The following is a 57,671-nucleotide window of genomic DNA, read 5'->3' on the forward strand; positions in this document are numbered from 1 at the left end:
GGCCGCGACCGCCCGCAACCCCGCAAGCCTCGACGGGCTGGCCGCCGCCTACGGCGACGCGGTGCTTCCGCTGGCGCTGGACGTGACCGACAAGGGCGCCGTCTTCGACGGCGTCAAGCGGGCCAAGGAGCACTTCGGCCGCCTCGACGTCATCGTCAACAACGCCGGCCACGCCCAGATCGGCGCGATCGAGGAACTGACCGAGCGGCACCTGCGCGACCAGTTGGAGACCAACCTGTTCGGCGCGGTGTGGGTCATCCAGGCCGCGCTGCCGTACCTGCGTGAGCAGGGCTCAGGGCACATCATCCAGATGTCCTCGGCCGCCGGGCTCCTGGCCATGCCGCTCGGCGGCGCCTACCACATCTCCAAGTGGGCCCTGGAAGCCCTCAACGAATCCCTCGCCCAAGAGGTCGCCGGCTTCGGCATCAAGGTGACCATCATCGAGCCCGGCGGCTTCGCCACCAGGTCCGGCAAGAACCCCGACCCCCTCGCCAACGGCCACCTGGCCGAGCCCGACCCGATCTACGACGACCTCCGCCGGCGCCTGGCCGGGGTCGCGGGAAAGCAGCCCGCCGGCGACCCGGCCGCCGCGGCCCAGGCCCTCCTCAAGATCGTCGACTCCGGCAACCCGCCCCTGCGGGTGCTCTTCGGCCAGGGCTTCTACCCGATGCTCCAGCAGGTCTACGCCGACCGGCTCAAGACCTGGGCCGACTGGCAGGACCTTTCAGCAGAAGCCCACGGCAACCTCGATCAAGAAGCTCGGTGATCAGGCGGCCTGCCGGTGGGCCACGGTTCGGAAGGGTCCGCACGCATGCCGCGGCTCCCCCGTTGTAGCGGCTTTGAAGGGAGTTTGGAGAGGCCGGGCGGAGGCTTCCGGCCATGACACCTCCCAAGAGAGCCATCCGGCTCTCACGTCCGGTGCTCGCGGTGACCGCCGTCGCCCTGAGCACGGTCGCGATCTCCTCGACGCCCGCGGCGGCGGCCGTCTCCCGCTCCGGCATCGTCTCCACGGCGACGAGCGAGCTCAACAACTCCTCGCGCAATCACGAGTCCCCTGCCGGAAGTGGCTGCAACTACTACACCGGCTACTTCCGCAGTTGGAAGCCCGCCGACGGCTGTCCGTCCACCGACGGGGTCCAGTGGCGAGACAGCGACTGGTGTGCCGACTTCGTCAAGTACGTCTGGTCGAAGTCCGGCGTCACCCATGCCGGCATCCCGGAGGGCGACGGCGGCCTGAGCGGCTGGGCGTACTCGCTCAGGGACTACGGCCAGAAGTACGGCACGTGGCGGACCCGCGGCAGTGGCTACACGCCCCAGCCCGGCGATGCCATCACCTTCGACTGGGACAACGACGGCGACATCAACCACGTCGGCATCGTGACGTCGGCGACCTCGACCACCGTCCACACGATCGAGGGCAACAGCGGCAACCGGACCCAGCGAAACTCCTACTCCCGGGACGACGTCGAGATCGAGGGCTACAGCGCCCCCGTCGGGGCGACGTCCGGTTCCTCGTACGGGGGCGATTTCGACGGTAACGGTGTGGGGGATCTCTTCGCGACGGCGGGCGGCGAGTTGCATCTCTGGAACGGCCAGGGCGGCAACGAGTTCGGCACACGGGTCGTGGTCGGATCAGGCTGGTCGGCCTACGGCAAGCCGATCTCGGGTGACTTCAACGCCGACGGCAAGAGCGACCTGGCGGCCGTCAAGGACGGCAGCACCCTGTTCATCTGGAACGGCCAGAGCGGCAACGAATTCGGTTCGGACCAGCGCGTCGGCGCCGGCTGGGGCGCGTACGGCAACACCCTCACCTCGGTAGGCGACGTCAACGGCGACGGCCGCGACGACATCGCCGCCATCACCGACAACACCCTGTTCATCTGGAACGGCCAAGGCAGCAACGAGTTCGGCCCCGCCCAACGCATCGGCGGCGGCTGGGGCCCCTACGGCGAACCGGTCGGCGGCGACTTCAACGCCGACGGCAAAGGCGACCTCGCCGCCATCTCCGACAACACCCTCTTCATCTGGAACGGCCAAGGCAGCAACGCATTCGGCCCCGCCCAACGCGTCGGCGGCGGCTGGGGCCCCTACGGCAACACCCTGATGTCCCTGGGCGACGTCAACCGCGACGGCAAGGGCGACATCGCCGCCATCACCGACAACACCCTCTTCATCTGGAACGGCCAAAGCGCCAACGCATTCGGCCCCGCCCAACGCATCGGCGGCGGCTGGGGCCCCTACGTCTGAGTTGTCCCCGTCAAGGACCCCGGTGACGGCTGGGGTCCTTCTGACATACCGGGTACATACCGTCCTCTCCTTAAAGTTGCGTCCGGCACATCGGCGCCTTCATGGGAGAGCGATGGAGTTACAGCTCCTGGGTCCGGTAGAGGTGTGGTGCGACGAGCGGCAGATTCCCCTCGGGGGACGCAAGCCGCGCACGTTGCTCGCCGCTCTGCTCCTCGACGCCGGACAGGTGGTCACCGTCGAGCGGCTGATGGAGGCGATCTGGGGGGACGACCCGCCCCAGAGCGCCCGGGGAGTGCTGCACACCTATGTCGCCTCGCTGCGCCGGTCCTTCGACGACGCGGGCCACAAGGGCGTCATCGTCTCGCACCGCGTCGGCTACACCGCCGCCGTCCCCCCGGACGCGCTGGACAAGGACGTGTTCGTACGGCTCGTCGGCCAGGGACGGCGAGCCGTGCGCGAGGGCGACGCCCACGAAGCGGGAGAGGCGTTCCGCGCGGCGCTCGCGCTGTGGCGCGGCCCGGCCCTCGGCGGTCTCGGGGACACCTACCTGCGCGCGGAGGCCGCCCGGCTGGAAGAGCTGCGGCTTGCCGTGCTGGAGGAACGGATCGCGGCCGACCTGGCGACCGTCGGCAGCGAGGGCCTGATCGACGAGCTGACCGAACTCGTCGCGACTCATCCGGTCCGCGAGCGGCTGCGCCGCGACCTGATGGTGGCGCTGTACCGAGCGGGCCGCCAGGTGGACGCGCTCGCGGTCTACCAGCGGGGCCGGCAGGTGCTGATCGACACGCTGGGCATCGAGCCCGGGGCCGAGCTGCGGCAGGCCCACGAGGCGATCCTGCGATCGGACGCGGCGCTCCTGGGTACGGTCAAGGCCGTGCCGCCCCGGCAGTTGCCCTCTTCGCCGCCGGACTTCACCGCCCGTGAAGACGAGGTCGCCGCCCTGCGCCACCAGTTCACCAGGCCCAACGCCGCACCCGTCTGCGTGATCTTCGGGCCGGGCGGCGCCGGCAAGTCGGCGCTGGCGCTGCGCGCCGCACACGAGATCGCGCCCTTCTACCCCGACGGCCAGCTCCACGTGGAGCTGCACGGCACCAGCGAGTCGCCCGCCACCCCGCACGAGGTCCTCGGCCGGCTGCTGCGCGACCTGGAACCCGGCCTCGCGCCGCCCGGCACGCTGGAGGAACGAGCCGCCCGCTACCGCACCCTTCTGGCCGGCCGCCGCCGGCTGATCGTGCTGGAGGATGCCGCCACCGAGAGCCAGGTCAGGCCGCTCATGCCGGGAACTCCCGGCTCCGGCATGATCGTCACCTCCCGCAACCGGCTGACCGGCCTGGCCGGCGTCACGGTCCTCGAGCTCGGCCTGCTCCCCGACGAGGCGGCGCTGCACCTGCTGGGGCGGATCGCCGGCCAGGAGCGGATCGCCGCCGACCCGGACGCCTCGCGGCGCATCGTACGGCAGTGCGGCGGTCTGCCCCTCGCCCTGCGGATCGCCGCGTCGAGACTCGCCTCGCGCCGCCAGTGGTCGGTGGCGAAACTGGCCGACCGGCTGGCCGACGAGCAGCGCAGGCTCGATGAGCTGGCCGTCGGCGACCAGGAGGTACGGGCCGGCATCGCTCTCAGCTACAACCTGCTGCCGCCCGAGGCCAGGACGGCGCTGCGCCGCCTCGGCCTGCTCGGTCTGCCGTACATCCCGGTGTGGGCGGCGGCCGCCGCCATGGAATCCGGCCTGGAGGAGGCGGAGCAGGTGCTGGAGCACCTCGTCGACGCCTCCCTCGCCAGCGTGGCGGAGACCCGCTACCGGCTGCACGACCTGATCCGGCTGTTCGCGCGGGAGCGCGCCCATGCGGAGGAGACGCCCCAGGCATGTGCCGACCTGGTACGCAGGGTGCTCGGCGGCCGGTACACCCGCGACCACTCCTTCGCCTCCTGACCCCGCGCACACGAGGCCGCGCCCGCCGCATGGACGACACCGCTCCCCCGTCTGCCGCGATGGCCGGGCCTGCGGCGACCGCGTGCGCGTAGCCTCCCGCCGGCGTCGCCGGCCGGAGGTCACGGAGAGGCCGGCGTCAGGACAGGATCTCGACGTACCCCTCGGTTCCGTGCACGCGGATCCGCTGCCCGTCCTGGATCAGCCGGGTGGCCTGCTCCACGCCCACGACGGCCGGCAGGCCGTACTCCCGGGCGATCACCGCGCCATGGGTCATCAGGCCGCCCACCTCCGTCACCATGCCCGCGATCGCGACGAACAGGGGCGACCAACTGGGGTCGGTGTAGGCCGTGACCAGGATGTCGCCCGGCTCGAGATCGGCCTGCGCCACGTCCAGGATGACGCGGGCCCGCCCTTCGACGGTCCCGGCGGAGACCGGCAGGCCGATCAGGGCGCCGGCCGGCACGTCGTCGCGCCGGTACGCGCCGGTGACGACCTCGCCGTCCGAGGTGAGCACCCGGGGCGTCGTGAGCGCCTGGTAGGACCGGAACGCGTCCTTGCGCCGCTGGATGAGCCGGTCATCCACGCTGTTCGAGCGTACGACGTCGTGGAGCTCCTGGAACGTGAGGTAGTAGACGTCCTCCTTCTCGCGCAGCACCTCGGCCCGCACGAGCCGCTCGGCCTCCGCCAGCACGGCCTGCTTGTAGACGAAGTAGCGGCTGACGATGCCGTACTTCGGGTACTCCCGGTAGCCGATGAAGGTCCGGACCCGGTCGATCATCCGCTTCGCCTCGTCGGCCTTCCGCTCCCCGTCCGGCAGGGCCCGCAGGCGTGACAGCACGTCCTGTGCCTTCTTCTCCGCCTCCTGCCGCCCGTGCTCGAAGCGGCGTTCGGCGGCGCCCGGCTCGAAGTTCCTGACGTTGTCGAGGATCAGGGGCACGAGCGTGGTGGGACGCTCGCTCCAGCGCGGCCTCGTGATGTCGATCTCGCCGACGCAGCGCATGCCGTACCGGTCGAGGTAGGCCATGATGGCGTCGCGCGCCTCGGTCCCGCCCGCGAGCTTCGGCAGCTCGTCCAGGAAGCCCTCGTCCTCGACGCCCCGCAGGAACGCCACCACCTCCGGATGCGGGCGGATCACGTCGGCGACGTCGAGCAGCGCCAGCCCCATCTCCGACGTGACGTTGTCGGGGGCCGACAGCGTGAGGGTGTCGGCCGCGTTCTTCTCGCCCAGCCACTCCCACAAGGTGTCGTTGAGCCACCACGTGGCCTCCATCCCCGCCATGATCGCCTGGAAGTTCAGCGGATCGCTGAGGACGCGCTTGTGCTCCTGGAACGCCTCCAGCAGGAAGTCGAACAGCGCCGGTCCGGTCTTCGTCCGGATGTCGCGCCGCAGGGCGGCGATGGACGCCTGGCTGCGTTCGATCAGCTCGGTGACGATGGCCGGGTCGGTCTCGATCGGGGCGGGCGGGCTCCCGGCCGGCGGCCCGCCGGGAGCCGCGTCCGGGAGTGACGGGACGAAGTCGCCGCGGTCGAGGAGGGTCTCCAGCGCGTCCCTGGTCAGCGGATCGGACCTGCCCGCCATCTCCAGGAGGCCGGCGCGGCCGGCGGGCGTGGCCAGGCCCCGGGTGACGTCGACGAACAGCCGGCCGCCGGCCTCGTGCATCCGCGCCATGGCCGTCAGCCGCCAGAAGGAGAGCCCCAGGGGCTTCATGGCGTCGGTCATCATCTGCTGATGGCCGACGGAGAGGTAGACGTGGTTCTCCAGGTCGCCGATCGCGGGGACGGGGAACAGCGTGGTGATCGGCCGGCTCTGCACGATCTGGAAGTCGTCGCCGACCAGGCACCATTCGATGTCCTGCGGGCGACCGAAGTGCGCTTCGATCCGCCGCCCGAGCCGCACGAGCCGTACGGCCTGCGCGTCCGTCAGCGCCGGCTGCTCCTGCCGCCGCGGGTCGATCGCCACTTCCCGCGTCCCGCCGTCCGGCAGGGGGTGGATGGCACGTTTCTTGACCGCGACCGCCTTGGCGACGACCTCGTCGTCTCGCACCGTGAACACGTCCGGGTTCACCAGACCGGAGACCAGGGCCTCGCCGAGGCCGAAGCCGGCGTCCACGGTGGAGACCTTCCGGTTGCCCGTGACGGGGTCGGCCGTGAACAGCACGCCGGACGCCTGCGGGACGGCCATCTGCTGGACGACCACGGCCATGTGGACCTTCCGGTGGTCGAAGCCGCCCCGCTGGCGGTAGGTCACGGCCCGCTCGGTGAACAGCGAGGCCCAGCACCGGCTGACGTGCCGGAGGATCGCCGCCGGGCCCACGACGTTCAGGTAGGTGTCCTGCTGGCCGGCGAAGGAGGCCGTCGGCAGGTCCTCCGCCGTCGCGCTCGACCGGACGGCGTAGGCGGCCCGCTCGCCGAGCCGGGCGAGAGCGCGGGTGATCGCCGCCGCGAGGTCGCCGGGGATGGCGGTCTCTTCGATGGTCCGCCGGATCGCCGCGCTGAGTGTGCGGATCGCCTCCCGGTCATCCGGGTTCAGGCGCGACAGCTCGTCGAGCCGGTCGCCGAGCGACGGCGCTTGCGCCAGGATCCGCCGGAAGGCGTCCGTCGTCACGCAGAAGCCGGGCGGTACGCGGACGCCTTCGATCCGCGACAGCCCGCCCAGGTGCGCGCCCTTGCCGCCGACGGCCGCGGCCCGCGTCTCGTCGACCTCGTGGAGGCCCAGGACGTACTGCTCGCTCATTGGGATACCTCCGGGCCGCCCTCGTTCTGTCCCACCGCACCGGCCGGTCGGATCACCGGCTCGGCGTCACCGCGTCCCCCATGCGTCGACAACCGCACACGCACGTCGTGCCCCCTCATTCCGCAGGTTGTGGCCTCGGCCGACGATTCTGCGGTACGACCCGGGTCTTGCCGCAAGCCCCCTGGTGCGCTATAGCTTGGAAGTGACAGGGAGAGGGATTCCCCGCCTTTGACCGTTTCGTCCGCCGGGAATCGACCAGCTTCTCGCGACGCTGCGCAACATTTCCCGATATAGCCGACAAATCGGCTCAAGGTCGCTAAGGTGCGTGAGGTCCGCCGCACCCGTCCCTGGAGCCACTCTCGTCATGCCGAACGTCGAACCGCTCCGGCAGGGCGACCCGCCGACGGTCGGCGCGTACCGTCTGATGGGCCGGCTGGGCCAGGGCGGTCAGGGCGTCGTCTACCTCGGTCAAGCAGGTGACGGCAGGCCGGTGGCGGTCAAGGTGCTGCGGACCAGGGACGAACGGCTGGCCAAGGAGATCGACGCCGCCCGCCGGGTCCAGCCGTTCTGCATCGCCCAGGTGCTGGACGCCTCGCTGGAGGGCGTGCCGTACATCGTCACCGAGTACGTCCACGGCCCCTCGCTCCAGGAGGCGGGCCGCCACCAGGGCGCCGACCTGCAACGGCTGGCGGTGGCCACGGCCACCGCGCTGGCCGCCATCCACCAGGCGGGCGTCGTCCACCGCGACTTCAAGCCCGGCAACGTGCTGCTCGGCCCGGACGGCCCGCGGGTCATCGACTTCGGCATCGCCCGCGCGATGGACCAGGCCCGCACGACCACGAGCAGCATCGTCGGCACCCCGGCCTACATGGCGCCCGAGCAGCTCGCCGGTGAGCTGGTCGGCCCGGCGGCCGACGTGTTCGCCTGGGCTTCGGTGATCGCCTTCGCCGCCACGGGTTCGCCGCCGTTCGGCGAGGACTCGCTGCCCGCGGTGATCAACCGCATCCTGCACAACGAACCCCAGCTCGCCGACCTCCCGCAACCGCTGCGCGGCATCGCGTTGCGGTGCCTGGCCAAGAATCCCGCCGATCGGCCGACGATGCAGGACGTGATGTTGCGCCTGCTGGGCGGCGGGACGGCGGCGTATGTGGCATCGGGGCCGGTGACCGGCTCACGCCGCCGACAGCCCGCACCGGGCCGGCGCAAGGCGGTGATGGCCGTCGCCGGGGCGGTCGCCGTCGCCACCACCGCCGCGATCGCCACCACCGCGACGCTCGCGATGTCCTCGGACGACCCGGGCACGACCCCGTCCGCCGTGGCCCAGCCGGTCACCACGGAACCCGGGACCGGGAAGCCGTCCACGACGAAATCCGCGACCAAGAAGCCCGCCACGCAGCGGCCGACCGGGAAACCCACGACGCGGCGACCGGCCGAGCAGCCCACGGCGCGACGGTCGGCGGACCGGCCCGGCACGCAACGGCCGACCAGCCGGCCGACCGTGAAGACCACGCCCAAGCCCGCGGCCAGGCCGAACATCCGGATCCTGTCGGTGGAGGCGATGGGGAACCGGCACCCGCCCTCCGACTGCCTCTACGGCGCCACGTTGATCAAGGCCATGGTGGAGGGGCCGCCGGGCATCGACTTCACCTACTCCTGGGTCCTGGACGGCAAGGTCGTGGGGACCTCCCAGTGGGCCACCCGTGACAGCGCCACGCAGCTCCCGCAGTACGGCCCCATCATGGAGCTCGGGACGCACCGGGTCGTGCTGCGGATCACCTCGCCCATCAGCGTCCAGCGCGGCGTCGCCTTCGAGAACTGCGACGACGACAACTGATGGATCCCCTGGCTCCGGGAGACCCGGAATTCGTGGCCCGGTATCGGCTCCTGGCCCGGCTGGGCGAGGGCGGCCAGGGCGTGGTCTACCTGGGCCAGGCCCCGGACGGGCGGCGGGTGGCGGTCAAGGTGCTGCGGCACGGGGACGAGCGGCTGGCCAAGGAGATCGACGCCGCCCGCCGGGTCGAGCCGTTCTGTGTCGCCCAGGTGCTGGACGCCTCGCTCGGCGGCGTGCCGTACATCGTCACCGAGTACGTCGAAGGTCCCTCGCTCCAGGAGGCGGGCCGCCACCAGGGCGCCGGCCTGCAGCGGCTGGCGGTGGCCACGGCCACCGCGCTGGCCGCCATCCACCGCGCCGGCGTGGTGCACCGCGACTTCAAGCCCGGCAACGTGCTGCTCGGCCCGGGCGGGCCGCGGGTCATCGACTTCGGCATCGCCCGCGCCACCGACAGCTCGCTCACCGTCACCAGCAGCATCGTCGGCACCCCCGCCTACATGGCGCCGGAGCAACTCGCCGGCGCGCCGGTGGGCACGCCGGCCGACGTGTTCGCGTGGGCCGGGGTGATCGTCGCCGCCGCGACGGGCACGCCGCCGTTCGGCAACGACACCATGCCGGCGGTGATCAAGCGCGTCCTGAACGACGAGCCGTACGTGGGCGATCTGGCTCCGCCGTTGCGCGAGATCGTGCTCGACTGCCTGGCCAAGGATCCGGCTGACCGGCCCGGCATGGAGGAGGTCCTGCTCCGCCTGCTGGGCGGCACGCCACCCACGCGCCCGGGCCGGCGGAACACGACCCACCCCGTACGGCGGGGCGGCGCGCGGCTGCCGGTGCTGCCGATCGTCGGGGGCGCCACGGTCACGGCCCTGGCCGCCGCGGCGGTGGTGTGGTGGTGGCCGCCATCGACGGCACAGACCATCACGTCACCAGCCATAACGTCACCAGCCATCACATCATCAGCCATAACGACTCAGCCCGGCTCATCCCCTGAGGCGAGCTCGTCCCCGACCTCGACTCCCACGCGGACGAGGAAGAAGACCAGCAAACCGAGCCAAACCCCCACGGCCAAGCCGACGACGAAGCCCACGGCCCAGCCCTCGGCCACCCCCGAGCCCACGCGGACCACGTCACAGCCCAGGACCGGCGGCGGAGTCAGCGTGTCGCTCCACATGCAGGGCGCCAAGCTGAGCCAGGGCTGCTGGAGCAGCGGCACGACCGTCTACGCCGTGCTCACGCCCACCGGCGGGTCCGTCGATCACAGCTACCGGTGGATCGTCAACGGCGTCGACAAGGGGCGCAGCCCCTCGCTGCCGCTGAACTCGACGCTGAAGCACTACGGTCCCCAGGGGCTGGACTCACCGAGCCGGAACCGGATCATCTTCAAACTGCTGACCCCGCAGCAGGTGCAGCGATCGGTGACCTTCGAGATCTGCCCGCCCTTCACCACCCAGTGAGCGCGGCCCGGCGTGCCGGGTGCGCCCGCCGGAACGACCCTGGGGCCTCGGCCAGGGCGGGTTAAGATCGGCCGATGACGGTTCACGGCCGAAGCGCCTTCATCATCGGTGGCACGGGGCAGATCGGCCGGGCCACCGCCGCCCGGCTCACCGCGGCCGGTTACGCGGTGACCCTCGGACACCGCCGGCTCCGCCCGGACGCCGCTGAGGCCGACGGGGTGACGTCGGTCCAGGTCGACCGTGCCGACACCCAGGCGCTGCTCGACGCCCTCGACGGGCACGATCTGGTGGTGGACACGGTCGCGTTCGCCCCGCACCACGGTGCGCAGCTCGCCCGGCTGGCCGGCCGCGTCGGCGCGCTGGTGGTCATCTCGACGGGGGCGGTCTACCAGGCTCCCGGCCTGCCGGTGCCGATCCCGGAGACGTGGCCGACGGTCGAGCGCGACGCCCACGACTATCCGGCGGGGAAGGCGGCGCTGGAGCGCTGCCTGCTGGCGACGCCCGACCTGCCGGTCAGCATCCTGCGGACGGGCGTGCTGCACGGCCCGCACGGCAGATCGCTGGATCACTGGTCGTTCATCAAGCGGGCACTGGACAACCGGCCGTACGCCGTGCTCGCCCAGGACGGGCGGAGCCGGTTCCCCACCACGGCGGTCGCGAACGTCGCCGAGCTGATCCACCTGTGCGCGCGGCGGCCGGCGGCCCGGGTCCTCAACATCGCCGACGACCCGCTGACCGTCGCCGAGATCGGCGCCAGGATCTTCGCCGTCATGGGCCACGAGGCGGAGATCGTCACCTTCGCCGGCCCGTCGCGTCCGGACGGCCTGGGTTTTCATCCGTGGAATGTGCCGGAGCCGATCGTGTTCAGCATGGACAGGGCCCGCGCCGAGCTCGGCTACCGCCCTGCCGTCTCCTACGACGACGCGCTGCGCCAGGTCATCGAATGGGCCGTCCCGGCCGTGTCCGAGGCCGAGGCGGGGGGTGGCGGCTGGCAGGACGTCTTCCCTGATCTGATCGATCGCCACGGCCCCGACGTCTGGTTCCCCTATGCGGCCGAGGACGCCTACGTCGCCGGCGCGTAGGCGGCGCTACCAGGCGACAGGCATCGCGTGCAGCCCGAAGAACGGGGCGTCGTCGGCGAAGGGCAGCTCCTCCGGCCTGATCGCCAGGTGCAGCGCCGGCATCCGGGTCAGCAGCGTGCCGCAGGCGATCTGCAGCTCGGCGCGGGCGAGGTTGCGGCCGATGCACTGGTGCACCCCGTGGCCGAAGGCGAGGTGGTGCCGGGCGGAGCGGCGGATGTCGAACTCGTCGGGGTTCTCGAACGCCCGTACGTCGCGGTTGGCGCTTGCGGCCAGCACCGTCAGGCGGTCACCGGCGCGGATCCGCGCGGAGCCGATGTCCAGGTCGGCGGTCGCGATCCGGTCGAAGCTGACCCAGTCCTGTACCGAGTGGAAGCGCAACAGCTCCTCGATCGCGCCCGGCAGCAGGCCCGGGTCGGCACGCAGCGCGGCGAGCTGCGCCGGGTGCCGCAGCAGCGTGAGCACGCCCAGGGAGATCGTGTTGGCCGGCGAGTCGTAGCCCGCGAGCAGCAGCAGGAAACCGATGTTGACCAGCTCGTCCGTGGTCAGCTCGCCGGTGGGCAGGTGCCTGGCGGCCAGCCGCCGGATCATGCCCTCGTGCGGTGCACGCTCCGCGTCGCGGATGAGCTCGCGCAGATAGCCGCGGACGTCTCTGGACGCCTGGGCCGCCACGCTCGGGTCCATGCTCGTCACCGACAACATCCGCAGCCGTGACTCGAAGAACTCGTGGTCGGCGGCCGGGACACCGAACAGCTCGCAGAGCACACGTGCCGGAACCCGGCGCGCGTACAGGGCGACGAGGTCGGCGGGCGCCCCGGCCTCCAGCAGCTCGTCGATCGCGGTGTCGGCGATGCGCTGGAGGGCCGGCCGCATGGCGTCCATGGGACGGGCGCCGAGCTCCGAGTTCAGCAACCGCCGGAACCGGCTGTGCTCCGGTGGATCCATGTCGACGAAGAAGCCGTCGTCAGGGCGGTCGTCGTCGGGTCCGCGAGGTCGCTCAGGGCGTCCGGTGTTCGAGCTGATCCGCGGGTCGCCGAGGATCTGCCGCGCCTCGGCGTAGCGGGTGACCGCCCAGACCGGTGCGCCGTTGGGCAGATCGGCTCGGACGACCGGCGCGGTGTCACGCATCCGCCGGTAGGCGTCCGGCGGTGCGAACGGGCAGGTCCGCTCCATCGGGAAGGCCGGCGTCGCGGTCATGTCGTGCTCTGAGGTGCTCATGATGCCTTCCCGTTCGAGCCGGACACCACCCCGGCGATGTAGTCGGAGACGGCGGCGATGGTCGGCTGCGCCCACAGCAGCGTCGCCGGCAGCGAGCACCGGAATCGTTGCTCCAGCCGCCGCCGGACGACCACGGTCATCACCGAGTCCAGGCCCTGCTCGATCAGCGGCCGGTGGGGTGACAGGTCGGCGGGGGCGAGCCGCATCTCCTTGGCGATCTGCGCGCCGACCTCCTCGATCAGGAAGGTGCGCAGTTCCGTCGGCTCCAGGGCGGCGAACGACTCGGTGGGCCGCTCGCCGTTGGCGCCGTTCGCTCCGGGGGCCGGCGTGTCGATCACCGGATACCGCAGCCCCGACAGCCAGCCGATGACGGCTCCGGTGTCGTCGGTGATCCGTACCTGCGCCGTGTCCGGGTGCTCGTGGTCGAGCAGCACGTCGATGTGCACCGTGTCCGCCGGCTGTCCCGAGGTGACCAGCCGATCGATGTGCGTCACCATGCGCAGCAACGGGTCCCCGGGGAACACGCTCGGCGCCACGGACATGGCCGCGTCCAGGATGGGCCCCCAGAGCGAGGCGGTGGACGGGCCGCACCGCACGCGGGCGCGCAGCGCGCCGTACCCGCGCCGCAGCTCCTCGACGCTCCAGTCGAACCCGGTGCCCGGGACGCCGACGGCGGCCAACCGGCTGGTGACCAGGCCGGGCTCCGCTGACGCGAGCGGCTGCGACCGCGACGCCGGCGGCTCCCCCGGCTCGGCGGGGACTCCGGCCGTGGCGATCATCTGCCAGGCGGCGTCCGGTTCGCCGGCGGTACGGGCGGCCAGCCGCAGCTCGGTGCCCTGCCGTACGACCTGGACCTCGCGGCGATCGGCGGTCAGCAGCGGCGCCGACATCGTCACGTCGCCGAGCACCTGACCACCGGCGGCGGCGAGGAACGTCATGGCGAGGACCGCGGCCGGCACGATCTCCACCCCTTCGATCGCATGGCTGCCGGGGTAGGGCCGGGTCTGGTCGTCCAGGACGGTCCGCCACAACCGGACGTCCGTCCCGGCGAGATCGACATGGTCGCCGAGCAGCGTGTGCGTGTCCGGATCGTGGCCGCGGCCACCGGCGTCGGGAGGCGATGGCGGGCGCCAATGCCGGCGGCGCTGCCAGGGGTAGGCCGGGAGCACGACCGGCCCACCGGCGGGCTGCAGCCGATGCCAGTCCACGTCGAGACCGGCGCAGTGCGCCGCGGCCACGGCGTTGAGCAGGGTCGCCTGGGCGGGCCGGTTGCGGCGCAGCGAGGCGCCCACGAAGACGTCCTCGTGCCCGCCTTCGGTCAGCGTCTCCAGCACCGAGTGCGTGACGACCGGGTGTGCGGAGATCTCGATGAAGGCGCGGTATCCGTCGTCGGCGGCGGCGGTGACCGCGCCGGTCAGGCGCACCGGCCGGCGCAGGTTGGCCGCCCAGTACGCGCCGTCGAACCGGGCGCCGTCGCGTGGGTCGTCCAGCGCCGTCGAGTACACGGCGATGCCGGGGACACCGGGCGTCAGATCGGCCACGCTCGCGGTCAGGTCCGGCATGAGCGGATCCATCTGCGGTCCGTGGAACGCCACGTCCGAGGCGACCCGGCGGGCCGGAATCCCCTCCTCGAGCCAGCCCGTCAGCACCTCGGCCACGGCGTCCGGGGCGCCTGAGACGACCGTGGAGCCGGGTGACGACGCGATCGCGGCGACCACGCCGGGATGATCCGAAAGTCTCCGCTCCGCCTCGGCGAACGGAAGCTGCACCATGGCCATCGCGCCCCGGCCCGCGACCCGGCGCAGCAGGCGGGACCGCCGGCAGATCAGCCGGGCGCCGTCCAGGCGGCTCAGCGCTCCGGCCGTCACCGCGGCGGCGATCTCGCCGACCGAGTGACCGATCACGGCGTGCGGGCGCACCCCGTGCTCCCGCCACAGCTCGACCAGGCCGAGCTGCATCGCGAAGATCATGGTCTGGATGTGGTCGACCTCGGTGAGCTCGCCGGCGCTGAGCTCCTTGCGCGGTGAGAACCCGATCTCGTCGGCGAACACCGGCTCCAGCTCGTCGATCACGCGGGCGAACGCCGGCTCGGCGGCCAGCAGTTCGCGGCCCATGCCGGCCCACTGCGAGCCGTGGCCGGAGAACACGAACACCGGCCCGGGACCGGGATCGCCGAGTGGCCGCCCGGTGGCCACCGCCTCGTTCGGGGTGCCGGCCGCCAGGTTACGCAGCCCGCGGGTCAGCGCGGCCTCGTCCACCGCGGCCACCACCGCCCGGTGCGGCAGGTGGGTCCGGCGCAGGGCGAGGGTGTGCCCGAGGCTCGGCAGCGGCACCCGGCCGACGACGCCGGCGAGGTCGCCCGCGGCCTGCCGCAAAGCCGGCCGCGACGCGGCGGACACCGGGAACAGGCGCCCGGCGGGTGCCTCGGTGGGCGCCGGCACCGCGGGGCCCTGTTCGAGGATCACATGGGCGACGGTCCCGCCGTAGCCGAAGGCGGAGACCGCGGCACGGCGCGGATGGGCGGAGCCGGGCCACGGTGTCGGCTCGTCGACGACGCGCAGCCCGGCGCCGCTCCAGTCGACGGCCGGGGTGGGGGTGTCGAGCCGGCTCGGCGGGAGCTCGCCGCGGTTCACCGCCAGGACGGCCTTGACCAGGCCGGCGATGCCGGCGGCGCCCTCGAGGTGGCCGATGTTGGACTTGGCCGAGCCGATCAGGCAGGGCCGCTCCGGCGCTCTGCCCGCCCCGTACACGGCGCCCAGCGCGGCGGCCTCGAGAGGGTCGCCGACCGCGGTGCCGGTGCCATGCGCCTCGACGTAGCCGACCGTGCAGGGATCGACGCCGGCCTGCCGCAGCGCGCGGCGCATGACGTGCTCCTGCGCCTGGCCGCTCGGCGCCATGATGCCGACGGTGCGGCCGTCCTGATTGACCGCGCTGCCGCGGATGGTCGCGAGCACCGGGTCCCCGTCTCGTACGGCGTCGCGGAGCCGCTTGAGCACCACGACCGCCGCGCCCTCGCCGCGCCCGTACCCGTCGGCGGCGGCGTCGAACGACTTGCTCCGCCCGTCCGGCGCGAGGGTGCCCGCGGCGTCCAGGGTCAGCGTCTCTCCGGGGGACAGGATGAGGTTGACCCCGCCTGCCAGCGCCACGTCGGTCTCCCCCGCCCGCAGGGCCTGCACGGCCAGGTGGACGGCGACCAGGGACGCCGAGCACGCCGTGTCCACCGCCAGGCTCGGGCCGCGCAGGTCCAGCGCGTACGACACCCGGTTGGCCACCGCGCACGTGGCGGCGCCGATCCCGGTCCACGCCTCGATGTCGGGCAGATCCTCCAGCAGCCGGTGCCCGTAATCACCGGTGCAGACGCCCACGTACACGCCCGTGTCCGTGCCGGCCAGCGCGCCGGCCGGTATCCCGGCGTGCTCCAGGGCCTCCCACGCGGTCTCCATCACCAGGCGCTGCTGCGGATCCATCAGCTCCGCCTCGCGCGGCGAGAGTCCGAAGAACTCCGCGTCGAAGTCCGCCACCTCGCTCAGGAAGTGGCCGTGCGACACCGTGCGGCGCAGCGCCGCCATGGAGGACGGGCCACGGTCGGCATAGTCCTGCCAGCGCCCGGCCGGTGCCGGTCCGCTGGTGTCGCGTCCCTGGCACAGCAGGTTCCAGTACTCCTCCGCCGAGTCGGCGCCGCCGGGCAGCCGGCAGCCGATCCCGATCACCGCGATCGCTTCAGACGGTCGGTCCATCACGCATCGCCTCCCGGCCTCCGCGACCACGCGGGCGCCTCGAGAATCTCCACGACGGCGGCCGAGATGGTCACGCCGGGGCCGTAACCGAACATCAGCAGATGGTCGCCGGGCCCCAGGTCACCACCGCGGACCAGGTGCTCCAGGGCGAGCACCTGGTCGCTGGCCCCGCAGTGGCCGATGGTCCGGCCGAACTCCCAGGTCGAGCGGGACGCCGGGATGCCCAGCCGGTGCTCACAGATCTGGTCGGCGATCTCCTGGGAGGTGTTCATGCACGTCATCCGGGTCACGTCCGCCGCCTTGATGCCGGCCTCCGACAGGGCGCGGTCGATCACCTCGACCATCCGTTCGTCCAGCCTCACCAGCACCATGGTCCCTTCGCCTCCGGCGACCGCGCGGCGCCGGAACGTGTCGTTGTGCGCGGCGAAGTCCACCGCGCGGCCTTCGGTGACGCCGGGCGGGAACAGCGGCTCGGCGCACCGGTGCATCTCCTCGGCCTGCGACACCGACACCGAGGTCACCGAGGCGAGCCGGGCGAATCCCGGCTCGGTGTCGAGCACGACGGCGCCGGCCGCGTCACCGGCGACCGCCCCGGGCAGCATCCGCCAGCGGTCGACCAGCGGGGTGCCGTAGTTGTCGGCGGCGACCAGCAGGGCCGCCTGACGTCCGGGGTCGGCCCGCAGGTAGCTCGCGGCCAGTTCCAGGGCCGCGAACATGCCGTTGCAGCCCTGTTTGAGCTGGGTCGACAGGACGCCGTCGCCGACCAGATGGCGCTGCACGTAGGCCTGCGGTGGCCAGCCCTCCGGGCCCTGATGCCAGGTGGAGGTGTACAGGAGGAGGTCCAGCTCGGTGGGTGAGCGGCCGCTGCGGGCCACCGCGGCGCGGGCCGCCCGCAACGCCATCTCCGGTGCCGGCATGTCACCGGCCACCGCGACCGAGGCGAGCCCGTGCAGCTCGACCTCCTCGGCCGGGTACCAGCCCGCCGCCACCGCCTGGCCCACGTCCACGGTGTCGGGCAGGTACGAACCGACGCCGCTGATGTACATGTCCGCCGTCTCCATGTCGCCTCCTGGCTCGCTCGAACAGGTCAGTCCGGCCCTCCGGGGGCGTACTCCGGCGGGATGTCCAGGATCCGCAGCACGGCGCAGGCCAGGGTGGTGCCGGCGCCGAACCCGAGGAGCAGCATGTGGTCGCCGGGGGCCAGCGCTCCGGAGGCGAGCAGGTGGTCCAGCGCGACGAACTGGTCGCTGACGCCCAGGTGCCCGACGCGGGCGCCGTACTCCCAGGTGGTGTCGGCCAGGGTCAGCCCGAACCAGTTGACACCGCGGTGCTCCACGTCGTCCCAGCGCACGTGGGGGAAGGCCACCCGCGCCACGTCGTCGAGCGTGACCCCCGCCTCTTCGAGCGTGCGGTCGACCAGCTCCATCATCGTCGTCTGGATCATCAGCATCACCCGGGCGCCGTCACCGTTCAGCAGGCGTCTGCGGAACTCCCGGTTGCGCGCGGCGAAGTCCAGCGGCCGGCCCACGGTCGCGTCCGGAGGGAACATCGGCACGCCACCGTCGTTGACGGCCTCGGCCTCCGGCAGCACGGTCACGTTGACCGACCGCAGCTCGGCGAACCCGGTGTCCGTGGTGACGAGCAACGCGCACCCGGCGTCGCCCATCGCGGTGCCCTCGATCATCCGCCACCGGTCGACCAGCGGGGTGCCGTGGTTGTCGGCGCCGACCAGCAGCGCGGTGCCGCCCGGCCGCAGGTATCCGGCGGCGAGCTGCAGGGCGTTGAACAGGCCGCAGCATCCTTGCCGCAGCTCGATCGCCGGGACGCGCCCGCCGACCAGATGCTGCTGCAGGTAGTACTGCGGCGCCCAGCCCTCCGGGCCCTGGTGCCAGACGTCGCAGTACAGCATGAGGTCCAGGCCATGCGGCGACAGCCCGCCGGAGCGCTCGAACGCCTGCCGGGCGGCGCGCAGGCCCAGCTCCGGGGCCGGTACGTCGCCCGCCACCGCCGCGCCGACCAGGCGGAAGTGCTCCACGTCATCGGCCGGATACCGGCCCTCGGCGACGGCCGTCTCGATGGTGACCACAGGCGGCAGATGGACACCGATACTGCGCAGGTACGTGCCGGGAGTGCGCATCTCACCTTTCCTTCAGCGTGGGCACGCCGCGGGTGCCGGGAGCTTCACTGGCTGTGCGAGGCCACGACGGGATTCCCCGGCCCGTCGCGCAGCAGCAGCATCGGGTCGTTCAGCTCGTACAGACCGCACATCGGCGGGCAGGCCTCGTAGCCGAGGAGCCGTTGGATGTCCTCGGGGTAGCCGCGGACCACGTCCAGGGGGACGGACAGGTACTGGTTCTCCTCCTGGCGGAGGTTGCCGAGGTCGTAGGCGTACGACAGGCCGGTGCGGGGCTCGTCCGAGGCGTTGGCCCCGGCCCCGTGGTACGTGCTGCCGAGCCACAGCAGCGCGGAGCCGGCCCGCATCTCGGCGGGCACCGCCTCCTCGTCGCGCGGCCCTCGCTCGTCGTCCCACCGGTGGCTTCCCGGGATCACCCGGGTGGCACCGTTGCGTGCGGTGAACTCGCTCGCGGCGACCATGACCTGGACCCGGCTCTCCGGGCCCGGGTGGGTACGGAGGTGCGCCGTGTCGTCCCGGTGCAGGCCCTGGATCGGGACGCCGGGCTGAATCTGGATCGCCCGCGAGATGCCGAGCTGGATCGTCGGGACGAACTCGATGCGCTGCTCGCCGAGCCAGGCCCGCACCGGCCGCTGCAGGAAGTGCCGCGCGCTGCCGAGGAAGTGCGGCTCTCGCATGATCGTGGCCGACCGCGTGGTCCGGCGGACCAGGCCCGGCAGGATGCGGGTCTTCTCACCGACCAGCCGGCCGTCGCCGTCCGCCTGGCGTTCCAGGGCCGGGCCCAGGTCCTCCCACAGACCGTTGAGCGTGCCGGAGTCGATGAAATCCTCGATGATCACTGCTCCGGCCGCTTCGACCGCTTCGATCGCTTCTTCGATCGCGGCCGAGGCGGGCAGGACGGTAAGAGTCGGCTTGGAATCGGTCACCCGGGCCTCCGGGAGGGCTGTGTCGTGGCAAGTGGCTGATCGGTCCGCGGTGGTCTTATTCGTGGCGACTCGGAAGCGGGTGGCCGAACCACCGCGCGAGAGCGCCGGGCAGCGACTCCTCGTCGGCGGGTGTGCTCCAGGCGACGAAGCCGTCCGGGCGGATCAGCAGGGCGTCCGCCGGAGCCTCGGCGCACGCGGCGGTGACCACGTCGACCCGGTCGGACCAGGGCCCGGCGAGCGCGCGCAGTCCGGGGCCGGCTCCGAGGTCGAGCAGCAGCGGCCGGCCGGTGCGCTGCAGTTCGGCGAGCCGTACCGTGCCGTTGGCGCCTTTGAGCCGCAGGTCGGGGCAGTGGTGCCCGACCAGCGGATGGGTCAGCGACGGGTCGCCCATGTCGTAGCTGATGTGCAGGTCGTCGACCAGGGCGGTCAACTGCCGGTTCGTGTCGTCGTGGAGCAGCAGGCGGGTGAGCAGGCGGCGCAGCGCGTCGACGTGCGGGCCGGGGCGCATCAGCGCGATGGAGGCACGCTGCACCTCCAGTGTCTGCGCGCCGACCGGATGCCGTTCCGAGGTGTAGGTGTCGAGCAGGTCCTCGTGACACTGACCGCGTGCGACCGCGGCGAGCTTCCAGCCGAGGTTGACGGCGTCGCCCAGCCCGAGCCGCAGGCCGGGGCCGCTCCACTGCGACTGGACGTGGGCCGCGTCGCCGACCAGCAGGACCCGCCCCTGGCGGTAGGTCTCGGCCTGCCGCTCGTTGTCGGTGAACCGGTTGATCTTGTCGACCTTGGTGACCGTCACGTCGGTGCCGCTGAGCCGGCGCAGCGACTCCTGGAACTCCTCGAGCGTTATCGGCGCGTCTCGGTTCGCCGGTGGTCCGATGAACTCGAGGGTGATGAACCGGGGCGGCCCCTCCTCGTACACCAGGAGCCCGTTGTCCTTGCGGAACCAGCCGGGCAGGTGGAAGTCGGGGTCGTCGATCTCCGCGAAGGCGCGGTATCCGGTCGTGATGCCGTCGGTTCCCGGGAAGGCGATGCCGGCCAGCTTCCGGACCGTGCTCCGGCCGCCGTCGCAGCCGGCGAGCCAGTCGGCCCGCATCCGGTAGTGCCCGTCCGGACCGTCGACATCGAGGCTCACCCCGTCGCCGTTCTGGGTGAACCCGGTGACCGTGTGGCCGCGCCGTACCTCGACGCCGAGCTCCGCGGCACGCCGGGCCAGGTCCTTCTCCAGCACTTGCTGGGGCACCAGCAGGTCGGGAGATTCCGGACGGAGCACGAACATGGTGGCGAAATGCCGTGCGCCGGGAAAAGCCTTGGGTTGCAGGCTGTCCGGCCGCCGCTCGCCCATGGCGATGCGGGTCCGCTGTTCGGCCGTCGGCTGCGCGGGGGTCCCGTCGACCCCGATCATGAGACCGCGGCGGTCCAGGATGTCGATGGCCCGCCCGGTGATGCCCTCGGCCTTCGGATGCGTCTCGATCTCGGGCAATCGCTCGAGCACCACCACCGGCACGCCGTGCAGCGCCACCTCGCACGCGAGGATGAGCCCGACCGGTCCACCACCGACTACCGCGACCTGTGCCATACATACCTCTGCTGGGGGCCATGAGCCTGCTGGAGGAATCATTGGATGCCGGCCACGGACCGGCGATCTCGGCCGGGCGCGGTCATGTTTCCCGTGTGTTGGCAGATGCGTCTGTTCAGGTAGTGCCGATGCTAAATCGGGCTGATCAAAAATTGCTAGTGGTGGCATTTTCCGGATTTGTCATGCATAATCCGCTTCGATTGATCATCGGCGCGCAGGCGGGAGGTCGCCTATGAGCGACGGCCAGACAGCCCGACCCTTGGAAACCGACCGGCCCACTCCCTTCGACCCGCCCGTCGAGCTGCGACGCCGAGCCCCGCTCAGCAGGCTGGCCTACCCCGACGGGCACCTCGGCTGGGTGGCCACCGGATACTCCGTCACCCGGGCCATCCTGGCGGATCCGCGGTTCAGCACCCGGCGCGAGCTGCTGCATCAGCCGGTCGGGCGCGAGCGCGCGGTCGAGCCGCCGACACCCGCGGAGCCGGGCATCTTTCCGCACATGGACCCGCCCGAACACACGCGCTACCGCCGCCTGCTGAGCGGCCACTTCGGGCCTCGGCGCGTCGCCGAGCTGATGCCCGCGATCCGGCGGTACACCGCGGAGGCACTCGACGGCCTGGCGGACGCCGGGACGAACGGTGGCACCCCCGCTGACCCCACCGCCCCCACCGACCCTGTCGACCTCGTCGCCTCGTTCGCCATGCCGATTCCGGCGCTCGTGATCTGCGAGCTGCTCGGCGTGCGAGCGGAGGACCGGCAGCGGATCCAGGCGGCCACCGCGGTGATGAACGACCTGGACTCGCGCCCGGACCAGGTGATCGACGCCGTGATGTCGATCACGGGGACGGTACGCGGCGTCCTCGCCGATGGCCGGTCGGACGGGCTGCTGGCGCAGGCCGCGGCGACCGGCGAGCTGAACGACGAAGAGCTCACCAACCTCGGGATGGTGCTGCTGGCCACGGGCCACCTGCCCACGTCGAGCATGCTCGCGCTCGGGGCGTTCGCCCTGCTGACCGACCCGGCTCAGCGGGCCCGTCTGGCGGCGGATCCGGAGCGGGCGGTCGAGGAGTTGCTGCGGTACCTGTCGATCCTCCAGTTCGACGTACGGCGCACCGCGCTGGTCGACGTCGAGATCGACGGCCAGGTCGTCGCGGCCGGCGAGACCGTGGTGCTGGCGCTGCCGGTGGCCAACCGGGATCCCGAACGCTTTCCCGACCCGGACACCCTGGACGTGACACGCTCCGCGACCGGGCACCTGGCCTTCGGGCACGGCGTCCATCAGTGTCTCGGGCAGCATCTCGCGCGGGCCGAACTTCGGGTGGCGCTGACCGCGCTCTTCGAACGCTTCCCCGACCTGCGCCTGGCGGTGCCGGCGGCCGAGGTGCCGACCCGCGACCGCATGGCCGTGTACGGAGTGGACCGGCTGCCGGTCGCTTGGGGCGTCATTCCGGCAGTCCAGCCGAGATAGGTGGCAGATCATGCGCTACAGGACTCTGGGTGACTCAGACCTCCGGACGTCGGTCGTCGGGCTGGGGTGCAACAGCATCGGTACGGGTCTCGACGTGACCCGGACCAGGGCGATGGTGGACGCGGCGATCGAGGAGGGCGTCACGCTCTTCGACACCGCCGAGTCGTACGGCGCGCCCCCCGGCGCCTCCGAGGAGCTGCTGGGTGAGGTGCTGGCCGGTCGCCGGGAGCAGGTGGTGCTGGCCACCAAGTTCGGCGCCCCCGGCCACCGCCCCGACGACGGGCAGGGCGAGGCGCACGGGGCGCTTGGCGGCCGGTCGTACATCCGGCGGGCGGTGGAGGGGTCGCTGCGCCGCCTGCGCACCGACTACATCGACCTGTTCCAGTACCACGTCCCGGACGGCGTCACCCCGATCGAGGAGACCCTGTCCGCGCTGACCGACCTGGTGCGCGAAGGCAAGGTGCGCCACATAGGCAGCTCGAACGTCGCCGCCCGGGAGATCGCGGAGGCCGCGCGGCTGGCCCGCGCGGGTGGCCACGCCGCGTTCGTGTCGGTGCAGACCCACTGGTCGTTGCTGGACCGGAGCGCCGAGCGCGAGGTGGTGCCGGCGGCCGTGCGCGATGGGCTCGGTGTCCTGCCCTACTTCCCGCTGGCCCATGGGCTGCTGACGGGAAAGGTACGACGTGGGCAGGAGCCGCCGGCCGGGTCCCGGCTCGCGAGGCTTCCCCACCTCGTCACGCCGGAGAAGCTGGATCGAGTGGAGGCGCTGGCGTCGTGGGCCGAGAAGCACGGCCGGTCCGTCCTGGAGGTGGCCATCGGCGCCCTGGCCGCGCTGCCCGGCTGCGGTTCGGTGATCGCCGGAGCGACCGGCCCGGAGCAGATCCGGGCCAACGCGGCCGCCGGCGACTGGGAACCGACCGCCGACGAGCTGGCCGAGATCACCGCTTTGGCGCCCCTCGACTGACCGAGCCCCGCCGGCCGATCACCGGTTGGACCGCCAGGTATTCAAGAACGGCCATTTGACGTCGAGATTCACCAGCTCGATGACCCGGCGATCATCGATGATGACGCGCTCGTTGCCTTTGTAGTAACTGAACTTCGGAGCGTTCTTCTCGAACTCCAGTGAGATGTCGTCGAGATCGCTGAGAAAACGTTTGGGCAGGAAAGCCTCGCCATAGAGCGGCAGGGTGGGAATCTCGAAGGACTTGGTGAACGCGTACGTGGCCGACCCGCCCCGCACCGCCACGTGCTGGATCTGGGTGGAACCCCCATTCGCGGCGTTGACGTCGGTCAGGCCGTCGTACGGCAGGGGAATCCTGAAGGGCTTGGTGACGATGCCGCCGTCCTCGAAGATGATCGCCTGGGTGCCCTTGGTCCAGGTGTGCCGCCAACGGAAGCCAGGCCCGCTGAAGGCGATGGCGGCCGCGTCGATGTCACGGGTGAACGTCTTGGGCAGGAACGGCCATTTCTTCTTGATCAGCGCCGGCCCTTCGATGAGCCCGCGGTCGTTGAAGATCGCGTACTGGTCGCCGATCAACGCCATGTGCTTCCACGTTTTCCGCTCGTTCACGGTGGTCACCGCGTCGAAGGCGCGGAACGCCGAAGCGGGCGGGGGCGCCTGGTACGCCGCGGCGGCCGAGGCCACCGCCGTCGCGGAAGTGGGTGCGGTCGCCGCGCCGAGCGCGATCACGGCGACCAGCAGCGCCGGCAGCCGCCATAACCGTGGCAGGATCCTTGTTCGCTTCTCACGCATTCCCCACTCCGTTCACTGGCTCGCGTTGCTCAGCGGTCAGGAACGGTTCGCGCGAAAGCCCGGAGCGGATGAGAAGCGGCCGGAATCACCCCGCGGCCCCGCGGCGCGCTCGAATCAGCCGGCCCCCGGGGGCGGGGCGGAGGCGCCGGTGTCGTGTTCTTCGACCGTGCCCCCGATTTTCGCGCTCAATTCCTGCATGAACGACTTGGACTTGGCCGACAGCGCCCATCGGTCGCCGACGAGATAGAGGCCGCCGTACATCTCGGCGTAGTCCAGCCACTCACGCTGTCCTTGCTCCGTCTGGAAATCGAGGAACACGTAGGGGATCCCGTCGCTGGTGCATTCCCCTTTCCGATAGTCCAGGGCCTTGAGGGTGATCTCGGCGGTGCAGCCGATGGTGGCCGCCAGTTGCTCCACGGTGTACGTCCGCGAAGCCCCGCCGCCGTTCTTCGGCCCGTCGTCCGCCTCGGCCGTTACACCGCATCCGGTGAGCGTGAGCGCCGAGGCGATGGCCAGCGACGACAGGACGACGACGCCGGTCGCGCCCGCTGATCCGCGTCGCGGACGGGAGAAGCCAGTCACGGGCTTGCCCTTTCTCATGGCTGATACGGCAACGAGGCCCGGTGCGGCCAGTCACCTGGACGCACCGGACCTTCTGCCTGACGACGACAGGGTCAACGACAGCGTCTGCCGCTGTTGATGCAGTCGACCACCTGCTGCATTTGCTGCTCGTTCATCAGGCTGATGAAGTCGCTGTGGTCGGTGATCGGTTTGTGCAGTTCTTCGGGGAAGCCGTCGACGGCGTAGTTGGGGCCCTGCGGCACGTTGTAGATGAGCCTGTGCTCGAGCGCCGGGATGGGCTGGAAGCCCTGCGGGCAGCTACCGTCGGCCTGGGGGAAGGTGACATGCGTCCGGTGGTTGGCGCTGTCGATGTTCTGGCCGTCCCAGCAGCTCTGGAAGTCGAAGACCCGTACGACCCTGCTGCCTCGCGGGCAGAGCGGGTACTTGTCGGTCAACTGGCGGTTCTCGAATCCGGTGCAGGTCCACCCGGCGTTGGGGTCGGCCCCGCCGACGCGGGCGTTACCGGTGATGATGCGGAGGAACTGCGGAGCCGGCACCACCTTGGCGGTCGGGTTGCCCTTGAAGGTGATCTGCACCGCCGCCGGGGTGAGGATCTTGCCGACGTTCAGGTCGAGGCCGCCGCCTCGCCGGTTGGCGTCGAACTCCCTCTGGCCCAGTGCCCTCAGCACGGGCCAGTAGTGCGTGGACTTGTCACCGTTGCGGCAGGTCGTACCGGCCGCCAGCAGGCTTTCGTTGGTGGACTGCGCGCTGGTGGACTCGTTGCCCACGTAGTCGTGTGTGTGCTGCGCGCCGTTGTTCACGCCGGGGGCCACGATGACGTTGTCGGAGTTGAAGATCCGCTGCTCGTTGCGCCCGCAGTCGACGCTGAAGGTTCCCCTGGAGCCGCTCCGCTGCGTACGGGGGGTGTTCACGTTCGGCCGCACCGAGCGGATGTCGACGAAGTCCGCACGTACGGGACCCCTGGCCGGGCCTCCGTTGTTGCCGTTGTTGTCTCCGCCTCCCGGATTGCGGCGCTCACAGGTCGCCAGGGTCCGCAGGCCGGCCGGTACCCGGGCGCCGGCACGCTGGAAGGCGATCGCGATCCGCTCCAGGGTCGCTTCCCGCTTGGCCTTCAGCGGGCCGAGGATCGCATTCTGCACGAAGTTCGAGCCGCCCCCGCTCGCTGAGCTCTCCAGTCGTCGATTGGCCTCGGCGATCTGGGCCTCCAACTGCTGCATGTTCCGCCGTACCTCGGCCTGGGCACGAGCGGGAATCTGCCCCAGCCGGCCCGCCACGGAGGGGCAGTTGATCTGGCCGGGGGCACCGGTCTGGCCCCCGTCGTTCTGGCCGAGACCGTTCTGGCCGTCGTCGTCCTGGCCGGTGCCGTCATCCTGACCGGTCCCATCGTCCGGGCTGGTCCCGTCGCCCTGGCCGGTGCCGTCATCCTGACCGGTCCCATCGTCCGGGCCGGTGCCATCGTCCTGACCGGTCTCATCGTCCGGACTGGTCCCGTCGCCCTGGCCGGTGCCGTCATCCTGGCCGGTGCCGTCGCCCTGGCCGTCATCGTCGTTCCCGGTGCCGTCGTCCTGCACCGTGCAGGTGGCCAGATCGTCCAGGCCGTCGGGGGCCTGGGCACCGGCACGCTGGAAGGCGATCTCGATCCGTTGGAGCGCGGCGGCTCGTTTGTCCCTCAGCGGGCCAAGGATCGCGTTCTGCACAAAGTTGGGCCCGCCCTGCCCCGCAGAGGACGCCAGCCGCCGATTCGCCTCGGCGATCTGGGTCTCCAACTGCTGCAAATTCCGCTGCACCTCCGCCTGCGCGCGAGCGGGGACCTGGCCCACGCTGTCCGCCACGTCTGGGCAGGAGATGGCCGGCGCCATGGCCGTACCCGATGCCCCGCTCGCCGCGTCGGCGGCGCCGGCGGTGAGGCCACCGCTCAGGACGGCCAGGGCCGTGAGGATCCCCGCCGTCCGTCTGCGCCTGCGGGAGCCATGCAGATGTCTCATCCAACACCTCTCTGCGTCTGCGGATGCGCCCGGTAGTGGAACCCGTCAGGCCGCATCCGCAAAAGGGTCGTGGCCGTCGTCATGACGAGATACGCGGGCTCAGCGCGTCCGGTTCGACACCACGTAGAAGCATGCGGGGACCTCGGCGGCGCGGGCGGGCTCGCCCGCGGAACATACCGGCGACATACCGCCCGTCCTTAGGGTGAATTTCGTTCCGCCGGTAATCCGGCAGGAGCGGGTTGTCGCCCACTGCGAGAGAAGGGGTACTCATGCAGGCTGTCGACGAGAAGAGCGTGGTCTGGTCGGAGCAGACCACGGATGAGGTGTTCGACCTGGTGATCGGCGATCTGGAGCTGGAGATTCCGCCGCTCGCGTCACCGACCAGCTCGGGCACCGGCACCGCTTGCGGAAGCTGCGCGAGCATCTACTGCTGCTGACGCATGCCGGGTGGCGCCGCTGCCGGCGGCGCCACCCGGCTGTGCTCCGCGCTCCGCAGCAACGAGTTGGGAGGGAAGTTTTGCTGGACGCGTCAGCGGACGTCGAGCCGCTCTGGGAGATCCACACCCCGGCCGGCGACGCCGATGAGGACCTTTCCGCCATACTCCCGCCGGTGGCGCGGCGATTGATCGGCGCGGTCCGCGGGGGCACGGCGGGTGGGCTGTTCCCCCCTGTCGTCACGGCCGGCCCTGAAGGCACGGTCAGGATCGACCGGTTGCTCGGTGGCGCGGCGGACGCGCGGATGCTCGCGCACGCGCTCACGGACCAGCGGTTCACGCCGCTGCTGACGATGCTGGAACGACTGGACGCCTGGTGCGTTCGCGCCACGCGCCGCTACTCGACGGTCGTGGCCGGTGGGGTGCTGGACGTCACCAACGCCGACCTCTTCGGGCCGATGGTGTCCGAGGCGTTCGTGGCGTGCGCGACCGGACGACCGCACTACGCCCGCGACCGGGTGGCGGAGTGGACGGAGCGTTGCCAGGCGTTTCTGACGCTCTTCCTCGACCGGTTGCAGCGGGACATGCGCACCTGCTGGCCCGGGGAACCGGCCTTCCAGGGACCCGTCACCGGCTTGTGGACCCATGGTGAGGAGACCCACAACGGCCGCCAACGGGTGTTACGGCTGGACTGCGCGGGCGGCGGCCGGGTCGCGTACAAACCGCGGCCGGCCTCCGGCGAGCTGCTGTTCACCGCGCAAGGCGGAGCCGGCTCGCCCGCCTCGGTGTTCGGCCTGCTCAACGACGCGCCCGCGGCGTCCGGTGAGGTCCGGCTGCCGGTGCTGTCGTGCTGGCCCGGCGCCGGCCCTGGTTACCTGTGGCAGGAATGGATCGAGCCGCCGGCGCAGTGGGGACCGATCCGCGCGTCCGGGGAGTGGCGGCTGACCGGCACCCGGCTGTCCCCGCGGGAGGCGGCGCGGTTCTGGCACCGGACCGGCTCGCTGGCCGCCGCGACGTTCGCCTTCGGGATCACCGACATGATCGGCGGCAACGTGGTGACCGGGACCAGGCCCGGCGAGCACGAACCGCTGCTGTATCCGATCGATCTGGAGATCTACTTCTGCCGGGTCTCCCGGCTCTACGACACGGGTCTGCTGCACGACCGGACCGCCGAGGTCGACCAGCACCACGTCGGGCTGGAGAGCAGCCCGCGATGGTGCAGCGCCGAGGGCCCGGCGGTGTGCTGGCATGCGGAGACGACGGGGGCGCTGCGCCTGTACCGCCGCCGGAAGCCCTGCACCAGGGAAGAGACCAGGACCGTCGTCGCGGACACCGGCGGAAGAGCCGGGTACGGCCCCTACCTGCCGGCCATGCTGCGTGGCATGTTCGACGCCTGGACCCTGATGTGCCGCCAGCGGCCGGCCATCCGGCGGTTCCTGTCGACCGCCGCCTCCGGCCACTACGTCCGGGTGCTGCGGCAGCCCACGTTCCGGTACTTCGACGCGCTGGTGCCGCGCTGGCTGTCCGGCGGCGGCGCCGCACCGGTGCCCGCCGAGCCCGGCGTCCACTTCGACCGGGCGGAACTCGACCAGCTCCGGCGTATGGACGTGCCCTACTTCGTTCGTTCGCTGGACGGTGGCCCGGTGCTGCGGATCGAGCCGCCGCCGCGATCGTTCGAGACGGCCGCGGTCGCGGCGGCTGCGGTCGAGACCGCCGCCGTCGCGGCCCGGCCGGAGCCCGAGGGCGGCTGGCCTCCGCTGCCGGAGCTGCTCGACGGCGCGAACCTGGAGCTGGCCGGTCTCGGAGTGGCGCTTCGGGACGCGGTGGAGCACGTGTTCGACGACGTGACGGAGCACGTCGTCACGGACGAGTCGCTGGGCGTCCGGCTGCACCTGCAGAGCCCGGCCGAGGGCCAGGTCGGCTTCGACTGGCCGGAGGTCGGCAGGCGGGTCACCTACATCTGGACCCGGGAGAAGGTACGTCTGCGCATCGACGCGGTGGACGCGCCTGAGGTCCCGGCCGAGCCGGCCCCGGCCGGTGAGGTCCGGCGCCGGCTGCTGCGGCTGGACCGGCTCGACGGCGCCATCCGGATGCCGTGGGCGGACGGCGGCATGGTCGACGACAGCGCCGAGCGCCGCCTGCGGACCCTGACCGACACCGGCATCGCCTGGCTGTCCAGGGTCGTGACCGAGCATGGGTGGCCGGGTCACACGATGGTGGGCGCCGCGGCGGCCGCGGCGGCCAGTCGCCTCGTGCAGCACGCGAGAGGGCATCTGGACTTCCGCCGGCGCTGCCTCGAGCTGATGCGGCAGGCTGCGGCGGGCGGCGATCTCCCGTGGCGGGAGGTCGCGTACCTGACCGACGAGTTGCGCCGCGCCGACGGGCTCCCCCAGGTGTACGGCACGAAGTTCGAGCCCGTGGCCGGGAGGCTGGAGCCGTACCCGATCGAGGAGCCGGACGACGTGGACCGGCGGCGCGCCGCGATGGGCATGGAGTCGCTGGCGGACTACACGGACCGGATCCGGCGGCGGTTTCCCCTGACGGCGAAGGAAGCATCATGACCACACTGATCCACGAGGTGTCCCAGGCGTCCGGCGACGTCGACTGGGCGCTGTTCGGGCGGCGGTACTGGGAGCGGCGGCCCGCCCGGCTGGGTGCACGTCCGCCGGTCGGCCTCGACCAGATCCACGCTCTCACCGTTCAGTCGTGTGCCCCGTTCCGTGCCGGCACCCGGTTCTGGGTGATGCCCGACGTCCGGTTCCTGGCCGGCGACGGCTGGCTGCGCGCGCCGGGCGAACTGCTGCCGGACGCCGCCGACCGGACCCTGGACGACTACTTCGACCGGCTGGACACCGACCTGTCCGGGCAGGGTCACCTGCTCACCGTCCGGCAGCCGTTGCTCCTGGACTACACGGTGTGGTCCGCGGTACGCGACGCGATCCGCGGGCTGTGGCAGGCGGTCGGCTGGCCGAACCTCCCGGTCGTCGCCGAGGTGCTGATCGGCGACCGGTTCACCCAGCACGCCGGCGCGGCCGAGGCGCCGGCTCACGCCGCGCTGACCTGGGTGCTGCGCGGGCGGATGGACGTACGGCTGTGGGACGAGCGGCGCGGTCCCCCGCCGGCCGCGATCGCCGACCCGGACCGGGACCTGGACGGTGTGGGGGCCATGAGCGCCGGCGCCGGGGAGTTGCTGTACTGGCCGGGCGACCAGCGGCACGTGGACACCTACCGCGAGCGGTGCGTGGCGCTGCGTCTGCGGATCCCGACCGACCGGCGGCTGCCGTTCACCGAGTTGCGGGACCTGCTCGCCGACCTGGTGCACGGCCGGCAGGGCAACGACGAGACCGTGCCGTACTTCCCGTTCGGGCCCGGTTCCCGCGTCGACGGGCCGGGCGGGGTGCTGCCCCACCTGTCCGCGCTCGGCGACGAGCTGCGCACGGTCGTGGACGGCGGGCGACTGCGCAGGATGCTGCGGGTCCGCTGGGCGGCGCTGCGTTCCGCGGCCGGTCTCGAACCGATTCCGGTGCCGCGCGAGGGCGTCCCGATGACGCCGCGGAGCCGGATCCACCGCTCGGGCGAGATCGTCCGGATGCCTGACGGGCCCGGACACGTGGTGTGGGCGATCAACGGGAACGTTTTCGCCCTGCCGGGAGCCGCGAGCGACCGGGTGTTCGCCGCGCTTCGCGACGGCGAGGAGACCGGCGTCGCCGAGGTGTGCCGCGCCGTCGGCGTCGCCGATGACGACGAGAACGTGCTCGCCCTGCTGGACAAGCTGTACCGGCTGCGCGGCATAGAGGTGGCCGAGACGGACGAGGTGCCCACGCGATGACGCTGACGATCGAGAAGTCGTTCGACTGGGACGTGTTCGTGCAGGACTACTGGGACCGGAGGCCGGTGCTGTACAAGCAGATCGGCGACGTGCCGTTCGCCGAGGCGGAGGTGTTCGAGGCCGCTGTGCTCGGCAGCCGGCCGCCCCATCCGCTCGCCGTGCCGGGAAACGTGCAACTCCTCGTGGAGCGACGGCAGCAGACCCGGCCGGGCGCGTACCTGCCGGAGCCGTCGGACCACTCGCTCGGCGGCTACGAGCGGCGCATGGCCGACCGGTTGCGGGGGCGGCGTTACGCCCTCGTGGTGCACCGCTTCCACTCCTTCTCCCACCCGTTGTGGACGCGCGCGCAGCGGTTCTACGCCGGCCTCTGGGAGCGGGTCGGTCAGCCGACGCACACCGCGGGCTCCACGATGTTCCACGGCTCCTACGAGCACAGCCCCGTCGGCGTGCACCAGGACCGCTTCGCCACCTTCATGTTCTGTGTACGGGGCACCAAGCGCATGCGGTTCTGGGACGAGCGCCCGTGGACGGATCCGGTGCACACGGTGCTGGACTACCAGCCGTACCTGGGCTCCTCGTTCGTCGCGGAGGTCGAGCCGGGAGACCTGCTGTACTGGCCGTCGCGGTACTACCACGTCGGGGAGAGCGCCGGCGAGGCACCGGCGACGAGTGTCAACGTGGGCATTCCCCGCCGCGAGCACCGGCCGTACTACGAGATCAAGGATCTGTTCCGGGGCACCACGCCGGCTGCGTCGGCCCCGCTCTTCTCCCCGGACGCCGGTCCGGGCGGGCAGTTGGCCGGTGAGCTGCCCGCGGCCCTGGCCGACTCCGTGGACGCCTTCATGGAGCTTCTGGACCGGGACCGGTTCGCCGCCCGGGCCACCGAGCTGGCCCTGCGGGTCAGAACGGCGGGCGGGTTCTGGCCGACCGAGCGGCCCGCCGGGCTTCGCCCGCTCGACGACGACACGCCCGTCCGCGCCTGCGCTCCCCTGCTGACCGCGCCCGGCGACGGCGCCCGCGGATACGCCGCGAACGGCAACGTGTCGTCCGGCGCGGCCGGCCTCGAAGCCCTCGCGGTGCTGGACCGGCTGAACGGCGGCGAGGTGGTACGCGTCGGTGACCTCCCCGAGCCGCAGCGCGATGAGGTCCGCCACCTGCTTCGGGAATTGGAGAGCTTCCGTGCCGTCACCCGCGTCGACACCGACTGACCAGGCACCGACTGACCAGGCACCGGCGCACCGGCAGGCGGCCGCCGCTCTCGTCGCCGAGATCGCGGACCGGCTGGCGGAGCCCGGCCGGGTGGCCGAGATCGCGGGCGCGCCCGACAACCTCATGCGTTATCCGGGCGACCCGCAACCGGTGTGGGATCCGCTGCTGCTCTCCGACGGTCACCCCGGGGTCGCGCTGCTGTTCGCGGAGCTGGCCGCGCGGGCGCCGGAGCTGCGCGGCCGGGCGCACGCGCACCTGTCCGCGGCGCTCGGCAGCGGGATCCGCTTGCTGCCGCAGTCGCTGTTCCACGGCATGGTGGCGCTCGCCCTGGCCGGGCACAGCGCGGCCACCGCGTTCGGCGGCTACGCCACGATGCTCGAAGGACTGGACCGGCACATCATCGACCAGGTCCGGGAACGCGCGCGAGCCGACCGGGAGCGGCTGCGCGCCGGAGCGCCGGTCGGCGCGTGGAGCCGCTACGACATCCTCGGCGGCACCGCCGGAATCGGCCGCTACCTGCTGGCGCGGCACGAGTCGGCCGCCGAGCCGGCCGCGCGGGAGGCGGCGGGGCTCGCCCTGACCGACGTGCTCGAATCGCTGGTGGCCGCGGCGACCGCCGGCGACATCGCGCGGCACGGCACCCGCCTGCCCGCGTGGTGGATCACCGAAGGACTCGAGCACGGCCTGGCCGAGCACGTCAACCTCGGTCTCGCGCACGGTGTCTGCGGACCGCTCGCGCTCCTCTCCGTCTCCTGGCGGTCCGGGGTGCGGGTGGAGCGTCAGGACGAGGCCATCGAGCAGATCATGGCGTTGCTGTCCCGCTGGCGCACGACCGACGAGGCCGGCCCGCGCTGGCCGCACCTGATCTCGCCGGCCCACATCGAGAGCGGGGAACCGCCGGAACGCGGGCGGGACTCGTGGTGCTACGGCGCCGCGGGTGCGGCCCGTGCCGTGTACCTGGCCGGCGCGGCGCTGGACCGCGCGGACTGGCGCGCCGACGCGCATGCCGCCCTTCGCGGTGCGCTGAGCGCGGCGAGCGACGAGCTGATTCATGACTCCGCGCTGTGCCACGGGTGGGCGGGGCTGCTCCAGATCGTGCTGCGCATGGCGCACGACGGCGCCGGCCCGGGCTACCACGCCGTAGCCGACGAGCTGGCGGTACGGGTGATGGACGGGTACGACCCGCGGGCGCCGTTCGGTTTCCGGTACCGGCACGCGCTCGCGGCACGCCCCCTCGACCGCCCCGGCTTCCTGGAGGGCGCCGCGGGCATCGCCCTCGCCCTCCACACGTACGCCACGGAGACCGTCCCGATCACGTCGTGGGACGGCGCGCTGCTGTTGAGCTGACGGGCCGGCACGCTCCCGCTGAAGACCGGAACCGAACGCATCCCCGCCGCCCGCTGATCCTGGTCGTGCTCCGCCTGAGCACGATGGTGGATCCTGGAGTCCTCCATGCTGGTCCTCGCCGGCCTGCCGCTCACCGCAGGGTCCCGGTCCGAGCTACCGGCAGGCGTCCCACGTGCCCGGCGGCACCCCCTGATCGCGCAACTCCCCTTTGACCACCTTCGTAGCGGCGTTCCTCGGCAGATCGTCGAGCACCCGCACGTACCGGGGAACGGCATGACGCGGCAGCCGGCCGGCACACCACGCGTGCACCTCCGACGCGCGGACCGTCGCCCCCGGCGCCGCCGTCACCGCCACCAGCACCTCCTCCTCGGTCAGCTCCGACGCCACCCCCACCGCCGCCACCTCCAGCACCCCCGGCATCGCGGCCACCACCTGCTCCACCTCCCAGCTCGCGATGTTCTCCCCCCGCCGCCGGATCACGTCGGCCCGGCGACCCGCGAAATAGAGGAACCCGTCCTCGTCGAGCCGGCCACGATCGCCCGTCGTGAACCAGCCGTCGCGCAGGACGTCCGCCGTCGCCGCGTCGTCACCCGCGTACCCACTGAAGATCATCGACTCCGCCGCCGGCCGGACCGTGATCTGCCCCACCTCACCGGCCGGCAGCCGGCGACCGTCCTCACCCCTGATCGCCACCTCGTACTCCGGCACCGGCCGCCCGGCCGAACCCGGCCGCCGCACCTCCGCCGTGCTCACCGCCACATCACCGAGCTCCGTGCACGCGTACGCCTCCAGCAACACCACCCCGAACCGATCCGCGAACCGCCGCGACAGCCCCGCCGGCGCCGGCCCCCCATAGGCCCGCCGCACCCGATGCCGCCTGTCCGGCCCCGCCGCCCGCTCCAGAATGGCCACCATGGCGCCCATGAAGTTGAACGCCGTGACGCCCTCCTCCCGGCAGATCTCCCAGAACCGCGACGCGGAGAACCGCGCGTGCGCCACCAGCGTCGCCCCCGACAGCAACGCCGGCAGCAGCCCCGCATGCCTGACGTTGATGTGATTCCACGGGAACACGTTGAACAGCACGTCTCCCGGCCCGTACCCCATGCTGACGGCCACCCGCCGCGCCTGCCGCACCCCCGCGAAATGCGGCAGCAACGCGCCCTTCGCCCGACCGGTGGTCCCCGACGTCGCCATCACCACGGCCGGATCCCCGGGTCCCGGGCGCCGAGCCGGAAGCCGGCCCGGTGAGGCGAGCAGATCGCCCATGCCGACCGCGCCCGGCACCTCGACCTCTTCCCGCTCGGCCACCAGCACCGTGCGCTCCGTCTCCGCGGCCAGCGCGACCAGGCCGGCATGGCCGCTGACCGCGTCCGTCCCGGCGATGAGCACGCGCGCCCCCGTGGCTGCGGCGAGCCGCCGCGCCGCGGCCGACGGCACGTCCAGCGCCAGCGGCACCTCCACCGCCCCCAGCCGCGCCAACGCGAACATCACCTCGACCAGCCGGGGGCCAGGCCGCAGACACGTCAGGACGCGATCACCAGGCGCCACCACACCGGCCAGCCCCCGCGCCACGGCCATCGCCCGGTCCCGGCACTCCCCGACACCGAGCGACGCGCCGTCCTCGAACCGCACCAGCGCCGCCTCCGGCGCCACGGCCGCGCGCCGCTCCAGCACGTCGAGCATCGTCTCCGGCGAGGCCGTGACGTCGTGCACGGTCGCGGGGGATGCCGTGACGTCGTGCATGCTCTCGGGGGATGCCGTGACACCGTCCATGTTCTCCCTCATCGCCGCTCCGGTCAGGCCGGGGTCGTCTCCGCGGCGGTTTTCCCGAGGTCCTTCATGACGACGCCGGCCTTCATCACGATCTCAATGCGTGAGGGATCCGCCAATGCCCGTATCTCACTCAGCGGATCGACGCCGGTGACCACGAGATCGGCGATCTTGCCCGCTTCCAGGGTGCCCACCTGGTCGGAGATGCCGAGCAGCTCGGACGCGGTCCGCGTCCCGGCGACGACGGCGTTCATCGGGGACATGCCGAGCTCGACGAGATGGCCGAGCTCGCGCAGGTTCTGCCCGTGCGGGCAGACGCCGGCATCGGTGCCCAGCGCGATCTTGGCTCCGCGCTCGATCGCGTGGCCGATGTTCGTCTTCGTGATCTCGGACCACCGCACCTTCTTCTCGTAGTGGTACGGCTCCATGATCTCCTTGTCGATCGCGAACACGGTCGACAGGGTCGGGACGAGGAAGGCGCCGCGCTCCTCCAGCAGGTCGAGGCCCTCGTCATCGATGCCGTACCCGTGCTCGACACTGGTCACCCCGCCCCTGAGGGCGGTCAGGATCCCCTTGCGGCCCTGCGCGTGCGCGGCGACCGGCTTGCCGCCGTGCCGGTCGAGCTCGTCCACGATCGCCCGCACCTCCTCCAGGCGCAGGCCCTCGTCGTCGGGATGGTCGTGCCTGCTTCCCATGCCGCCGGTGGTGCAGATCTTGACGAGGTCGGCCCCTTCGCGGAGCACCAGGCGCGTCGCCTTGCGGACCTCGTCGACGGTGTCGGCTATCTCGATCAGCTCGGGCACGGTGAGCGCGACCCTGCCGCCGTGCAGATGCATGTCCCCGTGGCCCGCCGTGTGACTGATCGGGCTGACCGCCAGCCTCAGGCGCGGGCCGGGCATCAGCCCGCGGTCGATCGCCTCGCGGAAGCCCTGGGACAGCCCACCGAGATCGCGCGCGCTGGTGACACCGGCCTCGAGCGTCGCCCGGATCCGCGCGGCCGACTCCAGGACGATCAGCGCCGGATCGTTCCGGAGGGCGTGGAACGGGCCGTTCCTGAGAGTGAAGCCCAGATGGACATGGCAGTCGATGAATCCGGGCAGCAGCGTCTTGCCCCGTAGGTCACGGACGTCCGCGTCACGCCGGTCCGGGGCCTCGGCCGAGGGTCCGGCGAACGCGATGACGCCGTCCGTGGTCACGTCGAGAACGCCGTCCTCGACGGGCGGCGCCCCCGTACCGTCGATGATCCTGACGTTGCTGAGCCGGAGGTTTCGATGAAGCGTCAAGCGGCGTCCTTCCGATGCCGAGGTTGGATGTCGAAGCCGGGTGCGCCCGGGACCGAGTCGAGCAGGGTCCGTGTGTAGTCGTGCTGCGGGCGCTGGTAGAGATCCGCGGCCGGACCCTGTTCGACGATGTCGCCGCGGTAGAGCACCACGACCTCGTCACTCACCTGCCGGACGACCGCGAGGTTGTGCGAGATGAAGACCATGGTCAGGTTGAGCTCGCGACGCAGCTTCGCGAGGAGGTTGAGGATCTCCGCCTGGACCGAGACGTCGAGCGCCGACGTGATCTCGTCGGCGATCACCACCTCGGGCCGGATCATCAGGCCGCGGGCGATGGCGACCCGCTGCCGCTGCCCGCCGGAGCATTCGTGGGGATGGCGGCCGATGGTGTCGGCCGGCATCCTGACGGTTTCGAGCCAGTGGACGATCTCGTCCGCGTGCTTCTTCACGTTGGCCCGGCGTGGGTCCAGGGCCTCGGCCAGCGCCTCGCCGATCGTGCGGCGGGGATCGAGCGAGGAGTAGGGGTCCTGGGGGATCATCTGGACCTTCCGCCGCATCGCCCGGCGGTCCGCGCCCCGCGCTGAGGACACGTGCACGCCGCCGATCCTGACGCTGCCCGCCGTCGGCCGGACGAGTCCGACCAGCGCCTTGGCCAGCGTCGACTTGCCGGATCCCGACTCGCCGACGACACCGACCGTACGGCCCGTGGCGACCTCCATCGTGATGCCGTGCAGGACGCGTGTGGCGTTCCTTCCCCAGCCGTAGCCCACCTCGAGGCCGCTGACCTCGACGGCGATCTCCTCATCCATGCGAGTGCTCCTTCGTGCGCTCGGGGGGCGGCGTGACGCCGATGTCCGGAGTGGCGCGCAGCAGTGCCCTCGTGTACGGATGGCGGGCGGTCTCCACGGTGAGGTCCCCGGCGGCGATCTCTTCGACGATCTCGCCGTCGTACATCACGATGACGCGATCACACAGCGCACGCACCACTCCGATGTCGTGCGTGATGAACATGATCGCGGCGCCGGACTCGCTGTTGACGCGCTTGAACTCGCGCAGGATCTCCGCCTGGACGGTCACGTCCAGGGCCGTCGTCGGCTCGTCCGCGATGATCAGGCGCGGTTCGACGGCCAGCGCGGTGGCGATCATCGCCCGCTGGCGCATGCCGCCCGAGAGTTCGTGCGGATGCTGCTTCATGCGGTGCTCGGGCCGGGTCATGTGGACCGTCCGCAGCGCGTCGAGCACGCGGTTCCTGGCCGCCCGCGCGCTGAGGCCCTTGTGGGTGCGCAGCACCTCGGTGAGCTGGGTGCCCATGCGGAGCGCGGGGTTGAACGTCGAGCCCGGGTCCTGGTAGACGAGGCTGACCGCCTCCACCATGAGCGCCGGCGGCACGGGCCGGCGCAGGTCGAGGTCGCCGATGGACATGCGGGCGGCCGTCGAGGTCAGGCCGTCCGGCAGGAGCCGCGCGAGCGACATCGCGGTGAGGGTCTTGCCCGAGCCGCTCTCGCCGACGATGCCGACGATCTCGCCTTGCCCGATGCCGAAGGAGATGCCCTTGACCAGCGCTTTTCCGCCCGAGTGGATCCACAGGTCGCGGACGTCGGCGAGCCGCCCGCTCTGCGGCTGCGCCCCGTCCGACGCGGTGGGACGCGCTTCGGCCGGGCCCGCAGCCGCGCGCCCCCGGGGGTTCGCCGCCGCCGCGAGCCCGTCGCCGACCAGGACCGCCGCCAGCCCGGTCAGGATGATGAGGACGGCCGGGCCCGCCATCTGGAAGGGCCGGCCCGCCAGGAGCGACGGCAGGGCCTCGTTCAGCAGCTTGCCCCAGTCATAGGAGGGCGACTGGACGCCGAGCCCCACGAACGAGAGCGCGGAGATGGCCGTGAGCGTGGCCGCGAACGTCGACGCCGACAGCACGAGCAGCGGTTCCGCCATGTTCGGCAGCATGTGCCTGACCGCGATCCGGCCGTGGCTCACGCCGAGCAGGCGGGCGGTCGAGACGTACTCCTGTTGTGACGTCCCGGCGGCGAGGTTCGCGGTGAGGCGCGCGAAATAGGGGATGCCGGACACCCCGATGGCGATCACCGCGGCGGAGCCGCCCGCGCCGAGCACGGCGGCCACGACGAGCGCGAGCAGGAGCCCGGGGAAGGCCACCATCGCGTCGATCACGCGCAGGCAGATCTCCCTGGCCCAAGGCCGTACGAGCCAGACGCCGGTGCCGAGGACCACCCCGGAGAGCACCGCCATGGCCGTCGCCGCCACCGTCATCAGCAGGGTGAGGCGGGTGGCGACCAGGCTGCGCAGCAGGACGTCGTGGCCGGCCGCGTCGGTTCCGAGCCAGTGGCCGGCCGAGGGCGGGGCGAAGCGCGGGCCCAGCGCGTTCGCCTGGCCGACGAACAGGATCGGGGCCAGCACCGCGATCAGCACCATGACGCCCAGCAGGACCAGGCCGAGCACGAGTCCGGGGTTCCAGCGGTGGAACCGGCTACGCGGAGACATGCGATCCTCCGAGGGTCCGTGGGTCGATCAGTCCGAGCAGGACGTCGACGAGGAGGTTGACGAGCGCCGCGATCATGCCGATGACCAGCACCATGCCCTGGATGACCGGATAGTCGCGGTCGAGGATGGCCTTGATGATGCCGCTGCCGAGGCCCGGCAGCGCGAACACCGATTCGATGATGATCGCGCCGCCGATCATGCCGGTCAGGATCAGCCCGCTCAGGGTGAGCGTGGAGGTGAGCAGGTTCGGCAGCGCCCATCGGACGTGGCGCCGGAGGGCGGGCAGCCGCCAGCCCCGGGCCGTCCTCATGTAGTCGGCGTCGAGCACGACCGCCATCTCGCGGCGGACGACCCTGGAGATGGTGCAGACCGGGCCGATCGCGATCGCCGCGACCGGAAGGACGAACGACGCCGCCCCGAAGCGGGGCGTGTAGGCCGGCGGGAGGAGCGGCACCAGCCCGATGCCGAGGGCGAACATCACCACCAGGAACGACGCCATGATGTAGCCCGGGATCGAGTCGAGGAAACCGGTGACCATGCCGAAGGCCACGTCCATCCACTTCCGGCGCCCGCCGCGCGTGAGCACGCCGACGGCCATGCCCAGCGGGACCGAGATCAGCAGCACGACCAGGATCCCGGCCACCGCGATGGTCGCGGTGAAGGGCAGGCGGTTCACGACGATCGTCTCCACCTGCTGCCGGTACATGAACGACGTGCCGAGGTCACCGGACAGGACTCCGCCCACGTGGTCGAGGAATCGCTGCCAGATCGGCTGGTCGAGTCCCAACTCGCTCCTGACGCGCTGGACGTCGGCCAGATCGGCGTTGGCCCCGGCGACGCCGACCGCCGGGTCGCCGGGGATGAGCTGGACGATCAGGAACGACACGACGAGCAGCGCGAGGAAGATCGCGACGAGGCCGGCGAGCCGCCGCCCGGCGAACCGGAGCCAGGCGGAGGAGAGCCGCGGCGGGCTCGGACGTCCGGCTGCCCGGGATCCGGTGAGGGGCTCCGGCGACCGGGTGTCCGGAGCACGTGGGGAATCGAGAGAGGCCATGACTGACGCGCCTTCCGGCTACTTGAGGATGCGGAGGGTGGCGGGGTCGAGGTAGTCGTCGAAGGTCCGGATGCCGAATCCGTCGGCGGCGACCGTCGTGGAGGGCAGCGTCGACAGCGGGACGGCGTCGACGCGCTCGAGGAACGACTTCTGCGCGGACTGGAGGGCGGCGCACTGCGCGTCACGGTCGATCTCGCTCATGGCCTGGATGACGAAGCCGTACCCCTCCTTGTTGACCTCTCCCGTCTTGTTGCGGCCACCGTCCTCCGTCGCCGGGCCCATCACGCGGAGCAGGGAGGAGGTGAGGGTGCCCATCTGGTTGTTGTCGCCCTGGACGTTGATGTCCCAGTCCGTGCCGCCGGCCGTGGTGAGGGTGGCCCAGTTGGCGTTGTCGAGCGAGTCGACGGTCACGGTGGCACCGGCGTTGCGCAGCGCCTCGGCGATGTAGTCGTTGCCGCCCCGCAGCAGGGTGGTGCCGACGATGCGGAAGCGGACCCCGGCGAGTTTCTTGGCGGCGGCCGGATCCGGGGCCTTCAGCAGCGACCGGTCGGTGTTGACGCAGGCGAGCTTGGCCGATCCGACCGACAGCATCGTGCTGCCCTGCTTGCCGCTGATGATGTCGCTGAAGGCCTGCGGGTCGACGGCTTGGGCCACCGCTGCGCGCAGGTCCGGCCGATCCGCGAACACCGTTCCCGGGCGTTCGTTGAACAGCAGGTACGTCGTGGTGTTCGAGGCGCTCGACGTGCTGAACCCGGCGTTGCCGTCGAACCGGGCCACGTTCTCGTCGGCGACCACACCGACGTCGAGGCTGCCGGCGAGCAGTTGGGTGGCGATCGTCGCATAGTCGGTGATCGGCGTGAGGTTGAGTTTCTTGGCGGCCACGCCCTCCAGGGGCTTGGCGAACGTGGGCCAGGCCGCATAGCCCTCACGCAACGTCAGCTCGTAGGACACGGCGGGCTGCGACGAGGTCAGGGTGTAGGGGCCGGAGAACGCCCCGGCGACCTTCCCCGCCGCGAGGCCCTTGACGTCGCTCAGGCCCGCCGGGCACACGATCCCGGTCTGCGGCAGCGTCAGCCCGGTGAGGAAGTCCGACCACGGGGCCGACAGCGCGGCCTTCACCGTGCCGGCCCGGTCGTCGGCGGTGAACGTCGCCGTGGCCGATCCGAGGGCCAGGGTGCGGGCCGAGGAGCCCGTCTCCTTCGAGGCGAACCGCGTCAGCGAGGCCGCGACGACCGACGGCGTGATCGGGGTGCCGTCCGAACAGGAGAGCCCGCCGCGGATGGTGAAGGTGTAGTGCGCCGCGTCCTCCGCGCGCCACGAGGACGCGATCCCACCGGCGAGGGTGTTGCCCGAGTCCTTGCGCACCACGGTGTCGAACAGCAACCGTGCCACGGTGAAGTCGTCGCCGCCCTTGGCCAGCGCCGGATCGAAGGTCGCCGGATCGGTGTTCAGGGACATGTTGACGGTGTCGGTGGTCTCCGCACCCGCACCCGCCCCCGCACCGCAGCCGACCGCTCCCAGTCCCGCTGCGGCCACCACCGTCATCGCCAGAATCGATTTGCGAAACACCAATCCTCCAGGTGCAGCCGCGAAAAGGAATGGCGCCGAGCCTAGGTCGTACGTGCCGGTCAGCGGCCTTCTGGGAGCCACCGCGCAAGGAATTGGGCGATGGGGCGGCTCGGACGCACGATCCTTCCGGAAAACCCGCCACGAAGGGTTTCCGCTGCGTTACGGGCGCCTTCACGTAACTGTCGCACTGCCCGGTCAGCGAGCCGATCTTGTGGCGGTGCCCACCCTAGATGCGCACGATTGTGGGCAAACCTCACCATTCCGTGCATGATGGGCGGCATGGTCGACGGGCTTGACTTTCAGATCATCAACGCACTCCAGATCCATCCTCGTGTCTCATGGGCCCAGCTCGGGAGGATTCTCCGGGTTGATCCTTCGACGATCTCACGTCGCTGGTCGGCGCTCACCCGGGAGCGGCAGGTGTGGACGAGCTGCTTCGAGGCCGACGGGCCGCGCTCCACCGAGCGGGAGATCTCGGCCCTGGTCGAGATCCGGTGCGCCCCCGGCCGCCGCGCCGACGTGATCGCCGAACTCGGCCGGCAGGGGCCCATCTTCAGCGTGCACTGCACCTCGGGTCCCCGTGACCTCTACATCATGATCTCGACGCGCAGCCTGCTGTCCATGGACCGCTACATCGACGAGCACATCGCCGTGATCCCCGGCATCGTCGGCACCCGGACCCACTACCTGCGACGCATCTTCCTCGAAGGGTCGGGCTGGCGGCTCAACGTGCTCTCCGACGAGCAGGCCGAGGCCGTACGCCTCCTGCGGCCGTCCGAACCGCCCGAACAACGCCGGCCCGCCTACCCCGACGTCATCGCCGCGCTCAGCACGGACGTGCGCCGCACCGCCGCCGACATGCAGCGAGAGCTGGGCCGCTCGATCTCCGTGATCTCCCGGGACATCGACGCGCTGCTCGCGGCGGACTGGGTCAGATGGCGCGTCGACTTCGCGCACACCCTCATGGGCTGGTCGGCGGCGGCGGTGTTGTGGCTCGACGTCCGGCACTCCGACCTCGAACGCTTCGTCGCCTCGCTGCGGTCGCTCAACCACGTGCGGATGTGCGCGTCGGTCACCGGCGAGGCCAACCTGGCGGTCTTCCTCTGGTTGCACAATCTTCAGGAGCTGGACGAGATCGAGGGCAGGCTGGCGGCGGTGTTCCCGACGGTGCTGGTCAAGGACAGGTGGATCGTGCCGAGGATCGCCAAGCGCACGGGCTACATCCTCGATCTCGACAGCCGGCGCCTGCGTTACGTGCCGGTCGGCAGCCAGCCGGTGTTCGAGGACTAGCGACCCGCGACTTCGTGCAGACCTCGCGCGCAAACGTGGTGTTTCATGCGGGATCGCACGTGATCGGCCTCGATTCGCGGCACCTTGCCTAGCCTGAGCGAAGCGGCCGCCCGGCCGCCGATCATCGTGACGGAAAGAGGGCTTGTGGACTTCGCGCAGCTCAAGGCATTTCGGCGAGAACTGCACCGGAATCCGGAACCCGCTTTCGTGGAGATCGGGACCGCCGCCCGGATCGCCCACGCCATCGAGGGCCTGCCGGTGACCGTCCTGACCGGGAAGGACGCCCACCTCCTCTCCCCCGTCGTGAACTACCCGTCGCCGCACACGCTCGACGCATGGGAGGCTCGCGCGATCGACTCCGGCGTTCCGGCCGAACGCGCCCGATACTTCCGGGAGAACGGCACCGCGCTGGTCGTCGACCTGGCCGGCCTCCGGCCGGGCCCGCGCTGGGGTCTGCGCGCCGACATCGACGCGCTGCCGATGCGGGAGTCGGCCGATCCGGCCCACTTCCCGGCCGCGAACGGCTTCGCCGCGGTGAACGGCGCGATGCACGCGTGCGGCCACGACGCGAACTCCACCATCGGGGTGGGCCTGCTGCACCGTCTCGCGGACCGCGACTTCGCGGGCTCGCTGCGGGTCCTGTTCCAGCCCGCCGAAGAGGGGGTACGGGGAGCGCAGACGATGATCGACGCCGGGGTCGCGGACGACATCGACACCATGCTCGCCGTGCACATGGCGGGCGACATGGCCGTCGGCTCGGTCGTGGGCAGCTTCACCGGCGGCCTGGCCACCCGCAAGCTCAAAGTCGACTTCACCGGCGAGGCCTCCCACGCCGCCGGTTCGCCGGAGACCGGCCGCAACGCGCTGCTCGCCGCCGCCATGTCCGCGCTGGCCATCATGGCCCTCCCGCGCTTCAGCACCGCCGACACCCGGCTCAACGTCGGCACGCTCGTCGCCGGTGACGGCGTGAACATCGTGCCGTCCACGGCGGTGATGACGTGCGAGGCGCGCGCCACCGCCGACGAGGTCGCCGACGAGCTGGTCGGCCGCATCTGGTCCGTCGTGGAAGGGGCCGCCCGCACCCAGGGCGTGGAGGTGGCGCTCGCCGTGATGGGCCGGTCCACGACCGTGACCCCCGACGACGAGCTGGTCGACCGCATCGTCGAGGTGGCCGGGACGCGTGCCGGCATCGTGGAGGTTATCCGGACCAGGGAGTTCTCCGGAAGCGACGATGCCAACCTGCTCATCCGGCATGTGCAGCAACGCGGAGGCCAGGGCGCGTACCTGATGGTCGGCACCGGCAGCCCGGGGCCGCACCACAGTGCGAGCTTCGACGTGACGGAGGAGTCGATCCCGATCGGCATCGACATCCTCGAATCGCTCATCCGCGCCGGTGGCGCCGGCTGAGCCTGCCCCCTCCCTCCCGGGCGGCGGTCGGCGGCTCCACCCTCAGCGTGCGCGACACGCCGCTCCTGACGGGCGGGGGTGACCGCTACCGGACAAGTTCCCGCGCTTCTCCTACGCTTGCGGTTGACGTAGCTTCGCGAGCACCGGATACCCGAGGAGGGACATGTTCCCGCGCTCGATCAGGCGTGCCGCGATGGCCGCCGTCCTATCCCTGACATTCGCCGTACCCCTGCCCGCCACCGCCGCGGACCGCGGCCCCGGCGCACCCGGCGTCGGAGACGCCTACTTCCCCGACTACGGGAACGGGGGCTACGACGTCAGGCACTACCGCCTCAAGCTGGGCTACCAGCCGGGCGCCGACCGGCTGGAGGGTCAGGCGACCTTGCTGGCCACCGCCTCGCAGACGCTGACGCGCTTCAACCTCGACTTCCTGCTGGACGTGCGGACGGTCAAGGTCAACGGCGCGACGGCCGCCTTCGCCAGGACGGGCGCGCACGAACTGGTGATCACTCCGGCCCGCGCCCTGCCCAGGTTCCTGCCGTTCACCGTCGAGGTGACCTACGCGGGCACCCCCGGCTCCATCGAGGTGCCCGGCGTCGTCCGGCCGTGGATCAAGCGCGCCGACGGCGCGCTCGCGCTGGGCGAGCCGGAGATCGCCTGGTGGTGGTATCCGAGCAACGACCACCCGGCGGACAAGGCCACGTTCGACATCACGGTCACCGTGCCCGAGGGCAAGCAGGCGATCAGCAACGGCGTTCTCGCCTCCCAGCGCACCTCGCGCGGCAGGACCACGTTCCGCTGGCTGATGGACAAGCCCATGGCCACCTACCTGGCCACGCTCTACATCGGCGACATCGAGGTGCGCAGGGCCCGCTCGTCCACCGGTCTGCCGGTGACCACCGCGTACGACAGGACGCTCGGCCCGCGGCTGGAGTTCGCGAAGGCCAGCGTCGAACGCACGGCCGAGATCATCGAGTGGGAGTCGAGCGTCTTCGGCCGCTACCCGTTCTCCTCGATGGGCGGCTCGGTCGTCAACGAGAACGTGGGCTTCGCGCTGGAGACCCAGACGCAGCCCGTCTACGACTCGATCTTCTTCGAGTCCGGACCTGACATCGGCGTCGTGGTCCACGAGAACGCCCACCAGTGGTTCGGTGACAGCGTCGCGCTCGAACAGTGGCGCGACATCTGGCTGAACGAGGGTTTCGCCACCTATGCCGAGTGGCTGTGGTCCGAGAAGGAGGGCACCGGCACCGCCGCCGAACTGGCCAACTTCATCTACGACGGCATCCCGGCCGACCACCCCCGGTTCTGGATCACGGTTCCGGGCGATCCGGCCCCGGCCTCGCTCTTCTACGCCTCGGTCTACTGGCGTGGCGGCATGACCCTGCAGGCGCTGCGCGGCGAGGTCGGCGACAAGGACTTCTTCGCCATCCTCAAGGCCTGGGCCAGGATCAAGCAGCACGGCAACGGGAACACCGCCGAGTTCATCTCACTGTCGGAGCGGATCTCCGGCCGGCAGCTCGACTCGCTCTTCCAGACCTGGCTGTACGAACCCGGCAAACCGGCCGACCCGCCCGCGGCGGTCACGGCCCAGACCCAGGCCCGGACAGGACCTCCGGCCTCCTACGAAAGCCACAAGAGGCTCCACGACCTGCTGCACGGCCCCGCCTGACAGACCCCGCCCAGCGCGCGACGCCGAGCGCCGGGCTCGGACGCGACGGAGCTCCCGCGCCGAACGGTGGCCTGGATCGGCACCGCTCGGGCGGGAGCTCCGTCGCTCTTCCGGCTGACCTCGGTCACGCCGTGTCAGGCGTGACCGCACGGCATGGCTACCCCGGAGGCTCCAGCGGCCTGAGGACCTGCCACAGGCGCCAGAGGATCGTCGGCGTCTTCGAGGACGGCGTGTCCGACGTGTACGGCTTGGACGCCGGGCCGTGCCCGGTTCCCTGGTCCGCCATCGTCTCGGACAGCTTCCGGGCGCTCCCTTGGTGGGACCCGGTGGGTTGCACCCTCCCCAACTGCTCGTCGATCGAGCGTCTCTGCGCGTCGGTCAGCCCGCGCTGCTGACTCTGTCCGGCGTTCGGCGGGTTCCGCTGTGCCTTGGGCGGCGACTGCCGTTGGACCGCCCTGCGACTGCTCGGACGGACCGCGGGCCGATGCCTGACCGTGGTCTTGGGCCTGCTCGCACGCCTGGTCACCGCTCTGCGTGCGGCCGCGGCCCGTCGCCTGGCCGCCGCGGCCCGGCGTGCCGCCGCTGCCGCCCTGCGCCGTGCGGCCGCGGCGGCCGCACGCTGCCTGGCCAGTGCGGCCTTCTTCCTTGCCGCCTGCGCCGCCCTCTTCTTGGCCGCCTCCGCGGCTCTCTTCCTCGCGGCCTCAGCCGCCTTCTTCTTGGCCGCCTCCGCGGCCCTGCGCCTGGCCGCCTCCAGGGCGCGCTTCCTGGCCGCCGCGGCGGCCCTGCGCCTGGCCGCGGCGAGCGCCGCCCGCCTGGCCGCCGCCTGCGCGGCCCGCCTGGCGGCGATCTGGGCCAGCTTCCTGGCCAGGGCGCGTGCCGCGATCCTCGCCGCGATGCCGACCACGAACCAGACCAGCTGTCCGTCGGGGTCGCTCATGGTGACGGGGCTGTTGCTGGCGTAGGCGTAGGCGTTGAGCTGCTGCGGATCGCTCTCGTCGATGATCGGGTCGACCGAGAGGAACCGGCCGTTCTTGGCGTCGTACTCACGGGCGCCCAGGTGGACGAGCCCGGTGGTCGTGTCCTTGGTGCCGCCGACGAATCCGCGTTGTCCCGGCCACCACGGTGGTGGCGTCCCTCGGTCCTCGCCAAAGGGGGTCTGCCTGCGGGTGGCCACGTCTCCGGTGCCGGCGTTCACCATGGCCTGTGCGGTGCCCTGGTGGTCGTTGGCCATGAAGAAGACCTGGTTGTCGGACGTGCGCACCGCGATGGCCTCGCCACCGATGGTGTAGTAGCGGGTCTGCTCGACGACGTTCTTGGCGTAGTCGAGGCGCAGCTCCATGTCGTCGATGTAGAGGGTGGCGTCGGTGGGGGTCTTGCGGATCAGGCGGTCGCCGTCGGCGTCGTACAGGAACGACGTCGTCTTGCCCGCCTCGGTCACCGACTCCAGGTTGCCCTCGGCGTCCCAGACCAGGCTCTGGTCGGAGGTGCCGACCTTACGCCGGGTGGTGTTGCCGGCCGCGTCATAGGCGAACACGTCCGCCCCGACGGCCTGCAGCGCGTGCGGCTGCTTGCCGCCCGCCGCCGGGTAGGTGTAGTCGCGGACGGTCTCGGCCGCGCCGCCCCAGGCGTGCTTGGTCTCCTTGGTCCGGTTGCCGGTGACGTCGTAGGCGTAGCTGACCGCGTACGGGGCCACGCCGCCGATCTTGCCCGATTGCGGGCTGCCGGAGGCGCAGTCGTCGGTGGCCGTCCACGCCGAGGTGAGCCGGCGCAGATAGTCGTGCTTGAAGCACTGCGTGTCCTGGACCGCCTTGTCGGCGATCTTGGTGACGTTGCCGGCCGCGTCGTAGGTGTAACCGAGGTCGAGGTCGGCCGCGGAGGCTCCGGCCCGGTCCAGCCGCATGCTGCTCAGCCTGCGGGTGCCCTCGTCGTGGGTGTAGGTGAGCCAGGTCTTCCGGGTGCCCTCGCCCAGCTCGTACTGGAGGGTCTCGCCCATCTTGGAGTAGCGGGCCGCGTTCACGTACGCCGACAGGCCGGTGACCTTGGTCGGCTGGCTGAGCCCGTCGTAGCCGTAGACGACCGACTCCTCCGCCAGCCCGCCGGCCGCCGGGAAGCTGACCGACTGGACCTGGTCGTCCAGCGTGTAGCGGGTGTTGAGCTGGTAGGAGCCCGCCAGCTTGCCCTCCCGCTCCGGGATGGTGATGGTCTGCCGCAGCGTGCGGTAGTCGGCGTCGATCGCGTTGATCTCGGCCGTGTACGCCTGCCCGCCCACGTACCGGATGGCGGTGTTCAGCTCTCCCTTGGCCAGCGCGTCGTACTTCCACTCGGCCAGCAGCGTGCCGGTCGCGGAGCCTTCGCGCATGTGCGTCTTGCGGCCCAGGGCGTCGTAGCCGTACCAGAGGGTCTTGCCGCGGGCGTCGGTGGTGGTGACCACCTCGTCGGCGTCGTTGTACGTGGTGGTCGTGACGCCCTTGTCCGGGTCCTCGGTCTTGATCTCCCGGCCGCGCAGGTCGTAGTGGTGGCGCCACACGTTGCCGGCCGGGTCGGTCACCGTGGACAGGCGTCCGGCTATGTCGTAGGTGTACTTGGTGGAGTCGTACTCGCCGGTCGGGGTCGAGCCCTTGTACTGGCGCAGCTCGATGAGCCGGTCCTGCGCGTCACCGATCCGGGTGGTCGCGGTGCCGCCCTGCGGCGGTGTGACGTGGAGCCGGTCGCCCTCCTCCTTGGCCGTCACCCGGTACTTCTCCACCCCCTTCACCTTGAGGACCTCGGCGTTGACCTCGCCCGCGCCGTCGAACAGCGACACGACCTGGTTGGGCACCGCGGAGTCGGCCACCGCCAGCAGGTCGGTGGCGGGCGCTCCCGTGGCGAAGTAGCCGGTGTTGGCCTTGTACTCCTCGCCCTGGGAGTTGTGGAAGGTGTCGGTGATCGTGCGCCCGTCACGCAGCGCGGGATCTTCCGTCTGGTCGTCCGTGGGCGCGGGTTCCTGGGTCTGGCGCTCGCGCATCAGGCCGTCGTACAGCTCGTGGCTGGCGGTGTAGGCGCCGTCCGCACCCAGCGTCTTGGTGGTGACCACGCTGGGGCCGTCGGTGCGCATCGTGTAGGAGTACTCGGTGCTGGGCGACTGGTTGGCCGCCTTGCTGCGGTCGGGCTGCCAGACCTTGGTCAGGCGGCCGAGCGCGTCGTACTCCAGGTCGGTGCGGCGGCCGTTGGCGTCGACCTCGGCGACGGGCTCGCCCCACGCCGGTTCGAGCAGGGTGCGCTCGGTGTGGCCGAGCTGGTTCGTCTCCGTGGTCTCCGTCGCCGGGGCGCCGGCGGCCGGGCTGTAGGTGGTGACGGACTTGGTGCCGACCGGGTCGGTCTCGCTGGTCTCCCGGCCGTACGCGTCGTAGGTGCGGGTGGTGCCGGTGATCGTCGCGCCGTCGGCCGAGACGAGCTCCTGGACCGCGGTCACGTCGCCCTTGGTCGGCGGCGTGCCGTTGGCCTGGCCGTCGTACTGGATCTTCTCGTCCGAGATCACCTCTCCGGCGGCCAGCGTGGAGACCGCGGTGCCGCAGCCGGCGGCCACCTTCTGGACTCTGCTGGGGTAGTCGAGCATCCAGGAGGTGTCGTTGCGGGCGTAGGTGTAGCGGACGCACTCGTCGTCGTCGGTGCCGGCCAGGTCGCCCTTCTCGTCGACCTGGAGGAGCAGGCCCTTGGCGTCGTACGAGCGGTCCTCGCCGGTACGCCGCCACTTGTCCCCGGCCAGCGCGGTGCGGGTGACCATGGACTTCGGCTGGACCACGTGCGCGGCCTTGGTGACGCCGCCCTGCGTGGACTCGGCCGTCTTGACCGACCACGGCTCCTGCGCGGTCGCGGTCAGGAGCGCGCCGCCGTCACCGTCGAAGAGGATCTCCTCCCGCTCGAACCCGGCAAGCTGGTCGAGGTCGTCCAGCTTGACGCCCTCGGTGTCCACGACCTGCGCGCTGCGCTTGGAGCCGTCGGCCAGCTTGTCGCCGTGCATGCCGCGGAAGAACCGGTACTCCGTCAGCGTGCGCTTGCCGTCCTGGCCGTCGCCCTCGCGGACGCGTACCCGGCCGAAGCCGCGGTAGTCCGACCATGTGCGGTGCTCGGGCTTGACCAGGATGTTGTCGGCGTAGTGCCAGGCGGCGCCGTCGAGGTACTCGTAGTCGGTGACCACGTTCGGCGAGCCCGCCACGCGGTCGACCTCGATGGTCTGCGTGACCAGGTACTTGTGGAACCAGTCGGTGACCTCCGCCTCGTTCGGCGGGGCCCAGCGCTGCGGGAAGCAGCGCCTGGCGTTCTTGTCGGCCGTGGGGACGTCGCCCGGCTTGCAGTCGGCCGCCGAGTAGTTGATCCGCAGCTCGCCGCCGGACTCGTTGCCGACGGCCTGGACGCGCCACTTGACCAGCGGGGCGCGGCCTTCCTGGGCGTCCACCCGGTTGGGGAGCTGCACGCCGGTGAACTTCACCGGGGGCAGCGAGAGCGTGCCGCCCACGTGCCCGCTCTGCTGGATCGAGGCCAGCCACAGCGCCGGGCTCATGCCGTCGCCCGAGGCCGGGAACTGGTGCGCCAGCGTCCACGAGTCCACCGCGCAGTACTGCGCGCCGGAGCACTTGGCGGTGTTGGTGTTGAGGATCTGGGTGGTGACCTTGGCCAGGCGCTTCCGGGTGAAGAACGTCGGCGTCAGGCGGTCGGTGCACTTCACGCCGGAGTCGCAGATCTGGTCGAACGGCACGTCCGGCCAGGAGCCCGCGGTCTCCTTCTTGAGCTGGTCGGCGGCGCAGGTCACCGTGCCGCTGGGCAGGCAGCGCTCGGCCACCTCGAACAGCACACGGGCGGCCGGCGCCTTGGTGAACAGCTCGTTCTGCAGGTAGCCGTAGTCGATCCGGGCCAGGTACGCGCCCCGGACGTAGGAGGTGCCGAGCTCCGGCTTCATGTTGCGGCCGTAGTAGTTGGTCTCGCGCTCGTACCAGTACGTGGTGGCGTTGCCGTGGGTGTCCACCTCGTAGTCGAGGTTCCACCGGTATCCCTGCTGGCACCAGGCGTTGGCCGGGGTGCTGTTGTAGCAGGGCTCACCGCTGTTGTTGCCGAACACCGGCACCGTCTGGACCGACTTGGTCTCCGCCTTGCCGCTCGCCCAGCCGGGCAGCCGGTTCAGGCCGAAGGTGTACTGGGTACCGTCCGGCGTGGTGACCCGCCAGTACTCGCCGTTGTTGTCGCCGTTCGTGGCGCCGGTCAGCGCCTCGATCCTGGTGCCGTCGTCCCGCCTGGGCCGCCACTGCTTCGTGGTGGCGTCCTTGACGAGCTCGACCGACGAGTCGCCCAGGGACATGGTGGCGTTGTCCTGGTCCCAGCACAGATCGCCGGTCTTCTTGCCGTCGATCATGCACGACTTGTAGCGGCGCTCGATGTAGCCGCCCGGGTTCAGCTCGAAGCCCTCCCCCGCCCAGGACGCCTGGTTGTTGGTGGAGGCGGTGCGCCCGTCCACGCTCTGCGAGGAGTAGCCCAGCGACACGCCCGGCTCCTCACCGCCCAGCGCCGGAGGGGTGCGCAGCTCGTAGCCCCAGGTGAAGTCACCCGACTGAGGGCCCACGCTCCAGTCGGACGTGGCCGCCAGAGAGGTGGCGGCGTGGTCGCCCGACGGGCCGGACGCGGCCGCGGTGAGCGCGTACAGGCCGTTCGTCTCGACCTCGGCGGTCACCGTGCCGTTCTTCGCGTTGTTGTCGCTCTTCACCGGCTGCGGCTGGGCGCAGCCGGCCGCGCCGGTGAGCGCGCACTCCTCCAGCTTCACCAGGCGCAGCCGGGAGCCGTAGTCACCGCCGTACGCGTACCGGAAGCCGGAGTAGTCCACCTCCAGACGGGTCTTGACCGGCTTGGCCGCGGCCGCTGCCGCGACCCCCTGCCCCGGCGTGACCCGCATCGCCAGGCCGAGCAGGTCGGTGTCGAGCAGTTCGACGTTGACCGGGGTCGTCGCCTGCGCCGCCTTGGCCGTGCTCGGCGCCAGCTTCACCGGGAAGCCGGCCGCCAGGGTGGAGACGGAGCCGCCCAGCTCCGCCTTCTGCGGCTTGGGCCAGCTCACGGCCGGCGCCGCCTTCCACGCCTGCTGGGCGGCGGGATCCGCCAGCGGCGGCTTGACGGGGACCTTCCCGCCCGTCACCGGCGCTTCCTTCTGCACGGCCGGCGCCGGGCGCGGGGCCGCGTAGGCGGGCATGGCGTACGCCATCTCCACCAGCAGGACGATCGAGAGAACAGGGGCCAGCCTGCGTGGCCAGCGCGATTCGGGCTTGGACTCGTCCGTCGCGAAACGATTCCACGACGGGTCCGGGCGATCCGGCTGCTGAGGGGTCTGTTGAAGGCCGTTCCATCGGGAGTCGGGCAGATCTAACTCATCCGGCAGATCCATTAAGCTTCTCCAGGGGGGTTCACGGGCGGCCGGCTGAGCGAGCCGTGCGGTGCTCAGCGTGCCATCGAAGGAGCGAAAACCTGGCGGGTCGCGTTGGGTGAGGAGACGATCTCGACGGTGCGACCAGCCCTTCCTTGCCGCCGTAACGCGATCAGCGTCCGGTACGCGATCCGCCACTCGGCCGTCCTGAGCCGAGGTCACGCCCTGGACGACGGGCGCCCGGGGCACATCCTCGGTCTTCGATCGGTGATCGAATCGTCGCCTCCGGGACGCCGTTGGTCCAGACTTTTGCGCCTTCTGCTCAAATTTTCTTCAGACATACTGAATCTCTGAAACTTTCCGTCCGCCGGGTTGGACCAGGGCGCCCGGACACGTCACCGGTACGACGACGCCTGCACGCCGTACATGTCCGCGTAGAGGCCGCCGCGACGGATGAGGTCGTCGTGCGTGCCCACCTCCGCGACCCGGCCCCGGTCGAGAACGACGACCAGATCGGCCATCCGGACGGTGGAGAGCCGGTGGGAGACGAGCACGGTGACGACGCCGCCGCGTGCCGCGGCCCGCCGGGAGGCCGCCGCCCAGCGGCGAAACAGGTCGTGCTCGGCCTCGGCGTCGAGAGCGGACGCCGGTTCGTCGAGGAGCAGCAGCAACGGACGCGTACGCATCATCGCGCGGGCGAGAGAGAGCCGCTGCCACTGCCCGCCCGAGAGGTCGACCCCGCCTGGCCGGCGCGGACCGAGCCGGGTGTCGAGCCCCGACGGAAGCCCCGGCAGCATGCCGGAGGCCCCGGCGCCGTCCAGCGCGTGCCCGATCGCCACGTCACGGCGGCACGGATCCGCGAGCGCCGGAAGATCCCCGATTCCCACCGTTTCGCGAACCAGGAACTCGAACCGCGCATGGTCCTGGAAGCAGGCCGACAGATGGCGCCTGAACTCCTCGGGATCCATGGCGCCGACTGCGGCGTCGTCGAACAGGACTGCTCCGGAGCTGGGCCGGTACAGGCCGGCCAGGATCTTGACGAGGGTCGACTTCCCCGCGCCGTTGTCGCCGACGATCGCCACCGTCCGCCCGGCGGGGAGCAACAGGTCGACCTCCTGGAGCACCGGGCGATCGGCGCCGGGGTAGCGGTACGAAACGCCCTGGAGCCGGATGCCGTGCTCGAGTGCCGCCGGCGGTTCCGTGGTGGCGACGACACCGCCGCGGACCGTTCTTTCGAGGTCGGCCACGTAGACGAGCCGGCCGGCCGCGACGAGGCTCTGCATGGTGAGCTGGAGCGTCTCCGCGGAGCCGGTCACCAGTGCGAGCACCTGCCCGGCGAGCGTGGCGGTCAGGACCGCGTCGCCGACGGTGGCGTGTCCCTCGGCGGCGAGGCCGACGACGAGCGCGACGGCGCCGACGTACCCGATCACGAAGAAACCGCGGCTCGCCACGCCGATCCCGGCGGCCCGGAGCTGGAGCCGGTGGTGAATCCGGCGGATCCGGCGGTGTTCGGCATGAAAGCGTGAGCGCAGCTCGTCGGCGATCCGGAAGAGCCGGATCTCCTTCGCGGCACCGGCGGTCGCGGTGAGCTCCAGCAGGTGCTCGGCTCGGCGCGCGGGCTCGGCCGCGCGCTCCTCCCCCGCGCGGAACAGCCCGCCGGTCCAGGGGCTCGCCACCAGAGCGGGGATGCCGAACAGCGGCAGCGCCAGGAGCGCCGGGGTGACGCCGGCGAGGAGCACGCCCATCGTGACCATGCGGATCAGGGCTGCCAGCAGCTCGATGAGCCGGGGAACGGCCTGGTACAGCTGGTGCTGCTGCCGGCGCAGGGCCTCGAGCTGGGTCAGGTGCTCGGGCGTCTCGTGCAGGTCGATCGTCGGCAGGCTCCCCGAGATCTCGAGTATGCGCAGGTTGAGCCAGTAGCGCAGCCGGCCGCCGAGCTCGGCGAGCACGCGGCTTCCGCCGTAGGCCAGGACCGACGCGCCCGCGATCGAGCCCACGACGCCGCAGGCCGCAAGCACCGCCGCCCTGCCGTCCGACGCGGCGATCGCGTCGACGAGCAGCTTCAGCCAGGAGGCGAAGAGCGCCTGAACGACGACCTGGGCGGTGAGGACGACGAAGGCCAGGGCGGTACGCCTCCGATCCGCCGACCACGCGGCGCCGAGCACGAGGGCGACGGCTCGCCGGCCCTGTTCCACCCGGTCACGTGTCACGTCGCGACCCCCTCGCCGGGGAGGCCTGGTACGAGGCGGCCTGGAGGGAGAAGAGCCGGGCGTACTCCCTGCCGGCCGCGACGAGCTCATCGTGGCCGCCGTCCTCGACGATCTTGCCGCCGTCCAGCACCACGATGCGGTCCGCGCGGCGCACGGTCGAGAACCGGTGGCTGATGATGATCGTCGTCAGGTCACGGGTGAGGTCGAGGAAGCGGTCGTACAGGTCTGCCTCGGCGCGAACGTCCAGTTGCGCCGTCGGCTCGTCGAGGATGAGCAGCCCGGCGCCGTTCTCCACCGCGGCCATCGCGCGCGCGAGGGCGATCCGCTGCCACTGGCCGCCCGACAGGTCGACGCCGCCGGGGAACCGTCGCGACAACGTCGTGTCGAGCCCGTACGGCAGGCCCGCGATGACGCCGTGCGCTCCGGCTCGTTCGGCGGCGGTGCTCACCAGGGCGTCGAGGCGGTCGCGGGCCGCCGCTTCGCCGGTGTTCCGGCCGGCCTCCCTCAGCACGTCCACCGCCCCGAAGCCGATGTTGTCCCGGACGGAGAGCTCATAGTGGACGAAGTCCTGGAAGATCGCCGCGATCGTCCGCCGCCACGCGCCGACGTCGAGCTCCGCGACGGGGACTCCGTCCACAGTGATGGTGCCCGCGGCGGGGACCTCGAGTCCGCTCAGCAGCTTTGTCAGGGTGGTCTTGCCAGCGCCGTTGAGCCCGACGACGCCCAGCGAGGTGCGGGCCTCGATCGCCAGGTTCAGCCCCCGGAACACGGGCCGCGCGTCCGGGTAGGCGAAGTCCACGTCGGAGAATCGGATCTCCCGTGCGATCCGGACAGGAGGAGAGGACCGCGCGGGGTTGGCGGCGGCCGGCGGCGGTGGGCTTGCGGCGACCCGCGCGGCCTCCTTCTCGAGGTCGAGGACGACGGGCACGCGCGGGCTGCCGTACTCGATGAGCTCCGCGCCGCTCTGGTCGGCCAGCGCGGTCATCCCGGACATGCCGAGGAGCAGGACCGTGATCTGCGTCGCGGAGAGGGTTCCGGCCAGGCCGTCGACGACCATGGCGCCGACGATGACCCCGTGCGAGCAGAGGAGAACGAGGAGCACCATCGCCGTCCGCCACCGCCCGGCCCGGCGCGCCCGCGCCAGTTGCTCGAGCGCACGGGTCCAGTGGAGGCCGAACCGCTCGGCGAGCCAGCCGGTCAGCCCGAACACCCGGACCTCCTTGGCCCACGCCGGCTGCTCGGCGATTCTCGCGAGGTACTCCGCCTCCAGAAGCCCGGAGGACCACGAGCCGATGTCCAGGCGCCGCAGCGCCGTCAGCATGACGGCGCCGGCGACGAACCAGACGACGACCAGGACCCCGGCCGCGACCGGCCAGACCGTCGCGACGAGCACGGCGGCCGCGGCGCCCTGGAAGAGGTGCAGCCACCGCGTGCACCAGCCGTCGACCAGGTCACCGGGATCGAGCCCGGCCAGCCGGACGGACCGGTCGACGAGCGGGGACAGCCGAGGGTCCTCGAACAGCTCCAGCCGTCGTGTCCCCAAGGTCGCGTCGATCACGCGCCCCAGGAGGTAGTGCTCGTAGCGCCGGTAGAAGGCCCATTTCGCCACGTCGTAGGCCGAGCCGGCCAGCTCCTGCGCGACCAGGAGGACGGCCGCCGCGACCAGCAGGGCGACGAGCCGCTCCCCGCTCTCCGTGTCGAGGCCGCCCTCGCGCACGGTCTCGGGAAGCGTTCCGACGATCAGGCCGACCAGGCCACCGAACACGGCCGACAGCACCCCGCACGCGCACGCCAGGAGTAGCTGTAGGGCGCTTCTCCCAGGTAGTGCCCGCACCATGAACGACAAGGCGGCCCACCGGACGCCTGACGGTCTTCTACGCGTTTTCCCGCACTCAAAGATCCTGGACCGGCCCCCGCCGGCTGTCAACCACGGGCCGGCGAGCTCTTCGCGTTGAAGGCTCGCTCACGCGACGCCCGTGAGCAGCGCGGCCGCCCAGAGGAACACCTTGGGGTCGCCGAGACCCGAGTCGGTGAGCCATTGAGCGGCCCGGCGCGCGTCCTGCTCGTCCTGGATCAGCCCCCACGCTCCCGGCCGGACGCCGGTGGCCTGATGGACGCCGGCGGCGAGCCCTCCCATGCAGGCCCAGGTGTGCCAGCCCCCGCTGTCGAAGCCGACCAGTTCGTCCACGCGGGTGGCGACCCGATGGCCGGCCAGGACATAAGTGGGTCCCATCGCGCCATCCTCCCTCATGATCGGTACTTGCCCGACGGGCCGGGTGGTTCGATGCGGAGCGTTTCCGGGGCGGCGAGCGCCAGGCCGGCGGCGCCGAGCGCATGCTGGGCGTCGCTCCAAGGACGGACGATCACGTGGACGCGGTAGGCCGCGGTGACCTGGCTGGTCCGCATCACGGCGGAGAACCCGGGCTCCAGGCCCGGCCACAGAACGTGGTTCTCGCCGATGACCGCGATGGTGGCCGTGCCGAGCAGGTTGACGACGCCGGCGACGGCCCGCCCGAGTACGGCGCCGACCTCGGCGAGCACCCCGGCCAGCGACCGCTCACCGGAGACCCACCGTGAGCGGAGCTCCTCGATGGTGGTGGACGCCCCGGCGAGACCCTCGCGGCGGGCGGCGCGCAGGATCCCGTCGTCGCTGGTGAACGTCTCCAGGCAGCCCCGGGCGCCACAGGCGCAGCGCGGCCCGGTGGCGGCGACCGGCGTGTGGCCGAACTGGCCGGACAGCCCGCTCGGTCCGCGGTGCACCCGCCGCCGCAGGACCGCCCCGACCCCCACCCCGTCGCCGATGCCGAGCACCAGGAAGTCGTCGTGCTCACGTCCCGTCCGGTACAGGAGTTCGGCGGTGGTGCTGGCCGTGAGGTCGTTGTCGACGAACACCGGGATCGGCAGCTCGGCGCGCAGCCGTTCGCCGAGGGGAAGGTTGCTCCACCCGAAGCGGGGACAGAACCGGATGTAACCCGCATCGACGGAGGCCGGCACGGCCACGCCCGCTGCCTTGAGCCTGGGGCCCACGGCGGGGTCGGCGAGCCGCCGGCCGATGACGCTGAGTATCTGAG

The 57,671-nt window shown here is 71.7% G+C and carries 38 protein-coding genes (1 of these 38 running past the window's edge); 17 read left to right on the forward strand and 21 right to left on the reverse strand.

Features of this window, described 5'->3' with window-relative positions:
- From AB0I15_RS49400 to AB0I15_RS49410, 3 genes are all read left to right on the forward strand, one after another.
- A partial coding sequence (locus AB0I15_RS49400) for an SDR family NAD(P)-dependent oxidoreductase (RefSeq protein WP_358113190.1) occupies positions 1-766 on the forward strand: 766 nt, incomplete at its 5' end.
- A 113-nt stretch (positions 767-879) separates the two neighbouring features.
- Positions 880-2,247, forward strand: a complete 1,368-nt coding sequence (locus AB0I15_RS49405) for an FG-GAP-like repeat-containing protein (RefSeq protein WP_358113192.1) — start codon at positions 880-882, stop codon at positions 2,245-2,247.
- 112 nt (positions 2,248-2,359) lie between these two features.
- Positions 2,360-4,177: a BTAD domain-containing putative transcriptional regulator gene (locus AB0I15_RS49410; protein WP_358113194.1), complete on the forward strand. Its 1,818-nt coding sequence runs from the start codon at positions 2,360-2,362 to the stop codon at positions 4,175-4,177.
- Positions 4,178-4,313: 136 nt separating this feature from the next.
- Here AB0I15_RS49410 and rph read toward each other — a convergent pair whose 3' ends face one another.
- On the reverse strand, positions 4,314-6,911 hold the full coding sequence (rph, locus tag AB0I15_RS49415) for a rifamycin-inactivating phosphotransferase (protein WP_358113196.1): 2,598 nt from the start codon (positions 6,909-6,911) through the stop codon (positions 4,314-4,316).
- Positions 6,912-7,275: 364 nt separating this feature from the next.
- Here rph and AB0I15_RS49420 point away from each other — a divergent pair, with 364 nt between their 5' ends.
- The 3 genes from AB0I15_RS49420 (at position 7,276) to AB0I15_RS49430 (ending at position 11,278) form a co-directional block, all read left to right on the forward strand.
- A complete protein-coding gene (locus tag AB0I15_RS49420) occupies positions 7,276-8,745 on the forward strand; it encodes a protein kinase (RefSeq protein ID WP_358113198.1) in 1,470 nt (489 codons plus the stop codon).
- Positions 8,745-10,196, forward strand: coding sequence for a protein kinase (locus tag AB0I15_RS49425; RefSeq protein WP_358113200.1), 1,452 nt, complete (start codon positions 8,745-8,747; stop codon positions 10,194-10,196). The genes AB0I15_RS49420 and AB0I15_RS49425 overlap by 1 nt, the downstream gene beginning before the upstream one ends.
- Positions 10,197-10,270: 74 nt before the next feature.
- Complete coding sequence (locus AB0I15_RS49430; RefSeq protein WP_358113202.1) at positions 10,271-11,278, forward strand: NAD-dependent epimerase/dehydratase family protein; 1,008 nt, start codon at positions 10,271-10,273, stop codon at positions 11,276-11,278.
- Positions 11,279-11,284: 6 nt separating this feature from the next.
- Here the strand turns inward: AB0I15_RS49430 and AB0I15_RS49435 are convergent, their stop codons facing one another.
- The 6 genes from AB0I15_RS49435 to AB0I15_RS49460 are packed head-to-tail and all read right to left on the reverse strand — an operon-like array spanning position 11,285 to position 20,866.
- On the reverse strand, positions 11,285-12,493 hold the full coding sequence (locus tag AB0I15_RS49435; protein ID WP_358113204.1) for a cytochrome P450: 1,209 nt from the start codon (positions 12,491-12,493) through the stop codon (positions 11,285-11,287).
- Positions 12,490-16,230, reverse strand: coding sequence for a beta-ketoacyl synthase N-terminal-like domain-containing protein (locus AB0I15_RS49440; protein WP_358113206.1), 3,741 nt, complete (start codon positions 16,228-16,230; stop codon positions 12,490-12,492). The genes AB0I15_RS49435 and AB0I15_RS49440 overlap by 4 nt, the downstream gene beginning before the upstream one ends.
- Positions 16,230-17,291 (reverse strand): ketoacyl-ACP synthase III family protein, encoded by a 1,062-nt coding sequence (locus AB0I15_RS49445; RefSeq protein ID WP_358113208.1) that lies wholly within the window; start codon positions 17,289-17,291, stop codon positions 16,230-16,232. The genes AB0I15_RS49440 and AB0I15_RS49445 overlap by 1 nt, the downstream gene beginning before the upstream one ends.
- 26 nt (positions 17,292-17,317) lie before the next feature.
- Entirely contained in the window at positions 17,318-18,367 is a 1,050-nt protein-coding gene (locus tag AB0I15_RS49450; RefSeq protein ID WP_358113210.1) for a ketoacyl-ACP synthase III family protein, read from the reverse strand.
- A gap of 44 nt (positions 18,368-18,411) precedes the next feature.
- A complete protein-coding gene (locus AB0I15_RS49455; RefSeq protein ID WP_358113212.1) occupies positions 18,412-19,290 on the reverse strand; it encodes a phytanoyl-CoA dioxygenase family protein in 879 nt (292 codons plus the stop codon).
- 55 nt (positions 19,291-19,345) lie between these two features.
- Positions 19,346-20,866: an FAD-dependent monooxygenase gene (locus tag AB0I15_RS49460; RefSeq protein WP_358113214.1), complete on the reverse strand. Its 1,521-nt coding sequence runs from the start codon at positions 20,864-20,866 to the stop codon at positions 19,346-19,348.
- 20 nt (positions 20,867-20,886) lie between these two features.
- On the opposite strand from AB0I15_RS49460, the gene AB0I15_RS49465 reads away from it, so the two are divergent.
- Genes AB0I15_RS49465 through AB0I15_RS49475 form a run of 3 tightly spaced genes read left to right on the forward strand, consistent with a single transcriptional unit; the run spans position 20,887 to position 23,298 of the window.
- Positions 20,887-21,102 (forward strand): hypothetical protein, encoded by a 216-nt coding sequence (locus AB0I15_RS49465; protein WP_358113216.1) that lies wholly within the window; start codon positions 20,887-20,889, stop codon positions 21,100-21,102.
- A gap of 23 nt (positions 21,103-21,125) precedes the next feature.
- The gene (locus tag AB0I15_RS49470) at positions 21,126-22,334 is read left to right on the forward strand and encodes a cytochrome P450 (RefSeq protein WP_358113217.1); all 1,209 of its coding nucleotides are present in this window, start codon (positions 21,126-21,128) and stop codon (positions 22,332-22,334) included.
- A 10-nt stretch (positions 22,335-22,344) separates the two neighbouring features.
- A complete protein-coding gene (locus AB0I15_RS49475; protein WP_358113219.1) occupies positions 22,345-23,298 on the forward strand; it encodes an aldo/keto reductase in 954 nt (317 codons plus the stop codon).
- 18 nt (positions 23,299-23,316) lie between these two features.
- Here the strand turns inward: AB0I15_RS49475 and AB0I15_RS49480 are convergent, their stop codons facing one another.
- The 3 genes from AB0I15_RS49480 to AB0I15_RS49490 form a co-directional block, all read right to left on the reverse strand.
- Positions 23,317-24,024, reverse strand: coding sequence for a hypothetical protein (locus AB0I15_RS49480; protein ID WP_358113221.1), 708 nt, complete (start codon positions 24,022-24,024; stop codon positions 23,317-23,319).
- A gap of 177 nt (positions 24,025-24,201) precedes the next feature.
- Complete coding sequence (locus AB0I15_RS49485; RefSeq protein ID WP_358113223.1) at positions 24,202-24,687, reverse strand: hypothetical protein; 486 nt, start codon at positions 24,685-24,687, stop codon at positions 24,202-24,204.
- A 74-nt stretch (positions 24,688-24,761) separates the two neighbouring features.
- Positions 24,762-26,654 (reverse strand): DUF1996 domain-containing protein, encoded by a 1,893-nt coding sequence (locus AB0I15_RS49490; RefSeq protein WP_358113225.1) that lies wholly within the window; start codon positions 26,652-26,654, stop codon positions 24,762-24,764.
- Between the two features lie 269 nt (positions 26,655-26,923).
- Here AB0I15_RS49490 and AB0I15_RS49495 point away from each other — a divergent pair, with 269 nt between their 5' ends.
- The 5 genes from AB0I15_RS49495 (at position 26,924) to AB0I15_RS49515 (ending at position 33,473) form a co-directional block, all read left to right on the forward strand.
- Positions 26,924-27,091 (forward strand): hypothetical protein, encoded by a 168-nt coding sequence (locus AB0I15_RS49495; RefSeq protein ID WP_358113227.1) that lies wholly within the window; start codon positions 26,924-26,926, stop codon positions 27,089-27,091.
- 80 nt (positions 27,092-27,171) lie between these two features.
- Complete coding sequence (locus tag AB0I15_RS49500; RefSeq protein WP_358113229.1) at positions 27,172-29,649, forward strand: DUF4135 domain-containing protein; 2,478 nt, start codon at positions 27,172-27,174, stop codon at positions 29,647-29,649.
- A complete protein-coding gene (locus AB0I15_RS49505; RefSeq protein WP_358113230.1) occupies positions 29,646-30,917 on the forward strand; it encodes a hypothetical protein in 1,272 nt (423 codons plus the stop codon). The genes AB0I15_RS49500 and AB0I15_RS49505 overlap by 4 nt, the downstream gene beginning before the upstream one ends.
- On the forward strand, positions 30,914-32,125 hold the full coding sequence (locus AB0I15_RS49510; RefSeq protein ID WP_358113232.1) for a cupin domain-containing protein: 1,212 nt from the start codon (positions 30,914-30,916) through the stop codon (positions 32,123-32,125). The genes AB0I15_RS49505 and AB0I15_RS49510 overlap by 4 nt, the downstream gene beginning before the upstream one ends.
- On the forward strand, positions 32,097-33,473 hold the full coding sequence (locus AB0I15_RS49515) for a lanthionine synthetase C family protein (RefSeq protein ID WP_358113234.1): 1,377 nt from the start codon (positions 32,097-32,099) through the stop codon (positions 33,471-33,473). The genes AB0I15_RS49510 and AB0I15_RS49515 overlap by 29 nt, the downstream gene beginning before the upstream one ends.
- Positions 33,474-33,626: 153 nt before the next feature.
- Here AB0I15_RS49515 and AB0I15_RS49520 read toward each other — a convergent pair whose 3' ends face one another.
- Genes AB0I15_RS49520 through AB0I15_RS49545 form a run of 6 tightly spaced genes read right to left on the reverse strand, consistent with a single transcriptional unit; the run spans position 33,627 to position 41,639 of the window.
- Complete coding sequence (locus AB0I15_RS49520; protein ID WP_358113236.1) at positions 33,627-35,246, reverse strand: AMP-binding protein; 1,620 nt, start codon at positions 35,244-35,246, stop codon at positions 33,627-33,629.
- A 23-nt stretch (positions 35,247-35,269) separates the two neighbouring features.
- Positions 35,270-36,526, reverse strand: a complete 1,257-nt coding sequence (locus AB0I15_RS49525; protein WP_358113238.1) for an amidohydrolase family protein — start codon at positions 36,524-36,526, stop codon at positions 35,270-35,272.
- Entirely contained in the window at positions 36,523-37,332 is an 810-nt protein-coding gene (locus tag AB0I15_RS49530) for an ABC transporter ATP-binding protein (RefSeq protein ID WP_358113240.1), read from the reverse strand. Before AB0I15_RS49530 ends, AB0I15_RS49525 begins: the two co-directional genes overlap by 4 nt.
- Positions 37,325-39,016 carry a dipeptide/oligopeptide/nickel ABC transporter permease/ATP-binding protein gene (locus AB0I15_RS49535; RefSeq protein WP_358113242.1) on the reverse strand — a complete coding sequence of 564 codons (1,692 nt, stop codon included), beginning with the start codon at positions 39,014-39,016 and terminating at the stop codon, positions 37,325-37,327. The genes AB0I15_RS49530 and AB0I15_RS49535 overlap by 8 nt, the downstream gene beginning before the upstream one ends.
- Positions 39,003-40,070 carry an ABC transporter permease gene (locus AB0I15_RS49540; protein WP_358113244.1) on the reverse strand — a complete coding sequence of 356 codons (1,068 nt, stop codon included), beginning with the start codon at positions 40,068-40,070 and terminating at the stop codon, positions 39,003-39,005. The genes AB0I15_RS49535 and AB0I15_RS49540 overlap by 14 nt, the downstream gene beginning before the upstream one ends.
- Positions 40,071-40,088: 18 nt before the next feature.
- Complete coding sequence (locus AB0I15_RS49545) at positions 40,089-41,639, reverse strand: ABC transporter substrate-binding protein (RefSeq protein WP_358113246.1); 1,551 nt, start codon at positions 41,637-41,639, stop codon at positions 40,089-40,091.
- A gap of 279 nt (positions 41,640-41,918) precedes the next feature.
- On the opposite strand from AB0I15_RS49545, the gene AB0I15_RS49550 reads away from it, so the two are divergent.
- The 3 genes from AB0I15_RS49550 (at position 41,919) to AB0I15_RS49560 (ending at position 46,008) form a co-directional block, all read left to right on the forward strand.
- The gene (locus AB0I15_RS49550; protein WP_358113248.1) at positions 41,919-42,929 is read left to right on the forward strand and encodes an Lrp/AsnC family transcriptional regulator; all 1,011 of its coding nucleotides are present in this window, start codon (positions 41,919-41,921) and stop codon (positions 42,927-42,929) included.
- A gap of 144 nt (positions 42,930-43,073) precedes the next feature.
- Complete coding sequence (locus AB0I15_RS49555) at positions 43,074-44,336, forward strand: amidohydrolase (RefSeq protein WP_358113250.1); 1,263 nt, start codon at positions 43,074-43,076, stop codon at positions 44,334-44,336.
- A gap of 163 nt (positions 44,337-44,499) precedes the next feature.
- A complete protein-coding gene (locus tag AB0I15_RS49560) occupies positions 44,500-46,008 on the forward strand; it encodes a M1 family metallopeptidase (protein ID WP_358113252.1) in 1,509 nt (502 codons plus the stop codon).
- Positions 46,009-46,165: 157 nt separating this feature from the next.
- Here the strand turns inward: AB0I15_RS49560 and AB0I15_RS49565 are convergent, their stop codons facing one another.
- The 5 genes from AB0I15_RS49565 to AB0I15_RS49585 form a co-directional block, all read right to left on the reverse strand.
- The gene (locus AB0I15_RS49565) at positions 46,166-52,411 is read right to left on the reverse strand and encodes an RHS repeat-associated core domain-containing protein (protein ID WP_358113254.1); all 6,246 of its coding nucleotides are present in this window, start codon (positions 52,409-52,411) and stop codon (positions 46,166-46,168) included.
- A gap of 374 nt (positions 52,412-52,785) precedes the next feature.
- Positions 52,786-54,600, reverse strand: coding sequence for an ABC transporter ATP-binding protein (locus tag AB0I15_RS49570; RefSeq protein ID WP_358113256.1), 1,815 nt, complete (start codon positions 54,598-54,600; stop codon positions 52,786-52,788).
- A complete protein-coding gene (locus AB0I15_RS49575; RefSeq protein WP_358113258.1) occupies positions 54,590-56,365 on the reverse strand; it encodes an ABC transporter ATP-binding protein in 1,776 nt (591 codons plus the stop codon). The genes AB0I15_RS49570 and AB0I15_RS49575 overlap by 11 nt, the downstream gene beginning before the upstream one ends.
- Positions 56,366-56,563: 198 nt before the next feature.
- The gene (locus AB0I15_RS49580) at positions 56,564-56,833 is read right to left on the reverse strand and encodes a hypothetical protein (RefSeq protein ID WP_358113260.1); all 270 of its coding nucleotides are present in this window, start codon (positions 56,831-56,833) and stop codon (positions 56,564-56,566) included.
- Between the two features lie 14 nt (positions 56,834-56,847).
- Positions 56,848-57,671, reverse strand: partial view of an ROK family protein gene (locus AB0I15_RS49585; protein WP_358113262.1) — the 3' portion only. The gene runs 355 nt beyond the window's last position; only the last 824 of its 1,179 coding nucleotides appear in the window; its start codon lies off the right edge, out of view; its stop codon occupies positions 56,848-56,850.

The organism is Nonomuraea sp. NPDC050643 (assembly GCF_040654715.1).
Classification (GTDB): Bacteria; Actinomycetota; Actinomycetes; order Streptosporangiales; family Streptosporangiaceae; genus Nonomuraea.

Bases quoted from the DNA above. Each gene is read 5' to 3' on its own strand.
- AB0I15_RS49410 (WP_358113194.1), top strand. From the start codon at position 2,360: ATGGAGTTACAGCTCCTGGGTCCGGTAGAGGTGTGGTGCGACGAGCGG.
- AB0I15_RS49445 (WP_358113208.1), bottom strand. From the start codon at position 17,291: ATGGAGACGGCGGACATGTACATCAGCGGCGTCGGTTCGTACCTGCCC.
- AB0I15_RS49560 (WP_358113252.1), top strand. From the start codon at position 44,500: ATGTTCCCGCGCTCGATCAGGCGTGCCGCGATGGCCGCCGTCCTATCC.
- AB0I15_RS49420 (WP_358113198.1), top strand. From the start codon at position 7,276: ATGCCGAACGTCGAACCGCTCCGGCAGGGCGACCCGCCGACGGTCGGC.
- AB0I15_RS49430 (WP_358113202.1), top strand. From the start codon at position 10,271: ATGACGGTTCACGGCCGAAGCGCCTTCATCATCGGTGGCACGGGGCAG.
- AB0I15_RS49490 (WP_358113225.1), bottom strand. From the start codon at position 26,654: ATGAGACATCTGCATGGCTCCCGCAGGCGCAGACGGACGGCGGGGATC.
- AB0I15_RS49540 (WP_358113244.1), bottom strand. From the start codon at position 40,070: ATGGCCTCTCTCGATTCCCCACGTGCTCCGGACACCCGGTCGCCGGAG.
- AB0I15_RS49530 (WP_358113240.1), bottom strand. From the start codon at position 37,332: ATGGATGAGGAGATCGCCGTCGAGGTCAGCGGCCTCGAGGTGGGCTAC.
- rph (WP_358113196.1), bottom strand. From the start codon at position 6,911: ATGAGCGAGCAGTACGTCCTGGGCCTCCACGAGGTCGACGAGACGCGG.
- AB0I15_RS49475 (WP_358113219.1), top strand. From the start codon at position 22,345: ATGCGCTACAGGACTCTGGGTGACTCAGACCTCCGGACGTCGGTCGTC.
- AB0I15_RS49520 (WP_358113236.1), bottom strand. From the start codon at position 35,246: ATGGACGGTGTCACGGCATCCCCCGAGAGCATGCACGACGTCACGGCA.
- AB0I15_RS49465 (WP_358113216.1), top strand. From the start codon at position 20,887: ATGAGCCTGCTGGAGGAATCATTGGATGCCGGCCACGGACCGGCGATC.
- AB0I15_RS49450 (WP_358113210.1), bottom strand. From the start codon at position 18,367: ATGCGCACTCCCGGCACGTACCTGCGCAGTATCGGTGTCCATCTGCCG.
- AB0I15_RS49435 (WP_358113204.1), bottom strand. From the start codon at position 12,493: ATGAGCACCTCAGAGCACGACATGACCGCGACGCCGGCCTTCCCGATG.
- AB0I15_RS49425 (WP_358113200.1), top strand. From the start codon at position 8,745: ATGGATCCCCTGGCTCCGGGAGACCCGGAATTCGTGGCCCGGTATCGG.
- AB0I15_RS49505 (WP_358113230.1), top strand. From the start codon at position 29,646: ATGACCACACTGATCCACGAGGTGTCCCAGGCGTCCGGCGACGTCGAC.
- AB0I15_RS49405 (WP_358113192.1), top strand. From the start codon at position 880: ATGACACCTCCCAAGAGAGCCATCCGGCTCTCACGTCCGGTGCTCGCG.
- AB0I15_RS49565 (WP_358113254.1), bottom strand. From the start codon at position 52,411: ATGGATCTGCCGGATGAGTTAGATCTGCCCGACTCCCGATGGAACGGC.
- AB0I15_RS49535 (WP_358113242.1), bottom strand. From the start codon at position 39,016: ATGTCTCCGCGTAGCCGGTTCCACCGCTGGAACCCCGGACTCGTGCTC.
- AB0I15_RS49510 (WP_358113232.1), top strand. From the start codon at position 30,914: ATGACGCTGACGATCGAGAAGTCGTTCGACTGGGACGTGTTCGTGCAG.
- AB0I15_RS49440 (WP_358113206.1), bottom strand. From the start codon at position 16,230: ATGGACCGACCGTCTGAAGCGATCGCGGTGATCGGGATCGGCTGCCGG.
- AB0I15_RS49495 (WP_358113227.1), top strand. From the start codon at position 26,924: ATGCAGGCTGTCGACGAGAAGAGCGTGGTCTGGTCGGAGCAGACCACG.
- AB0I15_RS49550 (WP_358113248.1), top strand. From the start codon at position 41,919: ATGGTCGACGGGCTTGACTTTCAGATCATCAACGCACTCCAGATCCAT.
- AB0I15_RS49485 (WP_358113223.1), bottom strand. From the start codon at position 24,687: ATGAGAAAGGGCAAGCCCGTGACTGGCTTCTCCCGTCCGCGACGCGGA.
- AB0I15_RS49580 (WP_358113260.1), bottom strand. From the start codon at position 56,833: ATGGGACCCACTTATGTCCTGGCCGGCCATCGGGTCGCCACCCGCGTG.
- AB0I15_RS49460 (WP_358113214.1), bottom strand. From the start codon at position 20,866: ATGGCACAGGTCGCGGTAGTCGGTGGTGGACCGGTCGGGCTCATCCTC.